This window comes from Streptomyces sp. NPDC047002, from assembly GCF_040704505.1.
In the GTDB taxonomy this organism is placed as follows: domain Bacteria; phylum Actinomycetota; class Actinomycetes; order Streptomycetales; family Streptomycetaceae; genus Streptomyces.
Map to the genome: position 1 here is coordinate 1 of NZ_JBEYWC010000018.1, position 54166 is coordinate 54166.

Here is a 54166-nt window from a genome sequence, read left to right on the forward strand (position 1 = left end):
CTCGTCGAGGTTTCCCGTCGGTTCGTCGGCGAGCAGCACCCTGGGCCGCTTGACGAGGGCCCGCGCGATGGCCACGCGCTGCTGCTGCCCGCGGGCGTCCGCCCGCGCCGACGAGCTGACCGACGCCGAGCTGCGCGCGGGCGGCGACGCTCTCCGCGCCAAAATCGGGGAGCTGCGGCCGCGTTGGCTCGCGGTCGCCGGGATCACGGCCTACCGGACCGCCTTCGGCGACAAGAAGGCGGCGGTCGGCCGCCAGGAGCGCACCCTCGCGGGCACCGGCGTCTGGGTGCTGCCCAACCCCAGCGGTCTCAACGCCCATTGGACGGTGGAGACCATGGCCCAGGAGTTCGCCAGGCTCCGCGCGGCTGCGGACCTGCCCTGACCGGTGGTCACCGGCTCGGGCCCGCCCCGGTCAGGGCGGGTCCGCGCCGGTGACCACCGCGACCAGGACGCGTTCGTGATCGGCGGGCAGCCCGGAGACCCCTATCGCTATCCACCGCCCGTCCATGTGCCACAGGTCGACGTCCGGCACGCTCCGCCCGAGCAGCCGCCACGGCTCCGCCGGCTCCTCCCCCTCGGCCTCCCGCAGGGCCAGGCTCCCGAGGCCGACGGTCTGCGGCTCCGCCTCCCAGCGCGCGGCCAGTTCGCGGCTGAGTGCGAGCCGCTCGGCAGCCGCCCGCTCATCGGCCGCGGCCCGGTCCGCGACATCGCCGTCCCACACGGGTGTTCTGGACAGCTCGGCCCAGTGGTGGGCCGGCCCGCTCGCGACCGTCCCGGTCCTTACCCGCTGCGCGGGGAAGGCCCGGGTACGCAACTCCTCGACGGCGGTGGCACGGTCGGCGGCCGGGACGCTGAAGGTCATGCCCCCAGTAAACCCGCCCCCGGCGCCGACATGGCCACCCGTCAGCCCCGCGCGCCCTCACGCCCCGCGCCGACCGCCCGTGTGCGGCGCGTGCGGTCAGCCCTTGGCGCGGCGGAGGCGTACGACGGGGATGTCGCGCGCCGTCTTGGCCTGGTAGTCGGCGTACGGCGGGTAGACGTCGAGCAGATGGGGCCAGACCCTGGCCTTCTCCTCGGGTGTGAGCGTCTCGGCCGTCGCCTCGAAGCGCTCGGGGCCCACCTGGACCCGGACCTCGGGGTTGGCGCGGAGGTTGAGGTACCACAGCGGGTGCTCGTCGGCGCCGCCCTTGGAGGCCACGATCAGCGGGTCGTCGCCGTCGAGCCCGTAGATCAGGACGGTGCGGCGCCACACGCCCGACTTGCGCCCCTTGTAGTCGAGGAGCAGGCAGGGCGAGCCGTTCATGTCGGTGCCCCGGGTGCCGCCGGACTCCGCATACTCCTTGGCCTGGTCGGCCACCCAGTCCGAAGGGCTGACCACCACGTCGTCTTGCTGAGCCATCGATGTGCCTCCGTGTCGATCCCTGACGTAGGGCTCCAGCCTCCATCGGCACTCGCCCGGTACGCAACCAGCGAGTAGCATCCGGCTCACACGCGTACGGGCAGGGAGGGCATCGTGGGGCGGCTGACCGGCGGGGACCCTTCACTGCTGCGGCGGATCAACTCCGCCGTGGTCCTGCACGCCCTGCGGGGCAGCACCCCCCTCACCCTGACCGACATGAGCGGGATCACCGGATTGTCCCGGCCGACCGTCGAGGGCGTGGTGGACGGCCTGACGGAGGGCGGCCTCGTCGTCGAGGTGCCGCCGGACGACGGCGAGGCGCGCAAGCAGGGCCGGCCCGCCCGCCGGTTCCGCTTCCGCGTCGAGGCGGGCCACCTGCTGGGGGTGGAGATCGGCGCCCACCGCGTCTCCGCGCTGATCTCCGCGCTCGACGGCCGCATCATCGGCGCGGGCCGCCGCGAGGTCTCCGAGGAGGCGGACGCCGACGAACGGCTCGAACGGGTACGGCAGGTGGTCGCCGACGTGCTGCGCCGCACGGGGGTGGCCAGGGGCTCACTGCGCGCGGTCGGCGTCGGCAGCCCCGGCATCGTGGAGGCCGACGGCACGGTCAGGCTGGGCACGGCCCTGCCTGGCTGGACGGGCCTGCCGCTGGGAGAGCGGCTGCGCAGGTCCTTCAGATGCCCCGTGGTGGTGGAGAACGACGCGAACACGGCGGCCGTCGCCGAGCACTGGAAGGGTGTGGCGACCGATTCCGACGACGTCGTGTTCGTCCTCGCCGGGCTGAGTCCCGGGGCGGGCGCCCTGATCGGGGGGCGGCTGCACCGGGGGTTCGGCGGCGCAGCGGGCGAGATCGGCGCGCTGCACCTGCTGGGGCGGGAGGCGACGCCGGAGGCGCTGCTCTCGACCACGGGCGAGCCGCTGCACCCGCTCGACGAGCACGCGGTGGCGAAGGTCTTCGCCCTGGCCAAGGAGGGCGACGTGCGGGCCCGTGAGGCGATGGAGCGCTTCACCCGGCGCCTGGTGCACGACGTGGCCGCGCTGTCGCTCGCGCTCGACCCCGAGTTGGTGGTGATCGGCGGCTGGGCCGCCGGGCTCGACGGCGTGCTGGAGCCGCTGCGCGGCGAGCTGTCCCGCTTCTGCCTGCGGGCGCCGCGGGTCGAGCTGTCGATGCTGGGCGAGGCGGCGGTGGCCACCGGTGCGCTGCGGCTCGCGCTCGACCATGTCGAGGAGGAGCTTTTCGCCGTGGAGCGCACGGTGACGGCCCGCCGCTGAGCGACGGGCCGTTCCGGAGCGGGGCGTTGAGGGGCTGTCAGGACACGGTGGGCGTGGCGGCACGTCACGTGCCAAGGCCCGGATACGAGTCGCCGGATACGGGTCGGCTGAGAGGCCCAGCCCGCTTCGGGGCCGGTGGCGGCGCGTCAGGAGGCGGCGCGCGCCGGCTCCTCGCTGATCTCGACCTCGCCCGCGTCCCCGAAGGTCAGCCGGCAGGTGTCCGCGCGGTACGTGGCGACGGAGACGGCCACCGCGCGGCCCGCGGCCAGGTAGCGCGTCGTCACCACGAGGACGGGTGCGCCGGGCAGCCGGTCGAGCTCCTTGGCGTCGTCGGCCCGGGCGGAGCCCAGCTCGACCGAGCGGTCCTGCCCCTCGATGCCGGAGCGCTGGAGCTCGCGCAGCACGCTCCGGGCGCGGGCGGGCCCCGACGGCGCGTCTATGGCGGAGAGGTCGGGCACCGAGGCGTCCGGGACGTACAGCAGTTCTGCGGCGACGCACTGGCCGTGGGTGGAGCGCACGCGGCGGACCATGTGCACCTCGGTGGCCGCGTCCGCGTCGAGGAGGCGGGCGACGGCGGCGGGCGGGACGGCCGCCGTGCAGTCGAGCGGCTGCCAGGCGTCGTCGGAAGCGCCGGGTCCGCTCGCGTGCGTCGTGGAGACGTCGACACCGAGGCGGGGCGGCGCGACCGTCGTGCCGACGCCGCGGCGGCGCTGGAGGCGCCCTTCGAGCTCCAGTTGTTCGAGCGCCTGCCTGAGCGTGGCCCGGGCGACGCCGAAACGCGCCGCGAGGTCGCGCTCGTTGGGCAGGATCTCCCCGACCTGGAACTCGGAGTCGAGGGCTTCGCCGAGCACGTTCTTGAGGTGCCAGTACTTCGGCTCCGGCACTGTCTCCAGCTGCGTGGTCCCCACCCTGCGCCTCCACGGTCGCCATCTGCGGCAGGATTCCATGCCCTTGTTTATTAAAGGTTCCTGCACTAAACGCGACGATAGGACCCCCGCGGGACTTGGTCAAGACCAATACCCGGGAATTGGGAGCGTTCCCAGGGCGCCGGGAGGGCACCGCGGGCCGGACCCCGGCGTCCGCGCGGCCGCCCGGCCCGCCGCACGCTCGCGGCGCGGAAGCCGTACAGGGCAAGGTGAGCGGGCCTTCGGGGGTGCGCGCACGGCCACGGCACCATGGTGCGGGCGCCGAGCGGCACACTCCCCCGCGGTCCCGCCGCCGTTCACGGAGTTGTCATACCGAGGCCGCCGCCGTCTCACGGTTCGGACGGCCGCGGGCAGTCGGCACGGCCGGGAGGGCCCTCGCACACCGGCGCGCACGCCGCCGCGCGGGACGCGACCGCCGGTGCGTTCCCGGGAATTCCCGCAGACCCCTCGTCACTCCGGCGAGCGGAGGGGATACTGTCCGTGGCCGCCTGCCGCGTCAGGGGTGCGGAGCCCGCGGAGCCGGAGGCGAAGCGGCCGGCCGCGCCGGGGCGCGGGAGCGGGACGGGGACACTGCGACCTGCGGCCGGGGCGAACCGCCCACCACCCGCCGTGCGTCCCTGAGTTCATCAGCGAGCTGTCAGGAACGGCCCAAAAATGACGCAAAGCCAATCAAAACCATCCTTAACCCACCAGTCATACTCCGTTCGTGATCACGAAACACCTGGCGGCCAGAGTGGTCCCATGAGTGATCCGACGTCCGGCACGAGCGCGCGGGGACCCCGCCCATGGCCTCGCCGTATCGCCGAATTCCTGCATCTTTCCAGGGCCGACGGCACACCCGGCGACACCGGGGACGGAACGTCCCTGTGGCGCGTGCGGGCGACCGTGGAGGACAAACCGGGCAGCCTGGCGCGGCTGTGCGCCGCGCTGGCCAAGGGCAGGATCGACATCCTCACGCTCCAGACGCACCCGCTGGCGACCGGCACGGTCGACGAGTTCCTCCTCCGCGCCCCCTCGGCGCTGCACGCCGACGGCCTCCTGCGGACCGTGCGCAGGGGCGGCGGCAGCCAGGCGTGGGCCGAGCGGGCCGACGCACACGACCTGGTGGACGCCCCGACGCGGGCCCTGGCGCTCGCCACCTGCACCGCCCTCGATCCCGCGGAACTCCCGCTCGCCCTGCGGTCCCTGCTCGGCAGGTGCTCCGTGCGGTCGGTCCCCGCGTACTCCCTGACGGGCACGCCGTCCGCCGAGACGGTGCCCGCGGAGGGCGTGCTCGACGGCACGTCGATGCGGCTGCGGGACGGAGGCGGCGGCACGCTGGTCGCCGAGCGCCCGTCGCTGCCGTTCACCCCCACCGAGTTCGCCAGGGCGCGGGCCCTGGTCGCGCTGGACACGCGTCTCGGCCCGCGCGGCGCCTGCGGCCAGGACGTGGCCGTCGACCTGCCTGCGCCGTCCGGCGGCATCACGCTGCGCAGGGTGGGCGAGGAGGCGCGTGCCGCGGCCGTCGCGCTGCACGGCCGCTGCTCGGAGGAGACACTCCGGATGCGCTACCACGGCCCGATGGGCGAGGCGGACGGCTACCTCGCGCACCTGCTCAGCCCTCGCTTCGGCCGCACCCTCGGCGCGTACACGCCGACCGGCAGGCTGGTGGGGCTCGGCCACCTCCTCTGGGACGGCGAGGAGGCCGAGGCCGCCCTGCTGGTCGAGGACGCCTGGCAGCGGCGGGGCATCGGCTCCGCGCTGCTCACCCGCCTCGCGGTGCTCGCGGTGCGGGACGGCTGCACCGGCCTGTACGCGGTGACGGCGCGCCGCAACAGGGCGGCGACCGCGGCCATGCGGGGCCTCGGGCTCCCCCTCGACTACCAGGTCGAGGACGGCACCCTGGTGATCACCGCCACGCTGGACCCGGAATCGGTGCGGGCGCTGGCCCCCGACGGGGACGCCGGCCTGTTCGGGGCGGGCCGCCCGGAGCGCTGACCGTACCCGCGCCTTCCCGCGCCGGTCCTTCAGGACCGCACCGCCGCGCACCTGCGCCCGCCACCGCCGGGGCGCGGCGGACCGGGGCGGCGCGGGGTGGGCGGGGTAGGAAGGACGGCTCCTCGTCGGGGAGGATGTCGGCATGTCAGAGACTTCCGGCAGCGCGCTGCCCCGCCAGGTCGCCGACGCCTACGTCGACGCACTCATCGAACTCGACCCCATCACCGGCACGTACCTCGGCGTGCGGGAGAGCAACAGCCGGCTGCCCGACTTCTCACCCGCCGGGTACGACGCGCAGGCCGAAGCCGACCGGGCCGCCCTCGCCCGGCTCGACGAGGCCGAGCGGCAGCCGGGCGCAGAAAGCGACGCGGAGCGGATGTGCGGCAGGCTGCTGCGGGAGCGGCTCACGGCCGCGCTCGCCGTGTACGAGGCCGACGAGCACCTGTGTGCGGTGAGCAACATCCACTCCCCCGCGCACAGCGTCCGCGAGGCGTTCACGCTGACGCCCACCGCGACCGAGGAGGACTGGGAGGCCGTGGTCGCGCGGCTCGGCGCCGTGCCCGCCGCGCTCGACGGGTACCGGGCCTCGCTCGGCCTCGGCCTCGAGCGCGGCCTCAAGGGCGGGCCGCGCCCCACGGCGACCTTCGTGGAGCAGCTCACCGAGTGGGCGGGCGAGGGCCACGGCTGGTTCGACGAGTTCGCGGCCGGGGCGCCCGAGCCGCTGCGCAAGGAGGCCGCCGTGGCCGCGCAGGCGGCGACCGCATCGGTGGGGGCGCTGCGGGACTGGATGCGGGACGTGTACGCGCCGGCCGTCGCCGGCGCCCCCGACACCGTGGGCGCCGAGCGGTACGCGCGCTGGTCGCGCTACTTCAACGGCACGGACCTCGACCTGTCCGAGGCGTACGCGTACGGCTGGGCCGAGTACCACAGGCTGCTGGCCGAGATGAAGACCGAGGCGGCCAAGATCCTGCCCGGCGCGACGCCGTGGGAGGCGCTGGCCCACCTCGATGTGCACGGCAGGCACATCGAGGGCGTGGCCGAGGTGCGCGAGTGGCTCCAGGGGCTCATGGACGAGGCCGTCGAGGCGCTCGACGGCACGCACTTCGAACTCGCGCCGCGGGTGCGCACGGTGGAGGCGATGATCGCCCCGGCGGGCGGGGCCGCGGCGCCGTACTACACCGCGCCCTCCGAGGACTTCTCCCGGCCGGGCCGCACCTGGCTGCCGACGATGGGCGAGACCCGCTTCCCCGTCTACGACCTGGTCTCGACCTGGTACCACGAGGGGGTGCCCGGCCACCACCTCCAGCTCGCGCAGTGGACCCATGTCGCGAGCCGGCTCTCCCGCTACCAGGCGACCGTCGGCACGGTGAGCGCCAATGTCGAGGGCTGGGCGCTGTACGCGGAGCGGCTCATGGACGAGCTGGGGTTCCTGCCGGACGCCGAGCGCAGGATCGGCTACCTGGACGCGCAGATGATGCGCGCCTGCCGGGTCATCGTCGACATCGGCATGCACCTGGAGCTGGTGATCCCCGCCGAGTCGCCGTTCCACCCGGGCGAGCGGTGGACGCCCGCGCTCGCGCAGGAGTTCTTCGGCATGCACAGCGGGCGGCCCGCGGACTTCGTGGAGAGCGAACTGGTCCGCTACCTCTCGATGCCGGGGCAGGCCATCGGCTACAAGCTCGGCGAACGGGCCTGGCTGCTCGGCCGGGAGAAGGCGAAGCAGCGGCACGGCGACGCCTTCGACCTCAAGAGCTGGCACATGGCGGCGCTCTCGCAGGGCTCGCTCGGCCTCGACGACCTGGTCGACGTGGTGTCGCGGCTCTGAGGCACGGGCCCGCCCCCGCAGGACGGCGGGGGCGGGCCGCGGCTCAGTCGAGGGGCGCCGTGCGCAGCCGTACGGTCGAGCCCTGACGGCCCTTGACCACTTCGAGCTGGGCCGGGATGCGGCGGCGCAGGTCCGCGACATGGCTGACGATGCCCACGCTGCGGTCGCGGTCGCGCAGCCCGTCGAGGACGTCGAGCACCTCGTCGAGGGTCTGGTCGTCGAGGCTGCCGAAGCCCTCGTCGATGAAGAGGGTGTCGAGCCGCACGCCGCCCGCCTCGTCGCTCACGACGTCCGCGAGGCCGAGGGCGAGCGCCAGGGACACGAAGAACGTCTCGCCGCCGGAGAGCGTCGCGGTGTCGCGCGTGCTGCCCGTCCAGGCGTCCACGACGTCGAGGCCGAGGCCGGAGCGCCGCTGGCCGGCCCGGGCGTCGGTGTGCACCAGCGCGTACCGCCCCGACGACATGTGCTGGAGGCGTACGGTCGCCGCGGCGGCGACCTGTTCGAGCCGCGCGGCCAGGACGTACGACTCCAGGCGCATCCGCCGCTCGTTCTGCGCCGACGTGCCCGCGGTCAGCGCGGCGAGCCCGGCGACCCGGTCGTAGGCGGCGCGCAGCGGGCCGAGGGAGCGGGCCTCGGCGTCGGCGAGCGCGGACAGGTCGGCGAGCGCGGCACCGCGTTCGCCTGCGGTGGCGAGCGCGGTGCTCGCCGCCCGCAGCGCGTCCTCCGCCGCCTCGTGCGCGGCGCGCGCCGCCGCGGTCTCCGCGCGCGGCCGGGCGGCCGCGTCGGCCGCGTCCTGCTCGGCGAGGCGCTCGGCGACGACGGCGGCCTCCCGCTGCCAGGCGTCGATGCGCTGCTGGAGCTCGCGGCGCGCCCGCGGGTCGAGCAGGGCGGCGGCCGCGGCCGCCGGGGTGTCGAAGCCCGCGCGGAAGGCGGCGTCCGCGAGGCGGGCGTCGGCGTCCTTGAGCCCGCTCGCCGCGCTGTCCGCAGCGCGCACGGCGTCCGCCGCCGCCGACAGCAGGGCGGCCCGCACCTCCAGGTCGGACGCGCGCCGGGCCACCGTGGCGGACGTGCCGCGGGCGCGCGACAACTCGGCCGCCAGGTGGGCCTGTTCCCGGTCGAGCGCCTCGCGCTGCGCGGTGCGGGACGCGACGGCGCGCTCGGCCTGCCGCTTGGCGTCCTGCCGGTCCCGGTACTCGCGCTCTGCCCGGTCGAGCGCCTCCTTCGCCGGGTGGGCGCGTGCGGCGGCCGCGCGGGCCTCCTCGTGGTCGCGGGTGAGCCGGTCGAACTCGTCGGCCAGGTCGGCCGCGGGCGTCTCGCCCGCCTCCGCGGCGGCCGCCGCGTGCGCCTCGCGGACGCGGGTGTACGCGGCGTCGGCGGTGCGGCGCGCCTCCTCCGCGCGCCGGTGTGCGGCCTGCGCCGCGTCCTCTGCGGCCGGGTCGACCTGGCCGGCCGCGGGCAGCGCGGGGGCCGGGTGCTCTGTGGCGCCGCAGACCGCGCAGGGGGTGCCTGGCCGCAGGGCGGCGGCGAGTTCGGCCGCCATGCCGCTGAGCCTGCGCTCGCGCAGGTCGAGCCACCTCTCGTGGGCGGCGGCCGCCGCGCGGGCCGCGGCGAGGGCGCGGGTCTCGGCCTCGGCGGCCTCGCGCGCCGCCGTGTCCCGGGTGCGGGCCGCCGCGAGCCTGCGCCTGACGGGCTCTCGGAGCCCGGCGAGGCGCTCGGCCGCGGTGGCCGCCCCCTGGGCCTCCTCGATCGCCTCGCGCAGCCCTGCCTGCCGCTCCTGCCAGCCGTCGAGCCAGCTCCCTGCTTCCCTCACGGCCTCCTCGTCGGCGCGCAACTGGCGTTCGAGATCGGCGCGTTCGCCGCGGAGCTCGGCCTCACGCGCCTCGGCCGCGCGCGCGGACGCGAGGGCGCCGAGCTCCTCACGCACGGTGCGCTCCGCCGCGGCGAGCGTCTCGGCTCCGGCGTCGGCGAGGTCGGCGGGCAGGGGGCGCCGCGCGGCGGCGCAGGCGTCAGCGGCGCCGCGGTCCTGCCGGGCGGCCGTGTCCCGCAGCGCGAGGGCCTCCTGGACGCGCTCGGCCCTGCGGTCGGCGTCGAGCAGCGCCTGCGCCGCTTCGCGGTCGGCACGGGCCTCGTCCACGGTGTCGGCGCGCTTGCGGGTCTCCGCGAACCGCTGCTGCAGCCTGGCCAGTTCGGTCTCGGCGTCCAGCGCGGCGCGGGCGGCGCGCTGCCTGCGGGCGGCCTCGGCGAGCGCGCGCTCCGCGATGTCGCGGCGCTCGGCCGCGACGGTGCGGGCGACGGCGGCCCAGGTGAGCACCGATGTCGCGAGCCCCGGGTCGCCGGGTCGCAGGGCGGGCAGGGGCGGGGCGCCGTCGGGGCCCGCGGCCTGCGCGATGCGCTGCGCCGTCGCGTACAGCCGCTCGTCGCCCGCGCGCACCCGCGCCTCCGCGCCGCGGCGCAGCTCGGCGAGGCGGTCCTCGACCGCGGCGAACCTGTGCGTGTCGAACAGCCGCCCGAGCAGCCTGGCGCGCTGCTCGGCGTCGGCCTGGAGGAACTGCGCGAAGTCGCCCTGGGGCAGGAGGACGACCTGGCAGAACTGCTCGCGGCTCATCCCGAGCAGTTCGGTGATCTCCTTGCCGATCTCCTGGTGCGTGCGGCTCAGGGCGCGCCACGCGCCCGTCCGCGCGTCGTACTCGCGCAGCGCGCTCGCGGCCTTGACGGTGGTGAAGCCGGCGCGGCCCTTCTTCGGGCGCCGCTGGGCGGGGCTGCGGGTGACTTCGAGGCGGCGGCCGGCGACGGTCAGGTCGAGGGTGACCTCGGTGAGGGTGCCGGGGGCCGCGTGGTCGCTGCGCAGGACGACGCCTGGCTTCTGCCGGGCGCCCGGCACCCCGCCGTAGAGGGCGAAGCAGACCGCGTCGAGGACGGAGGTCTTGCCCGCGCCGGTCTGGCCGCGCAGCAGGAAGAGGCCCGCCCTCGACAGGGCGTCGAAGTCGATCTCCTGGGTGGCGGCGAAGGGGCCGAAGGCGCTGACCGTGAGGCGGTGGAGTCTCACGGGGCGACCTCGCGGACCGCTCCGTCGACCCGTACGTCCTCGAACGCGCCACGCAGCACGGCGCGTTCGGCCTCGTCTGCGCCCGGGCCCCCGCGCACGTGGGCGACGAAGTCCTCGGCGATCTGCTGGTCGGTGCGGCCCCGCAGGCGCCGGGCGTAGGAGGCGGCGCCGGTGTCCTCGGCGCGCTCGGGCTCGAAGACCAGGCTGAGCGTGTGCGGGAAGCGGGCCGTCAGGCGGGCCATGGGCTCCTTCGGGCGTGCCGCGTCGGTGAGGGTGGCTTCGACCCAGGCGTCCTCATGTGCGGCGAGCGCCGGGGCGGCGAGCAGGTCCTCCAGGGTGCCCCTGATGCGTGCGAGCGGCCGCGGGACGGGGCAGTCGAGGCGCTCGGCCGCGATCTCCCCCTCGGGGCCCAGGTCGACGAGCCAGCTGGACTTGTGCTGGTGCGCCTCGGAGAACGAGTAGGCGAGCGGCGAACCCGAGTAGCGGACGCGGTCGGTGAGGCGCTGGGCGCCGTGCAGGTGTCCGAGGGCCACGTAGTCGACGCCGTCGAAGACCGCGGCGGGCACGGACGCCACGCCGCCGACGGCGATGTCGCGCTCGCTGTCGCTCGGCGCGCCTCCCGTGACGAAGGCGTGCGCGAGCACCACGGACCTGGTCCCGGCGGGCCGGGCCGCGAGGTCGGCGCGCACCCGGTCCATCGCGGCGCCGAGCACCGCCTCGTGCCGTGCCGCCGCGACCTTGAAGTCGTCGCGCACCAGGGAGGGTTCGAGGTACGGCAGCCCGTAGCAGGCGACCTCGCCGTGCGCGTCGGACAGCAGTACGGGGGTGCCGCAGGCCGCCGGGTCGGTGCGCAGGTGGATGCCGGCGCGCTCGATGAGCCCCGCGCCCACGCCGAGCCTGCGGGCCGAGTCGTGGTTGCCCGGGATCATCACCGTGGGCACCCCGGCGTCCGCGAGCCGGTGCAGGGCCCGGTCGAACAGCTCGACGGCCGCGAGGGGCGGCACGGCCCTGTCGTACACGTCGCCCGCGACCAGCACCGCGTCCACGGCGTGCTCGCGCGCCGCCGCCACCAGGTGATCGAGGAAGGCGGCCTGGGCTTCGAGGAGGCTCACCCGGTGGAACGACCGCCCCAGGTGCCAGTCCGACGTGTGCAGGAATCTCATGATCCCTGAGCGTATCCGCGGGGTGCGACAGTGCGTGCGGGGTCCCCGGGAAGGCCGGGAAAGTCGGCGGCCAGGGGTGTGGGGGTCGGCGCGGCGCGCCCCGGGTGCCGCCGCGCGCCCCGTCCGTCACGCACCGCCCGTCACGCGTCGCCGTATGCCTCGCCGCCCAGTTCGAGGCGCGCGGTGCCCGCGGTGGCGTCGGCGAGCCAGCCGCGAAAGGCGGCCACGTCGGCGTCGGGCAGGGTGAGGTCGATCGCGACGGCCTCGGTGTAGCGGACGCCGAGCACGGTGCGCCCGGTGGTGCGCAGGTCGTTCTCGAGCCGTCCGGCGCGCTGGTGGTCGACGGTGACGGTGGCGAGCCGCAGGCGCTTCCTCGTCCGGGTGCCGAGCGCGTCGAGCGCCTCGCCGACCACGCCGCCGTACGCCCGGATCAGGCCGCCTGCGCCGAGTTTCACCCCGCCGAAGTAGCGGGTGACGACCGCCGCGGTGTAGCGCACCTCGCGGCGCAGCAGCATCTGGAGCATCGGCGCGCCCGCGGTGCCGCCGGGTTCGCCGTCGTCGCTCGCGCGCTGGACGGCGGCGTCCGCGCCGATGACGTACGCGTGGCAGTTGTGGCTGGCCGCGGGGTGCTCGGCGCGGACGCGGGCGACGAACTCCTGTGCCTCGCGCTCGGTGGCGCAGGGCGCGAGGGCGCACAGGAAGCGCGACCTGTTGATCTCGGTCTCGTGGACGCCGGCGCGCGCGACGGTCAGGTACTGCTCGGGCATCGCCCCACCCTATGCGGGGGCGCGGGCGGGCCGGGGGCGGGAATGCCGGGCCGCGGCCGGTCCGTTGCCGGGACATGAACGCAGACGACTTCCCCGCCGGGTCCGCCGGATCCACCGGATCCACTGGGCCCGCCGGATCCGCCGGGTCCGCCGGGTCCGCCGGGTACGCGGACGACGCGACGATCCGCAGGATCCTGACCGGCACGGGCGACACCTGGGCCGTGGTGGGCCTCTCCGGCAACAGGGCGCGTGCCGCGTACGGCGTGGCCGAGGTGCTCAGGCGGTTCGGCAAGCGCGTGGTGCCGGTGCACCCGCGGGCCGAGGCCGTGCTGGGCGAGCCGGGGTACGCCTCGCTCGACGCGGTGCCGTTCGCCGTGGACGTGGTGGACGTGTTCGTCAACAGCCGGCTCGCGGGCGCGGTCGCCGACGAGGCCGTCGCGAAGGGCGCAGGGGCGGTCTGGTTCCAGCTGGGCGTGGTGGACGAGGCGGCGTACGCCCGTACCAGGGCGGCGGGGCTCGACATGGTGATGGACCGGTGCCCCGCCATCGAGATCCCCCGGCTCGGCTGAGGCCTCGGGCCGTGGCCCCGCCGGGGGTTCAGCGCAGCGCGGGGACGGACACGGACATCATCAGCTCGACCCGTTCGGCGCCGTCGTTGCGGTAGCCGTGCGGGACGTTCGCCTCGAAGGCGGCCGAGCTGCCCGCCGGCACGGTGTGGCCGGTGCCGTCCACGAGGAGGGTGAGCACCCCGGCCGTGACGTGGAGGAGTTCCGTGGTGGCGGGCGGGTGCGCCTCCGAGGTGCTCTCGTCGCCCGGCATCAGGGTCCAGGACCACAGTTCGCGCGGGCCCTCGCCCTCGCCGCCGACGAGCAGGGTGGCCTGGCTGCCCGCGGGGGTGGACCACATGCGCACGGCCTGCTCGCGGGGGACGACGCGGACCTGCGGGCCGTGCTCGAAGTCGAGCAGGGTGGCGATGCTGACGCCGAGCGCGTCGGCGAGCTTGACGGTGGTGCCGACGCTGGGGTTGGTGCGCGCCTGCTCGATCTGGATGATCATGCCGCGGCTGACGGACGCGCGCTCGGCGAGGGCGTCGAGGGTGAGCCCCCGGTCGGCGCGCCAGTGTTTGAGGTTGCGGGCGAGCGCCTGGGTGAGCTGGTCGAGGTCCACGACGAGTCAGTCCAATACATTCGACTAGACAGGGCAGGAGACTGCACTATGGTGGACGGCGTCCAGCCGGTCCTCCGCAGTGCACCTCATCGTGCACCACACTGTACTTCGAGGCGCGATGAGCGTTCTGTTCGCCCTGACCACCAGCCTGCTCATCGGCTTCGCCGACTTCGGCGGCGGGCTCCTCACGCGCCGCGTCCCCGCCCTCACGGTCGTCGTCGCCTCCCAGGCGGTCACGGTCGTCGTGCTCGGCGCCGTCGTCGCGGCCACCGGCGCCTGGACCACGGCCGACGCCCGCCTCTGGTACGCGGTCGCGGCCGGCGCGGTCGGCCCCGCCGCCATGCTCTGCTTCTACCGGGCCCTCGCGCTCGGCCCGATGGGCGTGGTCTCGCCGCTCGGGTCGCTGGGCGTCGCCGTGCCGGTCGCTGTCGGCATCGCGGTCGGCGAGCGCCCCGGGCTCGTCCAGCTCGCGGGGGCGGGCGTCGCCGTCGCGGGCGTCGTCCTCGCGGGCGGCCCCGAGCTGCGGGGCGCGCAGGTGCGGCGCGGCGTCCTGGCGCTCACCCTCCTCGCGGCGCTCGGGTTCGGCGCGGTGATGGCGCTGATCTCGGAGGCGTCGTCCACGGTGCCCGGCCTGTTCCTCGCGCTGTTCACGCAGCGCGTCACCAATGTCGCGGTCGGCGGCGGCGCGCTGTGGGCGGCACGCAGGCGCGGCGCCGCCGTCCTGCCCGAGGGGCCGGAGGGCGCCGGGGCGCGGACCCTGCTCGCCGCGCTGCCCGCGCTCGCCCTCGTCGGGCTCGCCGACGTCGCGGCCAACGGCACGTACAGCGTCGCGGCCCACAGCGGCCCCGTCACCGTCGCCGCCGTGCTCGCCTCCGTCTATCCGGTCGTCACCGCGCTGACGGCGCGTGGCGTCCTCGGCGAGCGGCTGCGCACGGTGCAGGCAGCTGGCGCCGGGCTCGCGCTGGCCGGCGCCCTGCTGCTCGCCGTGCCCTGACGGGCGCTCAGCCCCCGGTGCCGCGGGCGGGCGGCCCGCCCTCCTGCGGCGCGCCGCCCTGGACCGGTACGGGCGGCGGCGTCCGCAGCGGCGGCTGCCAGCCGCCCGCGGGGTCGTAGCTGCGGACGACCCGGGCAGGGGCGCCGGCGACCACGGCGTGGTCCGGCACGTCGCCCCGTACGACCGAGCCCGCGGCGACCACCACGTTCCTGCCGAGCACCGCGCCCGGCAGGATCACCGCGCCGGTCCCGAGCCAGCAGCCCGGCCCTATGGCGACCGGCGCGATGCGCGGCCACTGCTTGCCCACGGGGGTGGCCGGGTCGTCGTAGCTGTGGTTCGTGGTCGTGATGTAGACGTACGGCCCGCAGTACGTGTCGCTGCCGATGGTCACCCGGGTGTCGGCGATGACATGGCTGCCGCGGCCGATCACCACGCCGTCGCCGACCGTGACGTACGGGTCGGGCCCGAGGTCGAGGCCGGGCACGAGCCCCGCCGTCAGCGTGACCTGCTCCCCCACCACGCAGTAGTCGCCCAGCTCGATCCACCGCTCGCCGAACACCGTCCCCTGCGGAAAGGCCAGCCTGGTGCCCTCGCCGATCCTCCGGAACCGCAGCCGCCCCGGGTGGCCTGCCGTGACGGCGCCCGCCTCCTGGACCAGGCGCCAGCCCCGGTGCACCGCGCGCGTCGCAGCGCGGCGCACCGGGGCGGTCAGCGCCGCGTACACGTTTTCGCTCATCCGCACAGGCACACGGTAGAGGAGCTCTCGCGCCAGGGCGGCCGCGCGCCCCGGCCCCGGGCGTCTATCACGCGCACCATCCGTCGCGCACGTGTTCCGGTACGAACTCCCCCCGACGGGTGGCCCCGGTGCATTCCCGGCGTACAGGGCCGATCGCCCGTGGTTGCATGACCGCCACATCCGAGCGCACCCAACCCCGAGGGATCGCGGAATGTCAGTGCCTGTCGTCCCCAGACCGCGCCGCCGGCACCCGGCCCGGTCGTCACTCGCCCCCCTGGCCCTGCTCGCGGCGGGCGCCGTCGCCGCGGCCTCGGTCTCGGCCGCCGCCCCGCGGCCGGCCCGCGGGTGGGTGGTGGGCACGTCAGCGGTCGGCTGGCTGGTACTCGCCGCCGCGTGCGCGAGCGGCGCCGCGCTGCTGCGCCTCGCGCGCCGGCGCTCGCGCGAGGCGGGCGGCGAGGCCGCGACGCTCGGCGCCCGGCTGGCCGCGGCGGACGCGGACGCCGCGCACCTGGTCACGGTCGCCCTGCCCGCCGCCGCCGAGAAGGCCAGGGGCGGGGCGTCCCCCGACGAGATCCTGGGCGCGGTGCAGGCGCCGACCGACCAGCGGCTGCGCCGGGTCCTCGAAGTCTTCGTGGCGGAGGTCGCCGACAGCGAGCGGCGCGCGGCGACCGCGACCACCGAGCGGGACGCGCTGGCGCGCCGCTCCCGGGAGGCGGCCGACGGCCTCGACACCCTGCTCGACACGACCCTGCCGCCCGCCATCGCCCGGCTGCGCACGGGCAGTTCCGCGGGCACGGTGCTCGGCGAGACGCCGCGCCCCGACGACCCCGCCCTCGCCAACCTGATGGAGCGGATCGTCCGCGAGGTCGCCGTGGGCGAACGGCGCGCGCTCGTCGCGCAGAAGGCCGGCACCAAGGCGCTCAGCCAGGTGCAGGCGAAGGCCGTCACGATCCTCGCCGACCTGCGCGACATGGAGGATCGTTACGGCGAGGAGGTCTTCGGCGACCTGCTCAAGCTCGACCACAACGCTTCGCAGCTCGGCCTCCTCACCGACCGGCTCGCCATCCTGCTCGGCGGCCGCGGCAGCCGGATCTGGAACAAGCCGATCGGCATGGAGAGCATCCTGCGCGGCGCCGCGGGCCGGATCGCCGCGTACCGCCGGGTACGCCTGCACTGTCCGAGCGAGGCGGCGATCGTCGGCTTCGCCGCCGAGGGCGTGATCCACCTGCTGGCCGAGCTGATCGACAACGCGGCCAACTTCTCCCCGCCCACCGACGAGGTGCACGTCTACGTCGAGGAGCGGACCGCGGGCGTCGTCGTGACCGTCGAGGACAGCGGCCTCAAGATGGCGCCGCAGGTGATGCAGCTCGCGGAGCGGGCCGTCTCGGGCCGCCACAACGACCTCTCGAAGCTCCAGAGCACCCGGCTCGGCCTCGCCGTGGTCGGCCGCCTCGCCGAGCGGTACCGCATCAGCGTCAACTACCGCCCCTCGTCGCGCGGCGGCACCGGCGTCGTCGTGCTGATCCCGCCGCAGCTGATCGCGCAGCACCAGAGCGACGACACCGCGGACGCGCCGCCGCAGCTGCCGGTCCGCGAGAGCGTGGCAGCGGCGGCACCCGTCGCCGCGCCGGCCCCCGCGAGGCCCGCCCCCGCCGGCGGGTCTCCGCAGTACCGCGGCGGCCCGCGGGTCGCCACACCCGGCGGCCTCCCGGTGCGCCCGCCGGGGCGCACCATGGCGGCCGCCGACCGGGACAGGCACCAGGACGTGCCGCCGCCGCGTACGGCGGCCACCGGCAGGGGCGCGGGCGAGCAGTTCGGCGCCTTCCACCGCTCGCAGCGCCCGCAGCAAGGACCGTCCGACACCTCTCAGGAATCGTGAGACCACGCATGCAGACCACAGACAGCAGCCTGACCTGGCTCCTGGAGAACCTGCTGGAGCGCACCCCCGGGACCCGGCACGCCCTCGTGCTCTCGCGTGACGGGCTCAAACTCTGCTGGAGCCGCCATCTCACCGTCGACCAGGCCGACCAACTCGCGGCCATCTGCTCGGGCATCCAGGCCCTCGCGCAGGGCGCGTCCGTCGAGTTCGGCGGGGGCGGCGGTGGGGTGCGGCACTCCATGACGGAGTTCCACGGCGGCCTCCTGTTCATCGTGGAGGCGGGGGACGGCGCCCACCTGGCCGTGATCGCGGAGGACGGCGCGGACGCGGGCATGGTGGGGCACCAGATGACGGAGATGATCGAGCAGATCGGGGACCACCTGCGGGCGGAGCCCCGCACCCCGGCCGAGCACGCCGCGTCATGACGCGGCGCCCCGTCGACATCGGCTTCCCCGACCGGCTCTACATGGTCACGGGCGGCCGCAGCAGCGCCGACGACACGGCCTTCGACCTCGTCACCCTGATCGTCAGCGAGAGCGAGCCGGCGGCGGGGCTCCAGTCCGAGCACGTGCGCATCCTCGACCTGTGCCGCCACCCCACGGCCGTCGTGGAGGTCGCCGCCGAGCTGCGGATGCCGGTCACGGTGGTCCGCATCCTCCTCGCCGACCTGCACGCGACCGGCCGGATCACCGCGCGCCACCCGCACGGTTCGCGCCCCGCGGCCTCGCTGCCCGACTCCGTCCTCTTGAAGGAGGTGCTCCATGGACTCCGCAGTCTCTGAACTGCCAGGCCGCACACCGCTCGACGACGCGGCGGAGACCGGCTTGAAAATCGTCGTGGTGGGTGGCTTCGGGGTGGGCAAGACCACCCTGGTCCGCTCGGTGAGCGAGATCAGGCCGCTCAACACCGAGGAAGTCATGACGCAGGCCGGGGTCGGCGTCGACGAGACGGACGGCGTGGTCGCCAAGACCACCACGACCGTCGCGTTCGACTTCGGCCGCATCAGCCTCAACGAGCGCATGGTGCTCTACCTGTTCGGCGCGCCCGGGCAGGAGCGCTTCTGGTTCCTGTGGGACCGGCTGTTCTCGGGCACGCTGGGCGCGGTCGTCCTGGTCGACACCCGCCGCATGAGCGACTCCTGGTACGCGGTGGACCGGCTCGAACACCACAGGACCCCGTTCGTCGTCGCGGTGAACCGCTTCGACGACGACACGTCGTCCTTCTCGCTCGACGAGATCAGGCAGGCGCTCTCACTCTCCGACGGCGTGCCGCTGATCGACTGCGACGCGCGGGTGCGCTCGTCGGGCAAGCACGTCCTGATCACCCTCGTCGACCACCTCTACGAACTGGCCATGGCCCGGGAGATGACCCCATGACCGACTCCGCACCGCCGCTCGCCGAGGGCGGGCCGCCGGCCGGCTGCCCCGCCCGTGCGACGGGGGTCAGGCTGAGCGGCCTCGCCTACCAGCAGACCCCCTCGGAGCTGTACAGGTCGCTGCGCAGGGACCACGGCCCGGTGGCGCCCGTGCTGCTCGACAACGACATCCCCGCGTGGCTGGTGCTCGGCTACAACGAGGTCTCGTACGTGACCGGGCACGACGAGCTGTTCGCGCGGGACTCGCGGCGCTGGAACCAGTGGGACGCCATCCCGGCCGACTGGCCGCTGCTGCCGTTCGTCGGCCACCAGCCCTCGGTGCTGTTCGTGGAGGGGGACGAGCACCGGCTGCGGGCCGGGGTGATCAGCCGGGCCCTCGACGCCGTCGACCAGATGGAGCTGGCGTCGGCCTGCCAGGAGATCGGGGAGGTGCTGATCGCCGCCTTCGCCGGCAGCGGCCGGGCCGAGCTGATGGCGTCGTACGCGCACCCGCTGCCGATGCACGCCGTCGTCCGGCTGTGCGGCATGCCGGCGGGCGGCCTCGACACCGAGGAGCTCGTACGGGACCTGCGGCTCTCGCTCGACGCGCACGAGGGCGAGGACCCGGTCGCCGCGTACGGCAGGGTGCAGGCGCGCATCGAGCAGCTGGTGAAGGAGAAGCGCGCGGCGCCGGGCGACGACGTGACCTCGCGGATGCTGCTCGACCCCGCGGGGCTCGGCGACGAGGCGGTGGTGCAGGACGTCATCACGGTCATCGCCGCGGCGCAGCAGCCCACGGCCAACTGGATCGGCAACACCCTGCGGCTGCTGCTCACCGACGACCGGTTCGCGACCACGGTGGCCGGCGGCAAGCTCAGCGTCGGGCAGGCGCTCAACGAGGTGCTGTGGCTCGACACACCGACGCAGAACTTCATCGGCCGGTGGGCGGCGCGGGACACGCAGCTCGGCGGCCGGCAGATCAAGGCGGGCGACTGCGTGGTGATGAGCTTCGCGGCCGCCAACACCGACCCGCAGGTGTGGCCCGAGGGGCCTGCGGGGGCGGAGAACTCGGCGCACCTGTCGTTCAGCAACGGCGAGCACCGCTGCCCGTTCCCCGCGCCGCAGCTGGCGGACGTGATCGCGCGGACCGCGGTGGAGACGCTGATGGAGCACCTGCCCGACGTGGTGCTCGGCGTGGAGCCGCACGAGCTGCGCTGGCGGCCGTCCGTGTGGATGCGGGGGCTCGCCGACCTGCCGGTCGGCTTCACGCCGGTGCTGCACTGAGCCTGGGCCCGCACCGTTGCCGCGCCCCGGTCAGGCCGACGGGGTGAAGATTACGGGCAGGGACTTCGGGCCGCGGGTGAACACGCCCTGCTCGACCGGGTCGAAGCCGTCCGCGAGCCGTACGTCGGGCATGGCGTCGAGCAGCTGGTCGACGGCTGTCTCCACCTCTGCCCTGGCGAGCAGGGCCCCGACGCAGAAGTGGCGGCCGAGCGCGAACGCCAGGTGGTCGGCGGCGGCGGAGAAGGCGGTCGTGGTCGTCAGGTCGTCGCGGAAGATGTCGAAGGTGTCGGGGTCGCGGTAGCGGTCCGCGTCCCGGTTGGCGGCCCCTATCAGGCAGGTCACGGTGGCGCCCGCCGGAATGGTGCCGCCGCTGACCTCGACCTCCTTCGCCGTCTGCCGCATGATCATGTGGACGGGCGGGGTGTAGCGCAGGGTCTCGGCGAAGGCGCGCGCGATCAGGCTCCGGTCGGCGCGCACCGCGGCCAGCTGCTCGGGGTGGAGCAGCAGGTTGGCGAAGATCGAGGCGATGGCCTTGTCGGTGGTCTCACCGCCGGCGGCGAGCAGCAGGCTGCAGAAGGCCTTGATGTCCTCGTCGCTCATCCGCACGCCGTCGACCTCGGCCCTGCACAGGGTGGAGAGCAGGTCGTCGCCGAGGTGGTCGCGGCGCGCGTGGATGATCGGGATCATGTACTCGGCGAACTCGGTCCTGGTGCGCGCCCCCGCCTCGGCGACCTCCTGGTCGCCCGAGAGGTTGCCGAGGAACGCGATGACCGCGGTGTACCAGCGGTGGAAGCGCGGGTGGTCGGACTTGTCGAGGCCGAGCATGTCCGCGATCACGTTGACGGGGAAGCGGGTGGCGAAGCCGTCCACCAGGTCGAAGGACCCGGTGTGCCGGAAGCCGTCGATCAGCTCGCGTGCGTTGCGCTCGATCACCGGCAGGAACTTCTGCCGGAGCTCCGCGCCGCGGAAGGCGGGCGCGACGAGTGCCCTGCGCACGGCGTGCTCGCGCCCGCTGAGCTGGAGGATCGTCGTGCCGTGCACCGGCTCGATCTGCCAGTCGTAGTTGTCGGTGGTGAAGACGGCGTCCCGGTCCTTGAAGGCGCGCTCGACGTCCCCGTACCGGGAGATCAGATAGCTCTGGGTGGCTTCGTGCCAGATCAGCGGGGCGTCCTCGCGCATCGTCCGGTAGGCCGGGTACGGGTCCCTGGCGAACTCGGGCGACAGGATGTCGGGGATCTGCTGTGGTGCCATGGCGGCTGCCCCTCGCGTCTGGTGGCCGGTAACGGTCCGTGAAGGACAGGCTATTGACCGTTAATGACCGGTGACAGCCGAGTCCTGGCCACCTGGCGGGAAGGGTTCGGGTCACGGGAGAGGCGCGGGAGGCCCAGGGGACGGCGGGGCGGCGCCCGGGATCAGTCGCCTGCGCCGGTGGAGACCGGAACGGTCTCCTCCGCCGCAGCCTCGGCCGCCGCCTTGTGCGCGGCCTTCCTGGTACGCCGCCTGACGACCAGCAGCGAAGCGAGGCCGATCAGCACGGCGACGCCGAGCCCCGCGTAGGAGAACCGCTTCAGCCAGTCCTCCGCGACCTTGCCGACCTCGTACACGACCACGGTCGTGCCGCCGGCCCAGACGACGCCGCCCAGCAGGTTGGCGATGAGGAACTTCCAGTACGGCATCTTCAGCACGCCGGCCAGCGGCCCTGCGAAGATCCGCAGCAGGGCGATGAAGCGGCCGAAGAAGACGGCCCACATGCCCCACTTCTCGAACGACCGCTCGGCGACGGCCACCTGGGACTCGCCGAAGTGCCTGGGGAACTTGCGGGCCAGCCACGCCAGCAGCGGTCTGCCGCCCCTGCGGCCGATGACGTACCCCGTGGAGTCCCCGGCGACCGCGCCCGCCGAGGCGCACGCGGCGAGCACATAGGGGTCGATGTGGCCGTGCTGCGAGGCGAGCAGCGCCGCCGCGACGAGGACGATCTCGCCGGGCAGCGGGATGCCGACGCTCTCCACCCCGATGACGATCGCCACCAGCAGGTAGATGCTCACCGCAGGAACGGTCTCGAGCCACCCCTGGACGTCCAACGCAGGTTCCTCCCGCTCATGTCCCCCGTGCCCTGGCCGGATCAGCCTACCTGCTCCGACGGGACCTCCGGGCGTGGCCGGATTTCACCCCGTGCCGGTCCTTGACACAGGATGCGACAGGACCGTGACACCGCGGGGGCGCCGCCGGTGCCCCCGCGGCTCTATCGTGGTGGGCCATGTGGCCAGGACAGCAGCCGCCCGGGGGCGAGCACAACGCGCAGGACCAGAATCCGTACCAGCAGCCGGCGCCTCAGCAGCCCGGTTTCGGCCCTGCGGGGCAGCAGGGCCCGTACCAGCAGCAGCCGCAGCCCGGATACGGGTACGGGCAGCAGCCGGGGTACGCGCAGCAGCCCTACGCCCAGCAGCCCGGATACGGGCAGCAGCAGGGCCCGTACCAGCAGCAGACCGTCCCGATGTACGGCGGGCAGGGTCCGCAGAAGCCGCAGGGCGGCGGCAAGCGGCGCACGACGCTGATCGCGGTGGGCTGCGCGGTCGCGGTCCTCGCGGCTGCGGGCGTCAGCACGTATCTCGTGGTGGACAACAAGAAGGACACGCACGCGCAGGTCGCCGCGGACAAGAAGCCGGCGGAGCCGTCGGCGCCCGCCTCGGCCCCGGCCTCCGCGCCCGCCGACAACCCGCGCGGCAGCGTGGCGGCGAAGCCGACGATCGCCGGGTGGAAGGTCGTGACGAATCCGACGCACGCCACCGAGTTCGACGTGCCGCCGAGCTGGAACGTGGACTCGCCGGGCACCTACCAGGGCTTCGACAACGAGAAGAAGGGCGACGGCTCCGCCCTCGCGCTGTTCTCCGCGCCCGCGGAGCTCCAGCCGAAGTGGTGCGAGGCGAAGTCGTCGAGCGGCGGCACCGACGACACGGCGCTCGCGGCGGCCGGCACGAAGGGCGGCAAGGGTGCGAAGGACACCGGGAGCGCGGCCGTCGCCGAGGCCGGGACCTGGGCGTTCGCCGCGTACGGCCAGCACGAGCCGGAGTCGTCGGTGCACCGGAAGATCAAGGTCAGCAAGGCGACCCCGTACACCACGGCGTCGGGGCTCAAGGGCAGCTACGCGACGGCCACCACCAAGGGGCTGACCAAGCACGGCAAGTGCGACAGCGACGGCAAGTCGCTCGCCTTCACCTTCATCAACGGCAAGGGCGACTACACCACCTGGGTGATGTACGGGGCGCACGGCGTCAAGGACGAGGTGTCCGACAAGGTGATGATGCGCGTCCTCAGCACGGTGCGGCTGCCCGCAGGATCGGTGCAGTAACGGTTCGGTGCGGCGGCGCGAAGCGCGCGGCGCGCGGCGCGGAAACCCGGTTGCGGAAGGGGGATCCGTCCACCACAGTCCCAGGGTGCCCCGGCCCCCCTCCCGCAACTACGCGCTGCTCTCGACCGCCGCCGTCGTCTCCCAGCTCGGCTCGCAGGGTGCGCTGATCGCCTCCGCCTTCGCGGTCCTCTCGGCCGGCGGCAGCGCGGGCGGTGTGGGCCTTGTGGCCACCGCCCGCACTCTGCCGATGGTGCTGTTCGTCCTGGTGGGCGGGGCGCTGGCGGACCGCGTCCCGCGCCACCGGGTGATGGTGGCGGCGAACGCGCTGAACTGCGTGTCGCAGGGCGCGTTCGGCGCACTCGTGCTGCTCGGGCACGCGCAGCTGTGGCACATGGCGGTGCTCTCGGCGCTCGGCGGCACGGGGCAGGCGCTGTTCGGCCCCGCGTCCGAGGGCATGCTGATGTCGAGCGTGGAGACCGAACGCGCAGGGCGCGCCTTCGCGGTCTTCCGCATGGCGGTCAACGGGGCGACGATCGGCGGCGCCGCGCTCGGCGGGGCGCTGGTCGCCTGGCTGGGCCCCGGCTGGGTGCTCGTGGTGGACTCCGCCTCTTTCCTGGTCGCGGGGGCGCTGCGGTCGTTCCTCGACCTGAGTCATGTGCCGCCGCGGGCGCCGGGCGGCGGTGTGTTCGCGGATCTGCGGGACGGCTGGCGCGAGTTCGTCTCGCGGCCCTGGCTGTGGTCGGTCGTCGGGCAGTTCTCCGTCGTCAACGCCGTGGCCGTGGCCGGCGAGGCGGTGTACGGGCCGCTCGTCGCGCGGGACCACTACGGCGGCGCGGGCCCCTGGGGAGCGGCGAACGCGGCGTTCGGCGCGGGCACGGTGCTCGGCGCGCTGGCGATGGCGAAGTGGCAGCCGCGCAGGATGCTGCTCGCGGGGACGCTCGGGGTCTTCCCGTTCGCGCTGCCGCTGATGGCGCTCGCCGTGCCGGTGTCGGCGGCGGTGCTCGCCGCGGCCATGTTCGTGGCGGGCGCTTCGGTCGAGGTGTTCGGGGTGGGCTGGATGACCGCGCTCCAGCAGGAGATCCCGGAGGAGAAGCTGTCGCGGGTCTCGTCGTACGACTGGCTCGGGTCGTTGGCCCTTGTGCCGGTGGCGACGGCGCTCGCGGGGCCTGCGCAGGGCGCGTTCGGCCGGGGTGCGGCGCTGTGGGGCGCGGCGGGGTGCGTGGTGCTGCTGACCGCGGCCGTGCTGTGCGTGCCGGATGTGCGCCGCATCGCGCGGCGCGAGGCTGGCGCGCCCGCCCGTGGCGGGCTTCCCGCCGTGCCGGGGCCCGCGGCCTCAGCCGATGCTGAAGGCCCCGTCGGGCGGGCGGGGTGAGGGCTGCGCCGCCGCGTCGCGCACGGGCGCGGCAAGGCCGGTGAAGCGGCGCAGCGCCGCGCCCTCCTCGACCCGTGCGGGAAAGGCGTCCGCCGCCGTCCTGCGGGCCAGCGCCGCGGTGTCGAGCGGCGCGTCCGACGCGACGAGCACCGCGTTGCCGAAGCGCCTGCCGCGCAGCACCGAGGGCTCGGCGACGAGCGCGATCTTTGCGAACACCTCGCGGTAGGTGGCGAGTTGGGAGCGGAGGAAGGGGAAGGGGGCGCTGTCTGCGAGGTTGGCCACACAGATGCCGCCGGGCCGCAGCACCCTGGCCGCCTCTGCCGCGAACTCCACCGAGGTCACGTGCGCGGGCACGCGCGAGCCGCCGAACACGTCCGCCACCACGGCGTCGGCGCTGCCCGCCGGCGCCTCGGCGAGCCACCGCCTGGCGTCCGCGTGGTGGACGGCGATGCCTGCGCCGTCCGGCACCGGCAGGTGCTCGGCGACGAGGGCGAGGAGCCCCGCGTCCGCCTCGACGACGTCCTGGGCCGAGCCCGGCCTGGTGGCGGCGACGTAGCGGGGCAGGGTGAGGCCGCCGCCGCCGAGGTGGAGTACGGCGAGCGGCGCGCGCCCTGGCGCGGCGGTGTCCAGGACGTGGGCGATGCGCCGCACGTACTCGAACTCCAGGTGCCCGGGGTCGTCGAGGTCCACGTAGGACTGCGGCGCGCCGTCGACGGTGAGCAGCCAGGCGCGCCCGCCGTCCACGTCGGGCAGCAGGCGCGCGGTGCCGGAGTCCACGGCGCGCGTCACGGGTACCGGCTCTGTCGCTTCGCTCACCGCCCCATTGTCCCGGAGGCGGTGCGGGGGCGGCGTACCGGACCATGCGTCGGGCCGTCCTGCGGCGGGCAGGGTCCGCGTCGAGCGGATTTCGGCCCGCGCCAGGCGTCTTTCCGCGGGCGCACTGCGGCGCGCGCGGGGACGGGTCGGCTAGTCTCCGGGCGTGCTCGACACCGCTTCCCGGCCCGCACCGGCCCGCGCGTCCTCGCGGGTCCTGCACGGACTGCTGTCCCCGTGGGGCCGTTTCGCGCTGCTGGTCGCGGTGTTGGGGGCGGCCGCCGCGCTCGTGGCGGTCTACCGGCCGCAGCACCTGCTGTCGGGCGGCGGCGCGGCGCCCGCCGACCGGCTGCTCGCCGCCGCGCTGTTCGCCGCGGTGTACGGGCTGTGCGCCGCGGCCTTCGCGCCGCGGCCGCTGCTGAACGCGGCGGCGGGCGCGCTGCTCGGTACCGCGGCGGGGCTGGCGGCGGCGATCGCGGGCACGGTGCTCGCCGCGGGGATCGCCTTCGGCCTCGGGCGGGTGCTCGGGCAGGGCGCGCTGCGCCCGCTCGTGCGGGGCCGCTGGCTGACGGCGGCCGACGGCCTGATGAGCCGGTACGGCTTCCGGTCGATGCTGGCGCTGCGGCTGTTCCCGGGGGTGCCGTTCGCGGCGGTCAACTACGGCGCGGCCGTCTCGCGGATGAGGTGGCCCTCGTTCCTCGTCGCCACCGGGCTCGGCTCGGTGCCGAACACGGCGGCGTACGTGGTGGCGGGCTCGACGGCCGCCTCGCCGGCCTCGCCGGCCTTCGTGGCGGCGACGGCGTTCATCGCGGTCTCGGCCGCCGTGGCGTGCGTCGTCGCCTGGCGCAAGCGGCACAGGCTCGGCGCTGCGGCGCGGGCCCACGGCGACGGCGGGCCGCCGCGCACGGGCGCCTGACCGGCGCGCGGGCCCGCACCGCGCGGCTCAGCCGAGGGCCGCGGCGAGGCCGAGCCCGCCGCCGGCCGGCTCCTGGAAGAAGCGCGCGACGTCGGCCGCTTCGACCTCGCGCAGGGACGCAGGGGACCAGCGGGGCCTGCGGTCCTTGTCGACGATCTGGGCGCGGACGCCCTCGGGCAGGTCGGGCAGGGCGAGCGCGGCGCAGGACGCCCGGTACTCGGCGTCGAGCGCGGCCTCCAGGGAGGGCAGCGCGCGGGCCGCGCGGAGCACGGCGAGCGTCGCCTTGAGCGCGGTGGGCGAGCGGGTGAGGAGCGTCTCCGCCGCCTCCTTCGCCGCGGGGTCGCCGTGTCCTGTGAGACGGGCCACGATCTCCTCCACGTCGTCGCAGGCGTAGCAGGCGTCGATCCAGTCGCGGCGTGCGGCGAGGCTGCCTTCCGCGGGCTCTGCGGCGAACGCGCGCACCGCCTGGCGCGGCGTGGTCCCGCCGAGGGCCTCGGTGAGCGCCGGCAGGTCGGCCGAGCGCACGACGTGGTCGGCGAGCCCGCACAGCACGGCGTCGGACGCGCCCACCGCCTCGCCGGTCAGGGCGAGATGGGTGCCGAGCTCGCCGGGCGCGCGGGACAGCAGGAACGTGCCGCCGACGTCGGGGACGAGGCCGATGCCGGTCTCCGGCATGGCGACGCGGGAGCGCTCGGTGACGACGCGCAGGCCGCCGTGGGCGGAGATGCCGACGCCGCCGCCCATCACGATGCCGTCCATGAAGGCGACATAGGGCTTGGGGTAGCGGGCGATGCGCGCGTTGAGCCGGTACTCGTCGCGCCAGAACGCGGGGGACGCCGCGCCGCCGGCCAGCGCGTCCTCGCGCACCGCGCGGATGTCGCCGCCCGCGCACAGGCCGCGCTCGCCCGCTCCCCTGACGACGACGGCGCGCACGGTGCCGTCGTGCTCCCACGCGGTCAGTGCCTCGTCGACGAGGCCGACCATCCGGTGGGTGAGCGCGTTGAGCGCGCGCGGCCTGTTGAGGGTGAGCAGGGCCGCGTGGCCCGTCCTGCCGAGCAGTACCGGATCTTCTGGCGCCATGGTGCGGGTGGTTCCTCGCCTCGGGCACCCCGGCCCCGGTCGCGAACGCCGGTACCGAGGTGCGACATTGCATTTCCTTTACAAACGGTACGCTGCTGCTTCCACCGGTCCTCCCGCACCTCGACCCTTGGCGGCTGGCTTTCCCATGTCCTGGTTGGCATCCGTGGTCCTCGGACTCGTCCAGGGGCTCACCGAGTTCCTCCCCGTCTCGTCCAGCGCGCACCTGCGGCTGACGGCCGCGTTCGCCGGGTGGCACGACCCGGGGGCCGCGTTCACCGCTGTCACCCAGATCGGCACGGAGGCCGCGGTGCTGATCTTCTTCAGGAAGGACATCGCGCGGATCGTGTCCGCCTGGGCGCGGTCCCTGGCGGACCGGTCGATGCAGGCCGACCACGATGCCAGAACGGGCTGGCTGGTGATCGTGGGCTCGCTGCCGATCGGCGTGCTGGGCGTCACGCTCAAGGACCAGATCGAGGGCCCCTTCCGTGACCTGCGCCTCATCGCGGCGACGCTGGTGGTGATGGGCGTCGTGCTGGGCGTCGCCGACCGGCTGGCCGCCAGGGACGAGCGCGGCGGCAGGCACCGCGCCGTACGGGCCCGCAAGGACCTGCGCGACCTGGGGGTCAGGGACGGCCTGGTCTACGGCTGCTGCCAGGCGCTCGCGCTGGTGCCCGGGGTGTCGCGGTCGGGCGCGACCATCTCGGGCGGCCTGCTGATGGGGTACACGCGGGAGTCGGCGGCGCGGTACTCGTTCCTGCTCGCGATGCCCGCGGTGCTCGCCTCCGGGGTGTACGAGCTGAAGGACGCGGGCGGCGGGCACGTGGCCTGGGGGCCCACGCTGCTGGCGACGCTGATCGCCTTCGCCTCGGGGTACGCGGTGATCGCGTGGTTCATGCGGTTCATCTCGTCCCGGTCCTTCATGCCGTTCGTGGTGTACCGCATCGCGCTGGGGGTCGCGCTGTTCTTCCTCGTCAGCACGGACACGCTCAGTCCGCACGCGGGAGAGTCGGCGGCCTGAGACGGCTCGGAGGCCCCTGGGGTTGCTTCGTTTCGACGTGACGCACAGCACTGTTCCGTCTCGGCGTGTGACCAAGAACGCTCACAGAACGGTCACGATCGGCGTGATGGGGTTTTAAGCTGGTCGCATGTCCAAGTCCTCCGCCACCTCGGCCTCGCCCCGCAGGGTGTCCGACGCCGCGGCGACCAACGAGCGCATCCGCGCGCTGGTCGATGCGGCCGACGGGACCTGGCCCGCCGAGGCGTACGAGGTCCTGCTGCTGGAGTGGGCCGCAGCGGTCGGCCACGTCGAGAGCGCCGCCTGACGGTCCGGCCGGGGCGCGGCCCCGGCCGGCGCCTGCGGGGTCCCTCGGTCAGTCGATCGTCAGCTCGCCCATCGCGCTCCACCCCGTCGCACCCTCGATCGTGGTGCTGACGATGTCCGGCGTGCGGCTCACCAGGGGCCGCATCGTCGCGATGGCTGCCTTGAAGTGGTCCGAGTTCACATGGGCGGCCGCCGCGTCGTCCTTGAACGCCTCGACCAGCACGTAGGTGTTCGGGTCCTCAAGGCTGCGGGACCACTCGAACCAGAGGTTGCCGGGCTCGGCGCGCGTCGCGGCCGTGAAGTCGGCCACCTTCTCCGGCCAGGCGTCGGCATGTTCGGGCTTCACCGGGAACTTGACGGTAATGAAGATCATCCCGACATTGTAATGAGGACGGCACACCGCGTCAGGCCCCCTGCGTGCCAAGGTGCGGGCCGTCCGCGCCGCTCGTGCGCCGCCAGGCACGCTCCCCCGCCGCGCCCTCCGCGGCGGCGCGCAGCGCCAGTGCGGCGAGCGCGGCGGGCGCGCCGGGACGGCCCCGCGCGCCGGGGAAGGCGTTGACGTCCACGACCAGCGGCGCCCCGCCGCCCGCGTCGATCATGTCCACCCCGTACACGTCGAGCGCGAAGACCTCGCCGACGCGCAGCGCCACCGCGTCCCATCCGGGCGGCAGGGCGCCGGGCGGCGGGGCGGGGTGCGGGTTGGCCAGCTCCGAGCGGCGCCGTGCCGTGAAGAGGCGGCCGCCGATCACCCACACCTTGTGGTCCCAGCCGTCGCCCAGGGTGTACGGCTGGACGACGACCGGCTCGTCGCGCCACCGGGGCAGCAGCGCGCGCAGCGCCGACGGCGTGGCGGCCAGGGCCACCAGGTCGCCCCCGCGGCTGCGGCGGCTCTTGACCACCAGCGGGTAAGGGAGGCCGGGCTCGGCCGCCGCTGCGGCCAGCGAGGCCGCGGACCTCGTCGGCGCGAAGGGCAGCAGGAATTCGCGGGCGAGCGCGGCCATGGCCTCCCGGTCCTGGCACAGCCCGGTCGCCGCAGCGGTGTTGAGCACGGGCGCCCCGCGCTCCTCCAGCTTCCGGGCGAGCGCGACGGCCCCGGGGGTGCGCGCCTTGAGCAGGTACACGTCGGCGAGCGGGCCGATGTCGTGCGCGGCGCGCCCCGGGTCGAGCCACCGGACCTCGTGGCGCGGCGCGAGCAGGGCCGTGGCGCCCGCGAGCAGCGGATGGCCGGGGCGCGGGGTGATCAGGCCGATCCTCACCTGTCCTCGCCCGCGGTCACGGGTATCTGCACGGGCATCGGCACGGGTCCGGGCTGCGCCGCCGTCACGGGCCCTGGCGGCACGGCGGGCGTCGGCCCGGCGGCCCCGCCGGCGCGGGCCAGGCGCAGCACGGCCCTGGCCACCCGGGAGGCGGCGTCGGGCACCTGGCGGAAGCTCGGGAAGTCGTTGACGTCGACCACCACGGGCCCGTCGGGCCCGAGCAGCACGTCGAGGCCGTACAGGTCGAGCCCGTACACCTCGCCGACCCGCGCGGCGATCGCCGCGACCTCGCGCGGCAGCGCCACCCGGCGCTCGGGCGCGGTGCGCGCCGGGTGCAGCGGCGAGGCGCGCTCGGTGGCGTAGAGCTCCCCTGCGACGGAGTACACCTTGAGGTCGGTGCCCGGGTTGCGCACGTACGGCTGGGCGATCAGCAGGCCCTCGTCGGCGCGGTTCGCGGCCAGTTCGCGCAGCCGCTCCTGGGTCCTCACGAGGTGCACGCCGCGGCCTGAGCTGCCGGCGGCGGGCTTGACGACCAGCGGGAACTCGGCGGCCGGGATCTCCGCCAGCGTCTGCCAGCGGGCCGCCGCCCAGGTGACGGGGACCGGCAGTCCGCGGCTGCGCCCGATCGCGGCGGCCAGCGCCTTGTCCCGTACGCCGCGGATGGCGCGGGCGTCGTTGACCGTGGTGAGGCCGACGGCGGCGGCCGCTTCGAGCAGGGTGAGCCCGGGGCCGCCCGACACGGTCTTGAGCACCCAGGCGTCGTGGCTGCCCGCGCGCACCGCCTCGGAGACCGGCACGAGCGAGCTGCCGGGCCGCACCACGTCCACCCGGTGCCCCCAGTCCGTCAGACGGCCCATCACCTCGACGGGCATGCCGTCGTGTCGGTACTGCTCCTCCACCAGAAAGCAGAGCCTCATCCGTCCAACCCCGTAAGTCGCGTTGCGCGGACGATACCCCGTCAGACGGCCTGGGCCGCGCGGCCGTGGCGCCCAAGGGCCGCTGGCCGCAGGCGGGTTGGGCGGCCGCACCGTGGATGGCGCGGGCGGCGGAGCGGGTGTGCGCGGCGCAGAAATGTGAGCCTGCGGGCGCGGCGGGCCGCGCCGGGCAGGGATGGCGGCGAGGGGCGGGTGCACAGTGGACGCGGCGGGGGGACACGCACGGCGAGGAGGCTCGGCATGCCGGTTCCTGTCGGTCCGGTCGAACGCCGCGGCGGCCCGCGGCCCCGGGGGCCGCGCGGTCCCGCGTGGCGGCGGGGCGCCGCGGCCCTGTGCGCGGGGGCGCTGCCCGCGCTGGCGTTTCCCGCGCCGTCCTGGTGGTGGTGCGCCTATGTGGCCCTGGTGCCGTGGCTGCTGCTGGTGCGGGGCGCGCCCACGCGCCGCAGGGCGGCCGTGGAGGGATGGCTCGGCGGTGCGGGCTACATGGTGGCGGTGCACCACTGGCTGTTCGCCAGCCTCCATGTGTTCGTGCTGGTGCTCGGTGCGCTGCTCGGCCTGCTGTGGGCGCCCTGGGGCGTGCTGGTGCGCTCGCTGCTCGGCGGCGCAGGAGGGCCCCCGGGTCCCGGCAGGGCGGCAGCGGCGCTCGCCGTGGTGCCGTCGGCCTGGCTGCTGGTGGAGCTCGTCAGGTCCTGGCAGGGGCTCGGCGGGCCGTGGGGCGTGCTCGGCGCGAGCCAGTGGCAGGTCGCTCCGGCACTGCGTCTGGCATCGGTGGGCGGGGTGTGGCTGGTGAGCCTGCTGGTGGTGGCGGTGAATGTCGCGGTGGTGGTGCTTGCGGTCTCCGCTGCGGCGCGCCGCGCCGCGCTGGCGGCGCTCGCGGCGGGCGCCGCGGCGGTGGGTGCGGTCTGGGCGTGGGCGCCCGTGCCGCAGCTCTCGGGTACGGCGCGGATCGCGGTGGTGCAGCCGGGCATCGTGTCCCGGGCGGCCGGCGCGCCGCAGCGGCGGTTCGCCAGGAGCGAGGAGCTGACCAGGCGGGTGGCGGGCGACCGGGTCGACCTGGTGGTGTGGGGAGAGAGCAGTGTGACGCACTCCCTGGCGACGCATCCGTCGCTGGGGCGGCGGCTCGCCGCCCTGTCCCGCACGGTCGGCGCGGACGTCCTGGTGAACATCGACGCGCCGGGCACCGACGCCCTGGGCCGCCGCGGCATCTTCAAGCGCAGCGAGCTGATGGGCCCCGAGGGGCCCACGGGTCCCTCGTACGACAAGATGCGGCTGGTGCCGTTCGGCGAGTACGTCCCCGCGCGGCCGCTGCTCGGGTGGGCCACCTCGGTCGGCAGGGCGGCGGGTCAGGACCGGGTGGCGGGGCGGCGGCAGGTGGTGCTTCCGGTGGCCGTGCGCGGCGGCGGGACCCTGCGGGTGGGGCCGCTGATCTGCTTCGAGTCGGCGTTCCCCGACATGAGCAGGAACCTCGCGAACCGCGGTGCCCAGGTGCTGGTCGTGCAGTCGTCGACCGCGACGTTCCAGGACACGTGGGCCCCGGCCCAGCACGCCTCGCTGGGCGCGCTGCGGGCCGCGGAGACGGGACGCCCGGTGGTGCACGCGACGCTGACGGGGGTGAGCGCCGTGTTCGGGCCGCGGGGCGAGCCGGTCGGCGGCGGGCTGTCGACGGCGCGCAGCGCGTCCGCCGTGTACGCGGTCCCGACGGCGCGCGGCGCCACGCTCTACGACCGGTTCGGCGACTGGGCGGTGTACGGCGCGGTCGCCGTGGTGGCCGCCTTCTGCACGCGCCGCGCCCTGCGGGGCAGGGGCCGCGGTGGACCGCAGGTCAGGCGCCCGCTGCCCGCGCCGCAGCCACGACCCGCTCGCACAGCTCATGGGTCTCCAGCGCGTCCAGGGCGCTGAGCGGCGTGCCCGCGCGTACGGCGTCGAGGAAGGCGAGCGCGGCCTGTTCGATGCCGCGCTGCCGGGCGACGGGCACCCAGTCGCCGCGCCGCCGCACGCTGGGCCGGCCCTTGTGGTCGACGACGGTGGCGAGGTCGTGCACCGCGCGCTTGGCGTCCTGGCCCGAGACTTCGAGGATCTCCTCGGTGGAGCCGCTGGTCCTGTTCATGGTGCCGATGGCCGTGAAGCCGTCGCCCGACAGCTGGAGCACGATGTGGTGGACGAACCCGTCGCGCACCCGGACCCGGATGTCGGTGTGGTCGACGGTGCCCGGCACGAGGAAGCGGAGCGTGTCGGCGACGTGCACGAAGTCGTCGAACACGACCTCGCGCGCCGGGCCCGGCAGGCCGACCCGGTTCTTCTGGAGCAGGATCAGGTCCCGGGGGTGCTCCGCGCACTGGGCGTAGGACGGTGCGAAGCGCCGGTTGAAGCCCACGGCGAGCCCGGTGCCTGTCTCCTCGGCGCGCCGCACGAGCCGTTCCGCTTCCGCGTAGCCCGCGGCGATCGGCTTGTCGACATAGGTGGGGATGCCCGCGTCGAGCAGCCGGGCCACGATCTCGGGGTGCGCGGCGGTCGGGGCGTGCACGAACGCCGCGTCGGGCCGGGTGGCGAGCAGCGCGTCGAGGTCGGCGTGGCACTGCGCTTCCGGGATCCGGTGGGCCGCCGCGGTGCGGTGGAGGGTCGCGGGGGTGCGGGTCTGGAGGTGGAGTTCGACGCCGGGCTGCGCGGTGAGCACGGGCAGGTACGCCTTCTGCGCGATGTCGCCGAGCCCGATGCAGCCGACCTTCACGAAAATCCTCCCGGGGTTGCGCCGTCCGGGCAGCATACGCGGGGCGCGGCAGGCGGCAGGCGGCAGGCGGCAGGCGGCAGGCGGCAGGCGGCAGGCGGCAGGCGGCAGGCGGCGGATAACGCGTCGCGTGCGGGCCCGGCGTCCGCCACGATGGGCGCCATGACGACGCACTCGGCCAGGCAGCAGGAACCGGGCACCGCGGCGGCGGCGCCGCCGACCTTCGACGAGGCGCTGGCCCGCAGGGGCCGGGCGCCGCGCGGCGACGCGGGCGAGCGCCGGATGCTGGAGGACTGGCTCGACCTGCACCGGGCGACGCTCGCGGTCAAGTGCGCAGGACTCACGGACGAGCAGCTGCGGCAGCGCCCTGTCGAGCCGTCCGGGCTCAGCCTGCTGGGTCTCGTACGGCACCTGGCGGAGTGCGAGCGCGGCTGGTTCCGCAACACGCTCGACGACGAGGGCCTGCCGGGCATCTACTTCACCGACGACGACGTCGACGGGGACTTCCGTCCCGGCCCTCACGACACCTGGGCCGAGGCGTACGGGACCTGGCAGGCGGAGATCGCGGCGGCCAGGGAGCACGCGGCGGAGCACGGCCTGGACGACGAGGGCGCGGGGCGGCGGCAGCGGCCCGACGGGGTGCCGTTCACGCTGCGGTGGATCTACACCCACATGATCGAGGAGTACGCGCGCCACAACGGCCACGCGGACCTGATCCGTGAGGCGCTCGACGGCACGACGGGCGACTGACCGGGCCGCCACCCCGCGCGCCCCACGCGGGTCCTGTGTGCGTCACCGCCGCGGCGCGGATCATCCATCCGGGTTCAATCGGCGCCGATGCCTGTCCGAAGTGGGCCCCGGGCCAGCAGAGTTGCCGGAGTGCGACGAACGAGAACCACGACGATGCTCCTGCTCGGCGCGGCCTCGGCGGCCATGACGGCCGTCTCGGGCTGTGTGTCCGTGCACGCGGACGGTGCGCAGGGCCCGCGGCCCGCGGCCACGGCGGCGCCCTCGGCAGGGGAGGACGCGAGGCCGCAGATCGTGCAGGCCCCGCTGCGCGAGGCGCTCGACCTCGCGCACACGCCGTCCCCCTCGCCCTCGCGGCCTGGTCCGGCCGCCGCGCGGCCCCGGGGCGAGGCGCCACGGCAGGGCGCCGCGCCGGCCGTCAGGCCGCCGGAGCGCCCCGTGCGCCCCGAGCCTCTCGCCCCCGCACACGGCGGGGGATACGCTCCCGCCCCGTCCGCGCTCCCCTCGGCTGCCGCCGGCGTCTGCGCCCTGGGCGAGACCTACGGCCACTGGCCCGCGGGCAGCGCACAGGCCCGTATCTGCCACGACACCTACGGCCGCTGAACCGCGGGCGGCCCGGCGCGGACGCGTCCCCGCCCCGGCTCCGGTCAGGGGCGGGAGAGGCGGCGGGTCAGGCGGGCGATGGCGGTGCGTACCGCTTCGCCGTACCCGTCGTCGCCCAGGACGTGGGCGCAGGCGCGGGCGCGCTCCAGGTGCAGCCGGGCCGCATCGGGCCGGTGCAGCTTCACGTAGTCCGCTGCGAGGTCGGCGTGGAACGCCGGGCGGAAGGCCACCGCCTCCGGCGTGTCCCCGTCCGCAGCGGACAGGGCCCGCAGGTCCCACGCCAGCTCGTCCCCCGGGTCGTCCTGCGCGTCCGCCAGGTAGTGGGCGAGCGTGCAGCGCTGTACGGGGTCCCCCGCGTCCCCCAGCTCCGCCCACAGCTCCCCCATGCGGTTGCGGGCCTCCTCGCGGTCGCCGCCGTGCAGCAGGATCACCGCCTGCCCGATCCTTGTCACACGGCTCTCCTGGGACGACTCCCGCTGCTCCATGCCCGGCGCCTCCACCCTCGCGCAATGAAAATCAGACAAAACGCTCGATGGAGACGCTAGTCGGGGTCGGCCGGTATCGCCTTCAGACCCGGCCCAGGTCGGGGATGCGCCAGTCGACGGGCGTGTGCCCCTGCGCCGCGACGGCCGCGTCGATCCGGGTGAAGGGGCGGGAGCCGAAGAACTTCTTCGCGGACAGCGGCGACGGGTGCGCCCCCTTCACGACGGCGTGCCGCTCCTGGTCGATCAGCGGCAGCTTCTTCTGCGCGTACGCCCCCCAGAGCACGAACACCGCGGGGTCGGGCCGGTCGGAGACCGCCCGGATGACGGCGTCGGTGAACCGCTCCCAGCCCTTGCCCTTGTGCGAGTTGGCCTCGCCCTCACGGACCGTGAGCACCGCGTTGAGCAGGAGGACGCCCTGCCGCGCCCACGGCATCAGATATCCGTTGTCGGGGACCGGGTGGCCCAGCTCCTCCTTCAGCTCCTTGTAGATGTTGCGCAGGGACGGCGGCGTCCGCACCCCCGGCCGCACGGAGAAGCACAGGCCGTGGCCCTGGCCCGCGCCGTGGTACGGGTCCTGGCCGAGCACGAGCACCTTGACGTCCTCGTACGGGGTGGCGGCGAGCGCGGCGAACACCTCGTCCTGCGGCGGGTACACCGGTCCGTTCGCCCGCTCCTTGGCCACGAACTCCATCAGGTCCGCGAAGTAGGGCCGGCTGAGCTCGGGGCCCAGCACGCCGCGCCACGACTCGGGCAGCAGGTCGGTGTCGGTCACGTCAACATCCTCCGGGGTTCGCTGAATTGTCGACCGCCCACGAACCTACCGGCCGCCACCGACAACGGCGGCCGGCCGCCCCTCGGGGCAGCCGGCCGCGGCCGCGGCAGGGATGCTCAGAAGCCCGCGTTCAGCGCGATGCCACCGTCGATCACCAGCGTCTGGCCGGTCATCCAGCCCGAGGCGTCGTCCGAGGTGAGGAAGACCGCGGCGCCGCCGATGTCCTCCGGCACACCGAGCCTGCCCATCGGGTAGCCCGCAGCGCTCTCCTCCTCGCGCCCCTCGTAGAGCATCCGCGCGAACTTGGTCTTCACGACGGCCGGCGCGATGGCGTTGACCCGGACGGCCGGCGCGAACTCGTGCGCGAGCTGGAGCGTCAGATTGAGCATCGCGGCCTTGCTCATGCCGTACGTGCCCATGAACGGCGAGGCGTTCTGCCCGGCGATGGAGGCGATGTTCACGATCGTCCCGCCGTGGTCCTTCTGCCAGGCGTGCCACGTCTGCTGCGCGAGCCCGAGCGCCGAGAGGACGTTGACCTCGTACGTCTTGCTCGCGACCGTCAGGTCCAGGTCGGCGAGCGGGGCGAAGACCGGGTTGGTCCCCGCGTTGTTGACGAGGTGGTCGATCCTGCCGTGCTCCTCCATGACCCGCTCGACCACGGCGCGCTGGTGCGCGGGGTCGTGCGCCTTGCCCGCGACCCCCATGGCCCGGTCGGGGCCGAGCCGCTCCACGGCCTCCTTGAGTGCCTCCTCGTCCCGCCCGGTGATGCACACCCGGTCGCCGCGGGCGACGAGCGCCGCCGCGATGCCGTAGCCGATGCCCCGGCTCGCGCCGGTGACGAGGGCGACCTTGCCGGTGTCCGGCCTCTGCTGCTGTGTCATGGCTCGTGTCCTCGGATTCAGTTGAGCGGGCCGCCGGCGACGTACACGACCTGCCCCGAGACGAAGCCCGCCGCCTCGCCGGTGAAGAACGCGATGGCGTTGGCCACGTCCTCCGGCTGCCCTGCGCGCTGTACCGGGATCTGGCTGACGGCGAGCGCGGTGAAGTCCTCGAAGCTCATGCCCACGCGCGCCGCCGTGGCCGCGGTCATGTCGGTGGCGATGAAGCCGGGCGCGACCGCGTTGGCGGTGATGCCGAACTTGCCCAGCTCCTTGGCGAGGGTCTTGGTGAAGCCCTGGAGCCCCGCCTTGACCGCGGAGTAGTTGAGCTGGCCGCGGTTGCCGAGCGCGGACGACGACGACAGGCTCACGATCCGCCCGAACCCCGCGTCCACCATGTGCTTCTGGCAGGCGCGCGTCATCAGGAACGAGCCCTTGAGGTGGACGTTCATCACGGTGTCCCAGTCGGACTCGGACATCTTGAACAGCAGGTTGTCGCGCAGGACGCCCGCGTTGTTGACGAGGATCACCGGTGCGCCGAGCTCGGCGGTGATCCGCTCGACGGCCGCCTCCACCTGGACGCTGTCGGAGACGTCGCAGCCGACCGCGAGCGCCGAGCCCCCGGCCTCCGTGATCTTCTTCACCGTGTCGGCGCAGGCCGCCTCGTCCAGATCGAGTACGGCGACGGCGCGCCCCTCTGCCGCGAGGCGCACGGCCGTGGCGGCGCCGATCCCCCGCGCCGCCCCGGTCACGACGGCGACGCGCTGCTCGGTGGTGGACATCCCTGTTCTCCTCGCCCTAGAAACCCGCGGGTGCTGAGCGACCGCTTAGTCGCTTCGGCAGACGAGACGCTAGAAGGCCGCGCACGCGGTGTCAACGGCACCGGCCCCGTGGCGGCGGCACGGGGCTCCCCCGGGCCGCCGCGGCCGGGATCAGCGCACCAGCAGATCGAGGAGCCGCTCGGCCTCCGCCTTGGGGTCGGCGGTGAGTCCTGTGTGGACGGGCCCCGGCTGCACGACCGTCGAGCGCGGCGCGATCAGCCAGCGGAAGCGGCGGCCCGCGTCGTCCCCGCCGGCCTGCCCCGCCCGGGCGCCCCCGTCGCAGACCGACTCGACGGCGGCAAGCGCCGCCCGTACGCCCACCAGGTCGACGGCCGGGTCGAGCGCCCGCAGACGCGCCTCGTCCAGGTGGGTGCGCGCCGCGACGAACGACTGGGCGCGGCAGTAGAGGATGACCCCGGCGTTGCAGCACTCGCCGCGCTCGACGCGCGGCACCACCCGCAGCAGCGCGTACTCGTAGACGTCACGCTCGCTCATCGGGCGTCCTCCTGTCCGCCCTGGCGCCGGCCGGGGCGCAGCCGGGCGGCGAGCCAGCCGGGCGCCTGTGAGGGCCGGCGGCCGGTGGGCGCGTCCATGACGATGCGCTCGTGGACGGTGGCGGCGCGCGCCAGCAGGGGCGCAGCGTACGCGCGGCGCAGCTCGTCCGTGGTCGCGAAGCCGGGCTCGTCGACCAGCCACTCGTCGGGCACGGCGGCGGTGACCTCGGCGAGCAGCTCCTCGGTGACGAGCGGCGCGAGTTCCGCTGCCGCGGCCCGCACGTCGGGCGAGAACGGCGCGAGCGCGTGGTCGGAGGCGTTGTACGGCTTGGCGGCCGACGCCTGCGCCGTGGGCCAGTTGTGGTGCCAGATCATCGTCGCGCCGTGGTCGATGAGGAACAGGTCCCCGTGCCAGACGAGCATGTTCGGATTGCGCCAGGACCGGTCGACGTTGTTGATCAGGGCGTCGAACCAGACGATCCGCCCCGCCTCCGCGGGGCCGACCTCGTACGCGAGCGGGTCGAAGCCGATCGAACCCGGCAGGTAGTCCATGCCGAGGTTCAGCCCGCCGCTGGCCTTCAGCAGCTCCTGGACCTCCTGGTCGGGCTCGGAGAGGCCGATGACGGGGTCGAGCTCCATGGTCACGAGCTCGGGCACGCGCAGCCCCAGGCTGCGGCCCAGCTCCCCGCAGATGATCTCGGCGACGAGCGTCTTGCGCCCCTGCCCCGCGCCGGTGAACTTCATGACGTACGTGCCGAGGTCGTCGCCCTCGACGATCCCCGGAAGCGACCCGCCCTCACGCAGCGGCGTGACATAGCGGGTCGCGACGACCTCTCTCAGCATGTTCCTGGGCCACCCATCCCGTACACCCGGCACTCCACGACCACTCCCGGAGGAGTCCCGGCAGACACGCTGGTCTCCCCCACTCCCCGGCATCCGGTCGACGGCGGCGCGTCCCCCTGCTGCCGGCCTCCGGCATGAAGTCAGCATAGTAACCGGGGGTGATCGGGGGCAGGGGGTGCCCGGGCGTCCGAGACGGCGCGCCGAGGCCACGCCGGACTCTCCGACCCCGAGCACGATCGAGGCTCCCCCTGTCGGGGAGGTCAGCGCAGGTGCGCGGTCCTGGTCACCGCGAGGGCCCTCGGCGGACCGCCCGCGGCCATCTGCGCGTCGGTGGCGCGTTCACGGACGGCGCCTAGCGTGCGGTCCATGCCTGGTTGTGATTTCACCCGACGTGACCTCATGCGGTGGTCCGCCGTCGCCGCTGCGGCCGCCGCCGCCGCCCCGGTCACCCTGACCGCCCCGGCACAGGCCGCTGCCTCCGGCGGCTCGCCCCGCGGTGCCGTGACACCCGTCAACCTCGAACTGGTGACCCTCGCCGAGAACCACGCCGTGATCACCTGGTACACCGGCCGGGCCGGCACCGACGACGGGCTCGGCCGCATGGTTCCCGCCCCGGCGGACGGCGAGGTCGTCTACGGCACCCACCCGAGCCGGCTGAACCGCGTGGCGGGCGGCATCTCCTCGCACACGCCGTACCACTACGTCGAACTGCGGGACCTCGAACCCGGGCAGACGTACTACTACCAGGCCCGCTCCCACGGGCAGCCGGCCGCGCCGACGGCCTTCACCCTCATCGACGGCAACGCGGTGGGTACCGACGCCACCGGCCTCGGCACCACAGGACCGTTCTCCTTCACCACCCCGCAGCCGCCGGCCGGCCGCTTCCTGTTCTCCATCGCGCTCTGCAACGACCTGCACATGGGCGAGACGCAAGCGGGTCTGGTCGGCGGCGAACCGCAGTACATCGGCATCGAGCAGGAGCCCGGCCTCCCGCCGTATCCCGAGGTCATGCTGGAGTCCCTCGTCGACGACGTGCGGCGCGCCGGCGCCCGCTACCTGCTGGCCGCGGGCGATATCTCCGCCGAGGCCGTCCCCGTCGACCTCAGCCGTTCAGGATGCCTGCTGAACCGCTTCGGCGAGTACCGCCACGACTACTTCGTGACCCGGGGCAACCACGACCGCGCGCACGTCGGCGACCCGTACGCCTCCTGCCGCGCCGGGCAGTGGCAGGGCAACGACTGCTTCCACGACGCGTACTTCCCCGGCGTCGAACCCACGTACTTCTCCACCGACCTGTCGGGGCTGCACGTGGTCGGGCTCGACACCTACGACAAGGCGGGCAACGGCGGCGACGCGGGCGGCATGTCGGACCGGCAGATGGCCTGGCTCCGCCGGGACCTGGCAGCCCACCGCGAGCAACCGACCCTCGTGTTCGGGCACCACCCCCTCGTGGTGCAGGACTCGGCGTTCCCCGTCACCGACAGCAAGTCCCTCGACCGGACACAGGCGACGGCGATACTCGACCAGTACGCGAGGACACCCGGCGTCTTCCTGCACCATGCGGGCCACACCCACCGCAACCACCGCACCGTCAGCCCGGCCGCGCCGCACGTGCTGCACCAGGAGATCGCCGCGGCGAAGGAGTACCCGGGCGGCTTCTCCCTGCTGCGCATCCACGAGGGAGGCTACGCACTCAACTTCTACAAGTCGCGCAGCGACCTGGCACGCCGCTGGAGCGAGCGCAGCCGCATGGAGATCATGGGCGCCTGGCCGCAGTTCGCCTTCGGCAACAACGTCTCCGACCGCAACGTCGTCGTCGGACACGACCTCTCCGGGCTGCGCCGCCCCGCAGCACCCCGCCCCGAACACGACCACGCGTCCGACCGGCAACGGCACACCGCCGCCTGAACAGGCGGCCACCGCGGCGAGCGCCCCACCGTCCGTCGCCCGCGCGATGGGCGCGACAAGGGCCGCCCCCTCGGGGGCCGCCCGCGCACCTCGTGCAGGACGCGCCTTGCTCAGCGGCGTTTGCCTCTCGCGCGCGGCGTTTGTAGCGTCTGGTGCGCCGTCTGTGACAGAGAGAGGTGCCGTGTGAGCACGTCGCAGGATCGCCAGAACCGGATCGTCACGTCACGGGCGCACTCCGCCCGCGTATACGACTACATCCTGGGCGGAAAGGACCACTACCCGGTCGACATCGAGGCCGGCGACGCCATGTGCGAGCACTGGCCCGCGCTGCCCGTGCACATGCGGGAGAACCGGCGCTTCATGCACCGGGCCGCCCGCTTCCTCGCCGAGGAGCAGGGGGTGCGCCAGTTCCTCGACATCGGGACCGGCCTGCCGACCTCGCCGAACCTGCACGAGGTGGTGCAGGAGGCGGCGCCTGAGTCCCATGTGGTCTACGTCGACAACGACCCCATCGTCCTCGCCCACGCGCGCGCCCTGCTCCAGAGCTCCCCCGAGGGCGCCACCGCCTACGTGGACGCCGACATGCACGACCCTGACACCATCCTGGAGAGCCCCGAGTTCCGCGACCTCGTCGACCTGGACCGGCCCGTCGGCCTGATGGTGATCGGCATCATGCACTTCATCCTGCCGCCCGACGACCGGCGCCTCGTCCGGCGGCTGCTCGACCCGCTGCCGTCGGGCAGCTGTCTGGCGATGACCATCGGGACCGCGGACTTCGCCCCCGAAGAGGTCGGCAGGGTGGCCGAGGAGTACGGGCGGCAGGGCATGCCGATGGCCCTGCGGGACCTCGCCACGGCCACGTCGTTCTTCGACGGCCTCGACCTGGTCGAACCCGGGGTCACCCAGGTCCACACCTGGCGTCCCGGGCCCGAGCAGGCCGCCGTCGACGGCCGGGACATCGCGATGTACGGGGCCGTGGCGAGGAAGCCCTGAAGCCCGGCGGGCCCCCGCCGGGCGCCGCTCCCGTCAGAGCGCGATGTCGCCCGTGCGGGACGGGACCGCGTCGAGCGCCGCGAGCGTCTCCCCGTCGAGCAGGACGCTGCCCGCCTCGACGTTCGCCCCGAGGTGCGCGAGGTCTGCGGTGCCGGGGATGAGGAGCGTGTTCGGGCTGTGGTGGAGCAGCCAGGCCAGGCCGATCTGCGCGGGGGTCACGCCGAGCGCCCGCGCCGCGGCGGTGACGGCGGGCTCGTCCGCGACCTTCGGCAGCCCGGCGAAGGCGCCGCCGAGCGGGAAGTACGGCACCCAGGCGATGCCCTCGGCCAGGCAGAGCCGCAGGGTGTCCTCGTCGCCGCGGGCCACCAGGCTGTAGGCGTTCTGCACGCACGCGATGCCCGCGGGGAGGGCCCGCCGCAGCGCTTCGAGGGTGACGCTGCTCAGGCCGATGGCCCCGATCTTCCCCTCGGTGCGCAGTTCGGTCAGCACGGCGAGCTGGTCGTCGAGGTCGACGAGCTGGTCGCCCTCCGCGCGCAGCCCCGGGCCGTGGTCGGCGCGGCGCAGGTTGACGAGGGGCACCTGCTCGACGCCGAGGCCCCTGAGGTTGTCCTCCACGGCGGTCCGCAGCTGCTTCGGCCGCTGGGCGAGGCGCAGCGGCACGGGTCCCGCCGGGTCGGGTTCCGCGCCCACTTTGCTGACGACCAGGACGCCGTCCGCGGGGCGCAGTGCGGCGCCGATCACCTCGTTGACGAAGCCGTTGCCGTAGAAGTGGGCGGTGTCGACGTGGTCGACGCCGAGCTCGACGGCGCGGCGCAGCAGCGCCACCGCGGCGCCCCGGTCGAGGCGCTCCAGCTGCATGGCGCCGTAGCCGACGCGGGAGACGGTGCGGCCCATGAGCGCGCCGGGGCCGCCGGGCCTGGCGGCCCCGCCGGCGGTGAGGTGGTCGGACGGGGCGGTGGGACCCATGGCACGGTCGCTTTCGTGAGACGATAAAGATAAGCGGAGGGACTCCGCTCCACGCACCGTAACACTAAACGGAGGTTCTCCGCTTTGTCCTCGTCCGACTCGCCGGACCCCGGCCTGCCCACGGAGGGGACCGGGCGCCCGGTGCGCGCCGACGCCCGGCGCAACCGCGAGCGCCTGCTCGCCGTGGCCCGCGACGCCTTCGCCGCGACCGAGGGCACGGCGACCCTCGACGCCATCGCCCGCGAGGCGGGCGTCGGGATCGGCACCCTCTACCGGCACTTCCCCACCCGCGAGGCCCTCGTCGAGGCCCTGTACGCGGCCGAGCTGGACGCCGTCGTCACCAGCGCCCCCGAGCTGCTGTCCCGGCTGCCTCCCGAGGTCGCGCTGCGGACGTGGATGGACCGCTATGCGGCCTTCTTCGCGGCCAAGCGCAGCTTCTCCGACACCCTGCGCGCAGGGTGGGCCGCCGGCACCATCGCGACGCCCGCCACCAGGGAGCGGATCACCGCCGCCCTCGCGGAGATCCTCGGCGCGGGGGCACGGACGGGCTCCCTCCGGGCCGACGTGCGGCCCGAGGAGGTCACGATGATGCTGCTTGGCGTGTTCCTCTCGACGACGGCGGGCAACAGCACGGAGCTGACAGGGCGGCTGCTCGACCTCGTGGTGGACGCCGTGCGGCCCGCGGCGAAGGGCTGACCGCGGGCCGCACGGGCGCGTCGGCGGCCGCCGCGCGAGGAGGCCGTGACGCGCCGGAGGCGCCCGCGGCGGCGGCTCAGCGGAGCGGGAGGAGCATGCCCGCGGCGCCCGTGACGAGTACGGCGTCGATGAGGAGATCGAAGGCGCGGGGACGCAGCCGGCGCACGAGGCGCTTGGCGAGCAGGGAGCCGGCGAGCAGGGCGGTGCCGATGACGAGGCCGCGGGCGACCACGGCCGGGGCGAGGGCGCCGGCGCCGCCGAAGGTCGCGAGCTTGCCCGCGTAGAGGAGGAGCGCACTCGCCGCCTCCGAGCCGAGGAACGCGCCGCCGCTCATCCCGTACCCGGTGAAGACCGGCACGCTGAGCGGGCCCGTGGACAGCACGAGGCCGGTGAGGAAGCCCACGAGCGCGCCGGCGGCCGCCATGTGCCACAGGCGGACGCGGAACCGGGAGCGCCGGATCAGGCGGCGGAGCGGGATCATCGCGAGGAAGAACACCGCGAGGGAGACGTCGACCGCGGCCGGCGGGACCGCCAGGAGCGTGTGGGCGCCGAGCGCGGCGCAGGGGACGCCCGTCAGCGCGTACGCGAGCACCGGCCGCCAGCGGATCTCGCGCCACCAGGCGAGCACCCGGCCGGCGTTGCCGAACAGGGAGGCGATCGCCATCACCGGCACGGCCACCCGCGGCCCGTACAGGACGACGAGGACCGGCAGAAGGATCAGCGAGGAGCCGGTGCCGACGACGCCGCTGAGGACACCGGCGGCGAGGGCGAGCAGGGAGAGAAGGGACAGCGCGGGCATGCGAGGACCGTTTCCGTCCCGCCGCGGGCGCGCCGGGACCGCTCCTCAAGGCTTTTGTCCCGTGAGATGACCGCACGCCTCCGGCGGCGCACGGTGGCGCCGCTCGGACCAGCCGTGCCGCGAGGCACCGGAACCCTAGGCGCTGTCGGCACCGCACTATGCCACGCCGGGCCGGGGCCGGTCAGCCGGGTCCCTCGCTCGCGGCCGCGAGCAGCGGCGCCACCACGTCGCCGACCGGCGTGGGGATGCCGTGGGCCGCGCCGCGCCGCGCGACGACGCCGTTGCGGATGTCCCACTCCAGCGGCCGGCCCGCCTCCCGGTCGGCGAGGATGGAGGTGCCCAGGTCGGCGGGGAGCGACCTGAGGCCTTCGAGGATCTCGCCGGGCACCTCGTCGCCGAGGACCGCGCCCTCGGCGCGGGCCACCTCCAGGCACTCCCGCAGATAGTCCAGGGCGAGCCGCGCGATGTCGGCGCGCGCGAACACCCCGGCGCGGCGGCCGGTGAGGGCCATGAGCCCGGCCACCGCGTTCTGCAGCAGCTTGCGCCAGGCCGCCGACGTGAAGTCGGCCGCCAGGTCGACGGCGCAGCGCGTGCCGTGCAGCGCGTCGGACACCAGGCGGGCCGCGGGCACATCCGGCAGGGTCAGGCGCGCCTCGCCGCGCAGCAGGACCGAGCCGTCCTGCTGCGCCTGTGCGGGGAACCACACGATCGAGGGCAGCACCCGGCTGCCGGGGGCACGGGGCGCGACGGCCGCCTCCTGCTCGACCCCGTTCTGCAGGACGCAGACGACGGTGCCCGGCCGGCACAGCGCCGTGAGCCACGGCGCCGCCGCGTCGAGCTGTGTCGCCTTGACCGCGAGGAAGACGAGGCCGACCGGCGCGCCGATCCCTGCCGGGTCGGTCCGTACGGGGCCCGGCACGGTGACGAGGCCCCCGGCGTCGCGCAGTTCCAGGCGCTCGCGGGCCGTGCGGCCGCAGAGCAGCGGGGTGCGGCCCGCCTCGTGCAGCGCCGCGGCGACGGTGGTGCCGATCGCCCCCGGGCCCACGACCGCGATGGCCGTGCCGTCCTGTGTCCTCGGCTTCCGAGAGCCGCTGTTCCGCTCCATGCCGGTACGTTACCCTGTTACGAATGGATGATGACAACAGTAATCTCATTACCGCGAGCGAGGCCCTCACCCGGTGGCTCGGAACGGTGCGCGCCCGCAGCGGTGGCCTCGCGGCGAGCGAGGGGAAGGTCGTGGAACTCCTGCTGTCCGACCCGCTGTTCGTGGGCACGAGCACCACCGCGCAGGTCGCGGCGCGGGCGGGCGTCTCCGCCCCCAGCGTGGTACGCGCCGCTCGGGCCGTCGGGTTCAGCGGCTTCGCCGAACTCAAGATGGAGATCGCCCGCGCCCGCGGCACCGCGCAGTTCTTCGCACCGCCCGACACGCTCACGGCGGACGCCTCGACCGCGACGGTGCTGGAGACGGCGATCCGCGCGGGCAGCGACGCGCTGACCGCGCTCGGCGGCGCCCTCGACACCGCCCGGCTTGACGACGCGGTGCGCGCGGTGCGGCAGGCGGATCAGGTGCTCGCCTACGGCGCGGGCCCCTCGGCGACGGTCGCGGCGGACGCCGTCTTCCGGCTGCGGGCGCTCGGCGCGCGGACCTCGGGCATCCAGGACCACGAGTCCGCGATGATCGCGATGCGGCTGCTCGGCCCCCGGGACGTGCTCGTCGCCGTCAGCTCGACGGGGCGCACCGCCGCGACGCTCGCCGTCGCCGACGCCGCCTCCTCGGCCGGCGCCACGCTGATCGCGATCACCAACCAGTACGGCACCCCGCTCGCAGACCTCGCCGACATCGCCCTCGTCGTGGGCGGCGTGCCGCTGCCCGCGCAGATGGCCGCGGCGGGCAGCCGGCTCGCCCAACTCGTCGTCGTCGACGCGCTGGGCGCGGCCCTCGCCCTGCGGGACCCGGAGCGCAGCCGCCGGGCCGAGCGCGCCGGCATCGACCTTCCCGACATCGTCTGATGCGCGCGGGCACGATCGCGCTCGTCCTCATAGCCGCCGCCGCGCACGCGCTGTGGAACATCGTGTCGAAGTACAAGCGGGGCGACACCGTCCTGTTCGTGTGGGCGTACACCTGCGCGTCGGCGGTGCTGTGCGTCCCGGTCGGCGTCGTCCTGGCGGTCGAGGGCACCCAGCCCGTCACCCACCAGCTCGCCGCGGCCTCGGCCGTGTCGGCCGCGCTGCACGTGGTCTACTCCCTGACGCTGCAAGGCGGTTACGACCGCGCCGACCTCGGTGTGGTCTACCCGGTCGCCCGTGGCACGGGGCCGCTCCTGACGATGTCGTCGGCGGTCCTGCTCCTCGGCGAACGCCCCACCGCGGCCGCGGTGCTGGGGGGCCTCACCGTCGTCGCCGGGATCGTCGTCGTCACCGGCAACCCGTTCGGCGGCGGTGGTAGCCACCCGGCGCGCGGGATCGGGTGGGGCGCGGCGACGGGCGCCTCGATCGCCGCGTACACCCTCTGGGACAGCTACTCGGTCACGTCCCTGCACCTGGCGCCCGTCAGCTACTACTCCGGCACGCTGCTGCTCCAGTGCCTGTTCCTCACCCCCGAGCGCCCTGCGCCGCAGGACGGAGATCGCGTCGACCGTCCGGCGGAACGCGGCACCTGTCCTCACCGTCGCGGTGTTCTCGCCGTTGGCCTACATCCTCGTGCTCTCCGCCATGCGGACGGCGCCCGTCGCGCTGGTCGCGCCACTGCGCGAGTCGTCCATCGTCGTCGGCTCGCTCCTCGCCTGGCGGCTGTTCCACGAGGCCCACTTGGCGCGCCGCCTCGTCGGCGCGGCCGCCGTCCTCGCCGGCATCGCGGCGATCAGCCTGTGACGCCCCGGGCGCGGTCCGGCCGCCGGCGGGGCGGCCGCCTGGACGGCCGCGGCGGCCAGGGTACGGCAGGCCGGTGTCCTGCGTCCGCGGCGCGCGGCCGGGCGGGGGTCGTACCGCGCGACGGCGCGGGGCGCGGGGCGGGCCTGCGCCCGGTCCCGCGCCCCGTGTTCCTCCGTCAGGGGCGGCGCGACGGCCCTGGCACCCGGGTCAGGGCGGACCGGGGAGAGAGGAGGGCCCCGGGGGTCGTCGGCGCTCGCCGCGGCACGCTGGTCAGCACCAGCCTCCGCCGAGGTTGGAGAACGCCGCCCAGGCGGCCTTGGTCTTGGCTCCGGCGATGCCGTCGACGCCGCCGGTGTCGTAGCCGACGTAGTTGAGGAAGCGCTGGAGGGCGCGGATGGTGTTGGGGCCCACGGCTCCGTCGACGCTGCCCGCGTTGTAGCCGAGGGCGTTGAGGAAGCTCTGCCAGGCCTTCCAGCTGCTGGTGCCGAGCTGGCCGTCGATCGCGCCCGGGCTGTACCCGGCGTCGCGGACGTAGCACTGGACGCTCTTGGCCTCTGCGGTGTTCAGGCCGAGGTTGTTGACGGCCGCCTGGATGGTGGCGGCGCTCGCGGTGGCGGGCCGGGCGGGCGCGGCGGTGGCCGCGGTGGCGCCGACGAGTCCGCCGGTGGTGAGAGTCGCAGCGGTGAGGATGCCTGCTAATGCTCTCGTGAACCTGTGCTGTGCCATGTGTGTCTCCCCCATATGGCGGTGTCAAGGACGACGGACACGCTACCGCCGCCCCGTTGTGAAGCACTGGTCCCGGTTGTGAGGATTTCCCCTGACTCCTCCGCTCCTGGGCAGACCCGCACCCCGTGAACGTCCTCATCGGCGCCCGGGGTACCTTCGACGGGTGCTGCGAACCCTGCTGACTCGGCGCTGGATCGTCCTGACCCTGGTGCTGGCCGCCCTCATCCCCACCTTCTACCGGCTGGGGCTGTGGCAGTACCACAGATACGAGCAGGCGAACGCGCTCAACCAGATGATCGACCGCAACCAGAGCGCCGCGCCGGCGCCGGTCACCTCGCTGTCCAGGCCCGGCGGCACCGTGCCGTTCTCCCTGACCTACCGCACGGTCTCCGCGACAGGGCACTACGACGCGGCACACCAGTTCGTCGTCAGGCAGCGCACCAACGCGTCGAGCGCGGTGGGCTTCCAGGTCGTCACGCCGCTGATCACCTCCACGGGTGAGGCGGTCCTCGTCAACCGGGGCTGGGTCGCGCCCGCTTCGCAGAGCGGCACCGCCTATCCCGAGGTCCCGGACGTGCCGGGCGGCACGGTCACCGTGACCGGACGGCTGCGCCCGGACGAGACCTACGCGAGCACCGGCATCCACAAGCGGGCCAGCCTGCCCCCGCACCAGTCCGTGATCATCAACAGTGCCGAGCACGCGCGGGAGATCCCCGACCCGGTCGTCGCGGGGTACGTGGAACTCACCGCCACCTCCCCGAAGCCCGCCGCATCCGCGGAGGCCGAGCTCGTGCCGGGGCCGCAGCAGGACACCAACTCGATGGCCGTGGTCGGCCAGGGCGTGCACCTGCCGTACGCCATCCAGTGGTGGATCTTTGCCGCCGCCGTGCCCCTCGGCTGGTGGATCCTGCTCCGGCGCGACACGGAGATCGACGCGGAGGCGCAGGCGGCGGCCGCTCCCGGGGGCGCCCCCGCGGGGCCGGGGCCGGACCCGGAGGCCGAGCCGGAGCCCGAGTCCGAGCCCGCCGCCGCTGCGCCCGCGCCGCCCGCGGGCGGCGCGGTCTCGCCCGCCGCCGACCTGTACGCGCTGCTCGGCAACGGCCGGCGGCGGTACCGGGACGGCTGAGGCGCCACGGCCGCACGGCCCACCCCTGCCGCAGGCTCGGGCTCGGACCGGCCGCAGGAGCGCGTCCCCCGCGCAGAGCGTTCCGGTCGCGCGGAGCATTTCGGCACGGCCGTCACCATCGAGGGCGAAGTTAGCTTAGCCTTACCTTCATGGCTTCCCGTACGCGCATCCAGCCGCACAGCCCCGCGCTGTTCCGCGCCTCCGTCCTCGCCTGCACGCGCCTCACGCCCAGCATGCAGCGCGTGACCGTACAGGGCGAGCAGCTGCTCGACTTCCCCTGGCGCGGTTACGACCACTGGTTCCGCCTCTTCTTCCGCCACCCGCACCAGGACCGCTTCCACCCGCCCGAGGTCGTCGGCACGACGTGGTGGAAGCCGTATCTCGCGATGCCCGAAGAGACCCGTCCCTACTGCGCCAACTACACGGTGGCCGACTTCCGCGCCGAGAGCGGCGAACTGGACATCGACGTGGTCCTGCACCGCGGGGACGACGGCGCACTCGAAGGCGGGGTCGCCATCTGGGCCTCCTCCGTGGTGCCGGGCGAGCAGCTGGCCCTGCTCGACCAGGGCGTCCTGTTCGACCCGCCCGCCGACGCCGCGAGCGTGCTGCTCGTCGCCGACGAGAGCGGCCTGCCCGCGGTGGCGGGGATCCTGCGCTCGCTGCCCCCGGGGACCGTGGGCCGGGTGCTGCAGGAGGTGCCGCTCGATGCCGACCGCCGGGCCCTGAGCGCGCCGCCCGGCATGCGCGTGGAGTGGCTCCCCCGCGCCGACGCGCGCGCCGTGCCGGGCACCAAGGCGCTTGCGGCGCTCAGGGAGTGCGCCGACATCGACCCGCGCGGCTACGCCTTCGTCGTCGGCGAGCAGACGCTCGCGGCGGAGGGCCGCCGCCATCTGCACGGCGCGGGCATGCCGAAGGAGCGCATCACCTTCTCCGGCTTCTGGCGCACCGCACAGGCCCCGGCGGTCGCGGTCGCCTCGGGGGGCTGACGGGGGACGGCCTCGCCGCGGGCCGCACCGGTGCCGGGCCCGCCCACGGGGGCACCGGGCGGCCGGGGGCGCCAGGTCCGCGTCAGGTGCGCGCGGAGAGACCGGGAGCGCGTTCGCCGCGCTCAGCGGCCGGCTCCGCCGGCGCGGCGGGCCTGCGCCACAGGGGCCTGAGCCGGCGGGTGAGCAGGTAGACGACGGCCGAGGCGCCGGCCGCGACGAACATGCTCAGGTCGCCCGCGCCCGGATGGGCGGCGGCGAAGGGCCCGGTGTAGAGGGACGACTGCCAGAACGGCACGGAGGCCGCGACGCCGCAGGCCCAGGCCACCGCGCCCCAGTCGAGGACCCTGGAGCGGTCGTAGAGCTCGCCGATCCTGCCGCGGTCGGCGCGCCCGCCCAGGTAGAAGTCGAGCAGCAGGACGGTGGCGAAGGGGGCGATGAAGTACGCCGTCAGGTTGAGGAAGACCTTGAACTTGTCCTCGGTGCCCGAGGCCCCCCACAGGCTGATGGCGTAGGCGAGCACGCAGATGGCGGCGACCGCCTGGGAGCGGGTCACGGGGACCTTCAGGGTCTGTACGGAGATGGCGCCGCCGTAGACGTTGAGGAAGTTCTGCGCCAGGGCCGAGAGGCCGACGGCGATCAGCGCGGGGACGGCGAACGGCCCGGCCAGCTGGTGCAGCGCCACGATCGTGTCGGAGCCGGAGGCGGAGCCGCCGACCACCACGCCGAGTATGCCGAGCCAGCAGATGGTGACGAAGTTGCCGAGGCCGGTGTACCAGGTGGTCTGCCGGACGACGCCGGGGGTGTCGGGCAGGTAGCGCGAGTAGTCGGAGGCGAACGGAGCCCACGCGACGAGGAAGGCGAGGAACCAGCCGCCCAGGGTGATGGATCCCCCGGCCGTGCCGACGTAGCCGCCCGCGTGCGGATCGGCCGCGAAGAGGCTGCCGCCGCGCACCACCGCCACGACGGTGATCAGAACGAACAGCGGGGTCAGCACGTAGGTGAGGGCGCGCTGGAGGAAGTTGATCATGTTGTAGCCGTAGACGGCCACGACGAGTTCCGCGGCCGTGAGCACGGCGCCGCAGAGCCAGACCGGCAGGTGGGTCAGTTCCCCGAACGCCTTGCCGCCGAGGATGACCGTGACCGCCGCCCAGCCGATCCCGGAGAAGACGTTGATGTAGGCGACGGGCAGGAAGTTCCCGTAGAAGCCGAGCGGTCCCCTGGCCTGGATCTGCTGGGGCACGCCGAGGCGCACCCCCATGCGCGACATCACGGCCATCAGGACGGAGCCCACGGCGGCGCCCGCGACGACCGCGAGGACGGCCGTGGGAAAACTCAGCCCGAACCAGGCCGCGTTGAACCCGACGAGGATGATCGGGAAGTTGAGGCCCGCGGCGAACCAGACGAAGAACTGCGAACTCGGCCTGCCGTGCCGCTCGCTGTCGGGGATGTGGTCGACGCCGAAGGGTTCGACCTTGGTGACCGTGCTGCCGTACACGGGCCCTCGGGGGCCTGCGGATGTCATGGCGCGCTCCGGAAGACGTCGGGGCGGGGGCTGGGGCGGGTCACCACGGGAGGGGCGCCGTCCGCGAGATGTCGAAGAAGCCGCCGCCGCTGTAGACGAGCGGGGCGCGGTCGGTGTGGTGGGCCGCGACCACCCGGCCGGTGAAGACGGTGTGGCTTCCGGCCTCGATGCGCTCGCCGATCTCGACCTCCAAGTGGGCGCTCGAACCGTCGATCAGCGGCGTGCCGTGCTCGCCCGGCGTCCACAGGACCTCGGCGAACTTGTCGTCGCTCTTGCCCGCGAAGGTCTTGGCGACCTCCAGCTGGTCGGCCGCGAGAATGCTGACGCCCAGGTGGGTCGCGCGGTGCAGGGCGGGGTGCGTGGCCGAGCTGCGCTGGACGCAGACCAGGACCATGGGCGGGTCGAGCGAGATGCTGGAGAAGGCGTTGACCGCGAGGCCCTTGGGGGTGCCCGCGTCGTCGGTGGTCACCACCGTGACCCCGGTGATGAACCTGCGGTGGACCCCGCGCACCAGATCGGGGTCGACCGCGGCGGTGTGGCCCGTGGTGATGACGCCGATGGCTTCGAGCAGCTGCCTGGCGTCGAAGGTCACCCACTCCTCGGCGACGGTGTCCCCCTCGAAGCGCGCGAAGGTCGCCCCGGACACCTCGACGCGCCTGCCGGTGGGCGGCACTCCGAGGAAGGCGCCGGCGTGTGCCCCGGTGCTGCGCCAGCGGACGGCCAGCCGGTCGCCGTCCTCGACGACGTCCTCGATCTCGGTGTGCAGGTCGGGGAACGCCTCGCGTACCGCGCTGATGCCCGCCTTGAACTCGCCCCGGCCCTGGGGGGTGCCCGCGGGGCCCCTGCGGCGCACGTAGGCGGGGGCGAGCAGGTCGTCGAGCGCGTCGACGGCGCCCTCGTTCCAGGCGGCGTGCCAGGTGCTCCTGAGGCGCGCGGCCCGGTCCGTCGGGGTGGCGGCCCCGATGGGGCCGGTGTGGTCAAGAGTGCGGCTCATATCGATCCCCTCAACGAGACTCTTGCATGGCAGACGACCGTAAGAACCGAAGAGTTGGACTGTCAATGCTCGTGCGGAAATTACTCGACGAACCGGGCGGGGGGCGGTAAATGCTCTGGTCAGGGGCGCGCGTTCGCCGCCACCCCTTGACGGGCCCCCAGGGGACTCCTAGCCTCGCTGCCATGGCACAGCAACAACCAATACGTCATGCGGTCCGCTTCTGGCCGTCCGCCCCCGTACGGCGGCCCGGCCGCGCGCCCGCCGCGCCGGGGGACGGCGGCGCCCCCGCGGCACCCGGCCAGGGACGCGCCGCATGAGCGGCCTGCGCAAGGTCGTCACGCTCGTCGACGAGGTGCTGACCGAGGTCGGGCGGCCGGTGGCGACTCCGGTGCGGAGGGCCGCGGCGGCCGCGGTCGTCCGCAATCCGTGGGCGGGCCGGGGCTTCGTCGCCGATCTCCAGCCGGAGGTCGAGTCCCTCGCCCCCGGCCTCGGGCACCTGCTCACCGGGCGGCTGATCGACGCGCTCGGCGGGGCGGACCGCGTCGAGTCCTTCGGCAAGGCGGCCGTGGTGGGGCTCGACGGCGAGATCGAGCACGGTGGCGCGCTGATCCACACACCGTACTTCGGCAATGTGCTCAGGGAGTTGACCGGGGGCACCTCGATCATCGTGTTCAGCGACGACCGCCTGGCGGCCGGCGAGCCGCTGACCGTTCCGGTGTGGCACAAGTCGGCCGCCGCCACCCGCTCCCACTACCAGACGGTCCAGATCCGGGTGCCGGACGCCCCGCGCCCCGACGAGATCGTCGTGGTCGCCGCGGCCGCGTCCGGGCCACGGCCCAACGCCCGTATCGGCGACCGCCGTTCCGACCCCGAAGTCCGCCTCGCCGACCTGGAGACCACCCGATGAAACTGCGCAAGATCATCTCTCTCACCGAGGACGTCCACACCGAGGGCGGCCGGGCCGTCGACCCCGTCGCGCGCACGGCGGTGGTGCTCGCCGTGATCGAGAACCCGTGGGCCGGGCGCGGCTTCGTCACCGACCTGCTGCCCGGCATCGACGACGTCGCCCCCGAGCTGGGCGCGCTGCTCGCGCCACGGGTCGTCGAGGCGCTCGGCGCGCCGGTGGAAGCGTACGGCAAGGCCGCGATCGTGGGGCTCGACGGCGAGATCGAGCACGGCAGCGGCCTGATCCACACACTGAAGTTCGGCGACCACTTCCGCAAGGCGGCGAACGCCACCACACTGCTGCCCGCGGTGGAGAAGCGGGCCGTCGCAGGCGCCGTCTTCGACATCCCCCTCAAGCACATCACCGACGCGACGATCCGCTCCCACCACCAGAGCATCGAGGTGCGGGTGCCGGACGGCCCGCGCGCGGACGAG

54 protein-coding genes and 4 pseudogenes (1 of these 58 cut by a window edge) are annotated in these 54166 nt (G+C 74.7%); 29 read left to right on the forward strand and 29 right to left on the reverse strand.

What is annotated here, in order from left to right; translation table 11 throughout:
• A pseudogene (locus AB0910_RS17995) lies at positions 1-90 on the reverse strand (ATP-binding cassette domain-containing protein); the annotation flags it as partial.
• 1 nt (position 91) lies between these two features.
• Between AB0910_RS17995 and AB0910_RS18000 the strand changes: the two are divergent.
• A pseudogene (locus AB0910_RS18000) lies at positions 92-382 on the forward strand (uracil-DNA glycosylase family protein); the annotation flags it as partial.
• 30 nt (positions 383-412) lie between these two features.
• On the opposite strand, the gene AB0910_RS18005 reads toward AB0910_RS18000, so the two are convergent.
• Together AB0910_RS18005 and AB0910_RS18010 are read right to left on the reverse strand one after the other, a co-directional pair.
• Positions 413-862, reverse strand: coding sequence for a hypothetical protein (locus AB0910_RS18005; RefSeq protein ID WP_366745573.1), 450 nt, complete (start codon positions 860-862; stop codon positions 413-415).
• A gap of 96 nt (positions 863-958) precedes the next feature.
• Positions 959-1399, reverse strand: coding sequence for a nitroreductase family deazaflavin-dependent oxidoreductase (locus AB0910_RS18010; protein WP_366745574.1), 441 nt, complete (start codon positions 1397-1399; stop codon positions 959-961).
• Between the two features lie 114 nt (positions 1400-1513).
• On the opposite strand from AB0910_RS18010, the gene AB0910_RS18015 reads away from it, so the two are divergent.
• On the forward strand, positions 1514-2671 hold the full coding sequence (locus AB0910_RS18015) for an ROK family protein (RefSeq protein ID WP_366745575.1): 1158 nt from the start codon (positions 1514-1516) through the stop codon (positions 2669-2671).
• A 146-nt stretch (positions 2672-2817) separates the two neighbouring features.
• On the opposite strand, the gene AB0910_RS18020 is transcribed toward AB0910_RS18015, so the two are convergent.
• A complete protein-coding gene (locus tag AB0910_RS18020) occupies positions 2818-3579 on the reverse strand; it encodes a GntR family transcriptional regulator (RefSeq protein ID WP_366745576.1) in 762 nt (253 codons plus the stop codon).
• 876 nt (positions 3580-4455) lie between these two features.
• On the opposite strand from AB0910_RS18020, the pseudogene AB0910_RS18025 reads away from it, so the two are divergent.
• Together AB0910_RS18025 and AB0910_RS18030 are read left to right on the forward strand one after the other, a co-directional pair.
• Positions 4456-5574, forward strand: a pseudogene (locus AB0910_RS18025) (GNAT family N-acetyltransferase); the annotation flags it as partial.
• A 142-nt stretch (positions 5575-5716) separates the two neighbouring features.
• Entirely contained in the window at positions 5717-7399 is a 1683-nt protein-coding gene (locus AB0910_RS18030) for a DUF885 domain-containing protein (protein WP_366745577.1), read from the forward strand.
• A gap of 43 nt (positions 7400-7442) precedes the next feature.
• Here the strand turns inward: AB0910_RS18030 and AB0910_RS18035 are convergent, their stop codons facing one another.
• The 3 genes from AB0910_RS18035 to AB0910_RS18045 form a co-directional block, all read right to left on the reverse strand.
• Positions 7443-10445 carry an SMC family ATPase gene (locus tag AB0910_RS18035; RefSeq protein ID WP_366745578.1) on the reverse strand — a complete coding sequence of 1001 codons (3003 nt, stop codon included), beginning with the start codon at positions 10443-10445 and terminating at the stop codon, positions 7443-7445.
• Positions 10442-11608, reverse strand: coding sequence for an exonuclease SbcCD subunit D (locus tag AB0910_RS18040; RefSeq protein WP_366745579.1), 1167 nt, complete (start codon positions 11606-11608; stop codon positions 10442-10444). The genes AB0910_RS18035 and AB0910_RS18040 overlap by 4 nt, the downstream gene beginning before the upstream one ends.
• A gap of 140 nt (positions 11609-11748) precedes the next feature.
• The gene (locus AB0910_RS18045) at positions 11749-12375 is read right to left on the reverse strand and encodes a YigZ family protein (RefSeq protein WP_366745580.1); all 627 of its coding nucleotides are present in this window, start codon (positions 12373-12375) and stop codon (positions 11749-11751) included.
• 74 nt (positions 12376-12449) lie between these two features.
• On the opposite strand from AB0910_RS18045, the gene AB0910_RS18050 reads away from it, so the two are divergent.
• Entirely contained in the window at positions 12450-12944 is a 495-nt protein-coding gene (locus AB0910_RS18050) for a CoA-binding protein (protein ID WP_366745581.1), read from the forward strand.
• Between the two features lie 28 nt (positions 12945-12972).
• Here the strand turns inward: AB0910_RS18050 and AB0910_RS18055 are convergent, their stop codons facing one another.
• Entirely contained in the window at positions 12973-13542 is a 570-nt protein-coding gene (locus tag AB0910_RS18055; protein ID WP_366745582.1) for an XRE family transcriptional regulator, read from the reverse strand.
• 118 nt (positions 13543-13660) lie between these two features.
• Here AB0910_RS18055 and AB0910_RS18060 point away from each other — a divergent pair, with 118 nt between their 5' ends.
• On the forward strand, positions 13661-14536 hold the full coding sequence (locus AB0910_RS18060) for an EamA family transporter (RefSeq protein ID WP_366745583.1): 876 nt from the start codon (positions 13661-13663) through the stop codon (positions 14534-14536).
• Positions 14537-14543: 7 nt separating this feature from the next.
• On the opposite strand, the gene AB0910_RS18065 is transcribed toward AB0910_RS18060, so the two are convergent.
• Entirely contained in the window at positions 14544-15272 is a 729-nt protein-coding gene (locus AB0910_RS18065) for an acyltransferase (RefSeq protein ID WP_366745679.1), read from the reverse strand.
• 211 nt (positions 15273-15483) lie between these two features.
• Here AB0910_RS18065 and AB0910_RS18070 point away from each other — a divergent pair, with 211 nt between their 5' ends.
• The 5 genes from AB0910_RS18070 to AB0910_RS18090 are packed head-to-tail and all read left to right on the forward strand — an operon-like array spanning position 15484 to position 19789.
• A complete protein-coding gene (locus AB0910_RS18070; RefSeq protein WP_366745584.1) occupies positions 15484-17151 on the forward strand; it encodes an ATP-binding protein in 1668 nt (555 codons plus the stop codon).
• An 8-nt stretch (positions 17152-17159) separates the two neighbouring features.
• Positions 17160-17576, forward strand: coding sequence for a roadblock/LC7 domain-containing protein (locus tag AB0910_RS18075; protein ID WP_366745585.1), 417 nt, complete (start codon positions 17160-17162; stop codon positions 17574-17576).
• Entirely contained in the window at positions 17573-17932 is a 360-nt protein-coding gene (locus AB0910_RS18080; RefSeq protein WP_366745586.1) for a DUF742 domain-containing protein, read from the forward strand. The genes AB0910_RS18075 and AB0910_RS18080 overlap by 4 nt, the downstream gene beginning before the upstream one ends.
• The gene (locus tag AB0910_RS18085) at positions 17913-18527 is read left to right on the forward strand and encodes an ATP/GTP-binding protein (RefSeq protein WP_366745587.1); all 615 of its coding nucleotides are present in this window, start codon (positions 17913-17915) and stop codon (positions 18525-18527) included. The genes AB0910_RS18080 and AB0910_RS18085 overlap by 20 nt, the downstream gene beginning before the upstream one ends.
• Complete coding sequence (locus tag AB0910_RS18090) at positions 18524-19789, forward strand: cytochrome P450 (protein WP_366745588.1); 1266 nt, start codon at positions 18524-18526, stop codon at positions 19787-19789. The genes AB0910_RS18085 and AB0910_RS18090 overlap by 4 nt, the downstream gene beginning before the upstream one ends.
• A 30-nt stretch (positions 19790-19819) precedes the next feature.
• Here the strand turns inward: AB0910_RS18090 and AB0910_RS18095 are convergent, their stop codons facing one another.
• Together AB0910_RS18095 and AB0910_RS18100 are read right to left on the reverse strand one after the other, a co-directional pair.
• Positions 19820-21040 (reverse strand): cytochrome P450, encoded by a 1221-nt coding sequence (locus tag AB0910_RS18095; RefSeq protein WP_366745589.1) that lies wholly within the window; start codon positions 21038-21040, stop codon positions 19820-19822.
• 161 nt (positions 21041-21201) lie between these two features.
• Positions 21202-21870 (reverse strand): DedA family protein, encoded by a 669-nt coding sequence (locus AB0910_RS18100; RefSeq protein ID WP_366745590.1) that lies wholly within the window; start codon positions 21868-21870, stop codon positions 21202-21204.
• Positions 21871-22046: 176 nt separating this feature from the next.
• Between AB0910_RS18100 and AB0910_RS18105 the strand changes: the two genes are divergently transcribed.
• Both AB0910_RS18105 and AB0910_RS18110 read left to right on the forward strand, forming a co-directional pair.
• Positions 22047-23138 (forward strand): hypothetical protein, encoded by a 1092-nt coding sequence (locus tag AB0910_RS18105; RefSeq protein ID WP_366745591.1) that lies wholly within the window; start codon positions 22047-22049, stop codon positions 23136-23138.
• A gap of 85 nt (positions 23139-23223) precedes the next feature.
• Entirely contained in the window at positions 23224-24510 is a 1287-nt protein-coding gene (locus AB0910_RS18110; RefSeq protein WP_366745592.1) for an MFS transporter, read from the forward strand.
• Here the strand turns inward: AB0910_RS18110 and AB0910_RS18115 are convergent.
• On the reverse strand, positions 24472-25326 hold the full coding sequence (locus tag AB0910_RS18115; protein WP_366745593.1) for a fused MFS/spermidine synthase: 855 nt from the start codon (positions 25324-25326) through the stop codon (positions 24472-24474). The genes AB0910_RS18110 and AB0910_RS18115 overlap by 39 nt on opposite strands.
• 163 nt (positions 25327-25489) lie before the next feature.
• On the opposite strand from AB0910_RS18115, the gene AB0910_RS18120 reads away from it, so the two are divergent.
• On the forward strand, positions 25490-26239 hold the full coding sequence (locus tag AB0910_RS18120) for a VTT domain-containing protein (protein WP_366745594.1): 750 nt from the start codon (positions 25490-25492) through the stop codon (positions 26237-26239).
• Positions 26240-26266: 27 nt separating this feature from the next.
• Here AB0910_RS18120 and AB0910_RS18125 read toward each other — a convergent pair whose 3' ends face one another.
• Positions 26267-27319, reverse strand: coding sequence for an enoyl-CoA hydratase/isomerase family protein (locus tag AB0910_RS18125; protein WP_366745595.1), 1053 nt, complete (start codon positions 27317-27319; stop codon positions 26267-26269).
• A 145-nt stretch (positions 27320-27464) separates the two neighbouring features.
• Here AB0910_RS18125 and AB0910_RS18130 point away from each other — a divergent pair, with 145 nt between their 5' ends.
• Together AB0910_RS18130 and AB0910_RS18135 are read left to right on the forward strand one after the other, a co-directional pair.
• Positions 27465-28337 (forward strand): undecaprenyl-diphosphate phosphatase, encoded by an 873-nt coding sequence (locus AB0910_RS18130; RefSeq protein ID WP_366745596.1) that lies wholly within the window; start codon positions 27465-27467, stop codon positions 28335-28337.
• A gap of 127 nt (positions 28338-28464) precedes the next feature.
• The gene (locus tag AB0910_RS18135) at positions 28465-28641 is read left to right on the forward strand and encodes a hypothetical protein (protein ID WP_366745597.1); all 177 of its coding nucleotides are present in this window, start codon (positions 28465-28467) and stop codon (positions 28639-28641) included.
• 48 nt (positions 28642-28689) lie between these two features.
• On the opposite strand, the gene AB0910_RS18140 is transcribed toward AB0910_RS18135, so the two are convergent.
• From AB0910_RS18140 to AB0910_RS18150, 3 genes are read right to left on the reverse strand one after another with little or no spacing between them, the layout of a single operon-like run.
• Positions 28690-29013 (reverse strand): putative quinol monooxygenase, encoded by a 324-nt coding sequence (locus AB0910_RS18140; RefSeq protein WP_366745598.1) that lies wholly within the window; start codon positions 29011-29013, stop codon positions 28690-28692.
• A 31-nt stretch (positions 29014-29044) separates the two neighbouring features.
• Positions 29045-29896, reverse strand: a complete 852-nt coding sequence (locus AB0910_RS18145) for an alpha-L-glutamate ligase (protein ID WP_366745599.1) — start codon at positions 29894-29896, stop codon at positions 29045-29047.
• A complete protein-coding gene (locus AB0910_RS18150) occupies positions 29893-30813 on the reverse strand; it encodes a hypothetical protein (RefSeq protein WP_366745600.1) in 921 nt (306 codons plus the stop codon). The genes AB0910_RS18145 and AB0910_RS18150 overlap by 4 nt, the downstream gene beginning before the upstream one ends.
• Before the next feature lie 258 nt (positions 30814-31071).
• On the opposite strand from AB0910_RS18150, the gene lnt reads away from it, so the two are divergent.
• A complete protein-coding gene (lnt, locus tag AB0910_RS18155) occupies positions 31072-32730 on the forward strand; it encodes an apolipoprotein N-acyltransferase (protein WP_366745601.1) in 1659 nt (552 codons plus the stop codon).
• Here the strand turns inward: lnt and AB0910_RS18160 are convergent.
• Positions 32654-33559 (reverse strand): Gfo/Idh/MocA family oxidoreductase, encoded by a 906-nt coding sequence (locus AB0910_RS18160; RefSeq protein WP_366745602.1) that lies wholly within the window; start codon positions 33557-33559, stop codon positions 32654-32656. The genes lnt and AB0910_RS18160 overlap by 77 nt on opposite strands.
• A 279-nt stretch (positions 33560-33838) precedes the next feature.
• Here AB0910_RS18160 and AB0910_RS18165 point away from each other — a divergent pair, with 279 nt between their 5' ends.
• Positions 33839-34306 carry a DinB family protein gene (locus tag AB0910_RS18165; protein ID WP_366745680.1) on the forward strand — a complete coding sequence of 156 codons (468 nt, stop codon included), beginning with the start codon at positions 33839-33841 and terminating at the stop codon, positions 34304-34306.
• A 129-nt stretch (positions 34307-34435) separates the two neighbouring features.
• Positions 34436-34906 carry a hypothetical protein gene (locus AB0910_RS18170; RefSeq protein ID WP_366745603.1) on the forward strand — a complete coding sequence of 157 codons (471 nt, stop codon included), beginning with the start codon at positions 34436-34438 and terminating at the stop codon, positions 34904-34906.
• 44 nt (positions 34907-34950) lie between these two features.
• On the opposite strand, the gene AB0910_RS18175 is transcribed toward AB0910_RS18170, so the two are convergent.
• The 6 genes from AB0910_RS18175 to AB0910_RS18200 all read right to left on the reverse strand — a co-directional run bounded on the left by AB0910_RS18175 (position 34951) and on the right by AB0910_RS18200 (position 39199).
• Complete coding sequence (locus AB0910_RS18175) at positions 34951-35391, reverse strand: hypothetical protein (protein WP_366745604.1); 441 nt, start codon at positions 35389-35391, stop codon at positions 34951-34953.
• Positions 35392-35473: 82 nt separating this feature from the next.
• The gene (ung, locus tag AB0910_RS18180) at positions 35474-36163 is read right to left on the reverse strand and encodes a uracil-DNA glycosylase (RefSeq protein WP_366745605.1); all 690 of its coding nucleotides are present in this window, start codon (positions 36161-36163) and stop codon (positions 35474-35476) included.
• Positions 36164-36279: 116 nt separating this feature from the next.
• A complete protein-coding gene (locus tag AB0910_RS18185; protein ID WP_366745606.1) occupies positions 36280-37044 on the reverse strand; it encodes an SDR family oxidoreductase in 765 nt (254 codons plus the stop codon).
• Positions 37045-37061: 17 nt separating this feature from the next.
• Positions 37062-37823 carry a 3-oxoacyl-ACP reductase FabG gene (gene fabG, locus AB0910_RS18190; protein ID WP_366745607.1) on the reverse strand — a complete coding sequence of 254 codons (762 nt, stop codon included), beginning with the start codon at positions 37821-37823 and terminating at the stop codon, positions 37062-37064.
• Between the two features lie 150 nt (positions 37824-37973).
• Positions 37974-38357 (reverse strand): DUF3037 domain-containing protein, encoded by a 384-nt coding sequence (locus tag AB0910_RS18195; RefSeq protein ID WP_366745608.1) that lies wholly within the window; start codon positions 38355-38357, stop codon positions 37974-37976.
• Positions 38354-39199 carry a HipA family kinase gene (locus AB0910_RS18200; RefSeq protein ID WP_366745609.1) on the reverse strand — a complete coding sequence of 282 codons (846 nt, stop codon included), beginning with the start codon at positions 39197-39199 and terminating at the stop codon, positions 38354-38356. Before AB0910_RS18200 ends, AB0910_RS18195 begins: the two co-directional genes overlap by 4 nt.
• Positions 39200-39565: 366 nt before the next feature.
• Between AB0910_RS18200 and AB0910_RS18205 the strand changes: the two genes are divergently transcribed.
• Positions 39566-41107: a metallophosphoesterase family protein gene (locus AB0910_RS18205; RefSeq protein WP_366745610.1), complete on the forward strand. Its 1542-nt coding sequence runs from the start codon at positions 39566-39568 to the stop codon at positions 41105-41107.
• 183 nt (positions 41108-41290) lie between these two features.
• On the forward strand, positions 41291-42100 hold the full coding sequence (locus AB0910_RS18210; protein ID WP_366745611.1) for an SAM-dependent methyltransferase: 810 nt from the start codon (positions 41291-41293) through the stop codon (positions 42098-42100).
• A 33-nt stretch (positions 42101-42133) separates the two neighbouring features.
• On the opposite strand, the gene AB0910_RS18215 is transcribed toward AB0910_RS18210, so the two are convergent.
• Positions 42134-43066 carry an aldo/keto reductase gene (locus AB0910_RS18215; protein ID WP_366745612.1) on the reverse strand — a complete coding sequence of 311 codons (933 nt, stop codon included), beginning with the start codon at positions 43064-43066 and terminating at the stop codon, positions 42134-42136.
• Positions 43067-43150: 84 nt separating this feature from the next.
• Between AB0910_RS18215 and AB0910_RS18220 the strand changes: the two genes are divergently transcribed.
• Complete coding sequence (locus AB0910_RS18220; protein WP_366745613.1) at positions 43151-43762, forward strand: TetR/AcrR family transcriptional regulator; 612 nt, start codon at positions 43151-43153, stop codon at positions 43760-43762.
• A 76-nt stretch (positions 43763-43838) separates the two neighbouring features.
• Here AB0910_RS18220 and AB0910_RS18225 read toward each other — a convergent pair whose 3' ends face one another.
• Positions 43839-44561 carry a sulfite exporter TauE/SafE family protein gene (locus AB0910_RS18225; protein WP_366745614.1) on the reverse strand — a complete coding sequence of 241 codons (723 nt, stop codon included), beginning with the start codon at positions 44559-44561 and terminating at the stop codon, positions 43839-43841.
• Between the two features lie 181 nt (positions 44562-44742).
• A complete protein-coding gene (locus tag AB0910_RS18230; RefSeq protein ID WP_366745615.1) occupies positions 44743-45666 on the reverse strand; it encodes an oxidoreductase in 924 nt (307 codons plus the stop codon).
• Positions 45667-45689: 23 nt separating this feature from the next.
• Here AB0910_RS18230 and AB0910_RS18235 point away from each other — a divergent pair, with 23 nt between their 5' ends.
• The 3 genes and pseudogenes from AB0910_RS18235 (at position 45690) to AB0910_RS18245 (ending at position 47432) form a co-directional block, all read left to right on the forward strand.
• Positions 45690-46571: a MurR/RpiR family transcriptional regulator gene (locus AB0910_RS18235; RefSeq protein WP_366745616.1), complete on the forward strand. Its 882-nt coding sequence runs from the start codon at positions 45690-45692 to the stop codon at positions 46569-46571.
• Positions 46571-46708: pseudogene (locus tag AB0910_RS18240) on the forward strand (EamA family transporter); the annotation flags it as partial. The gene AB0910_RS18235 and the pseudogene AB0910_RS18240, both read left to right, overlap by 1 nt.
• A 292-nt stretch (positions 46709-47000) precedes the next feature.
• Positions 47001-47432, forward strand: a complete 432-nt coding sequence (locus tag AB0910_RS18245; protein ID WP_366745617.1) for an EamA family transporter — start codon at positions 47001-47003, stop codon at positions 47430-47432.
• A 270-nt stretch (positions 47433-47702) separates the two neighbouring features.
• Here the strand turns inward: AB0910_RS18245 and AB0910_RS18250 are convergent, their stop codons facing one another.
• Positions 47703-48158 (reverse strand): peptidoglycan-binding domain-containing protein, encoded by a 456-nt coding sequence (locus tag AB0910_RS18250; RefSeq protein ID WP_366745618.1) that lies wholly within the window; start codon positions 48156-48158, stop codon positions 47703-47705.
• A 163-nt stretch (positions 48159-48321) separates the two neighbouring features.
• Here AB0910_RS18250 and AB0910_RS18255 point away from each other — a divergent pair, with 163 nt between their 5' ends.
• Both AB0910_RS18255 and AB0910_RS18260 read left to right on the forward strand, forming a co-directional pair.
• Positions 48322-49284, forward strand: a complete 963-nt coding sequence (locus AB0910_RS18255) for an SURF1 family protein (protein WP_366745619.1) — start codon at positions 48322-48324, stop codon at positions 49282-49284.
• 149 nt (positions 49285-49433) lie between these two features.
• Entirely contained in the window at positions 49434-50270 is an 837-nt protein-coding gene (locus AB0910_RS18260; RefSeq protein WP_366745620.1) for a siderophore-interacting protein, read from the forward strand.
• A gap of 82 nt (positions 50271-50352) precedes the next feature.
• On the opposite strand, the gene AB0910_RS18265 is transcribed toward AB0910_RS18260, so the two are convergent.
• Positions 50353-51792: a cytosine permease gene (locus AB0910_RS18265; protein ID WP_366745621.1), complete on the reverse strand. Its 1440-nt coding sequence runs from the start codon at positions 51790-51792 to the stop codon at positions 50353-50355.
• 40 nt (positions 51793-51832) lie between these two features.
• Entirely contained in the window at positions 51833-52786 is a 954-nt protein-coding gene (locus tag AB0910_RS18270) for a flavin reductase (RefSeq protein ID WP_366745622.1), read from the reverse strand.
• Between the two features lie 313 nt (positions 52787-53099).
• Between AB0910_RS18270 and AB0910_RS18275 the strand changes: the two genes are divergently transcribed.
• Both AB0910_RS18275 and AB0910_RS18280 read left to right on the forward strand, forming a co-directional pair.
• On the forward strand, positions 53100-53693 hold the full coding sequence (locus AB0910_RS18275; protein ID WP_366745623.1) for an amino acid synthesis family protein: 594 nt from the start codon (positions 53100-53102) through the stop codon (positions 53691-53693).
• Positions 53690-54166, forward strand: partial view of an amino acid synthesis family protein gene (locus AB0910_RS18280; RefSeq protein WP_366745624.1) — the 5' portion only. Its footprint extends 75 nt past the window's final position; 477 of the gene's 552 nt are visible here — the first part of the coding sequence; it begins with the start codon at positions 53690-53692; the stop codon falls past the right edge of the window. The genes AB0910_RS18275 and AB0910_RS18280 overlap by 4 nt, the downstream gene beginning before the upstream one ends.

Bases quoted from the DNA above. Each gene is read 5' to 3' on its own strand.
- AB0910_RS18005 (WP_366745573.1), bottom strand. From the start codon at position 862: ATGACCTTCAGCGTCCCGGCCGCCGACCGTGCCACCGCCGTCGAGGAG.
- AB0910_RS18010 (WP_366745574.1), bottom strand. From the start codon at position 1,399: ATGGCTCAGCAAGACGACGTGGTGGTCAGCCCTTCGGACTGGGTGGCC.
- AB0910_RS18030 (WP_366745577.1), top strand. From the start codon at position 5,717: ATGTCAGAGACTTCCGGCAGCGCGCTGCCCCGCCAGGTCGCCGACGCC.
- AB0910_RS18040 (WP_366745579.1), bottom strand. From the start codon at position 11,608: ATGAGATTCCTGCACACGTCGGACTGGCACCTGGGGCGGTCGTTCCAC.
- AB0910_RS18045 (WP_366745580.1), bottom strand. From the start codon at position 12,375: ATGCCCGAGCAGTACCTGACCGTCGCGCGCGCCGGCGTCCACGAGACC.
- AB0910_RS18050 (WP_366745581.1), top strand. From the start codon at position 12,450: ATGAACGCAGACGACTTCCCCGCCGGGTCCGCCGGATCCACCGGATCC.
- AB0910_RS18060 (WP_366745583.1), top strand. From the start codon at position 13,661: ATGAGCGTTCTGTTCGCCCTGACCACCAGCCTGCTCATCGGCTTCGCC.
- AB0910_RS18065 (WP_366745679.1), bottom strand. From the start codon at position 15,272: ATGAGCGAAAACGTGTACGCGGCGCTGACCGCCCCGGTGCGCCGCGCT.
- AB0910_RS18070 (WP_366745584.1), top strand. From the start codon at position 15,484: ATGTCAGTGCCTGTCGTCCCCAGACCGCGCCGCCGGCACCCGGCCCGG.
- AB0910_RS18075 (WP_366745585.1), top strand. From the start codon at position 17,160: ATGCAGACCACAGACAGCAGCCTGACCTGGCTCCTGGAGAACCTGCTG.
- AB0910_RS18080 (WP_366745586.1), top strand. From the start codon at position 17,573: ATGACGCGGCGCCCCGTCGACATCGGCTTCCCCGACCGGCTCTACATG.
- AB0910_RS18085 (WP_366745587.1), top strand. From the start codon at position 17,913: ATGGACTCCGCAGTCTCTGAACTGCCAGGCCGCACACCGCTCGACGAC.
- AB0910_RS18090 (WP_366745588.1), top strand. From the start codon at position 18,524: ATGACCGACTCCGCACCGCCGCTCGCCGAGGGCGGGCCGCCGGCCGGC.
- AB0910_RS18095 (WP_366745589.1), bottom strand. From the start codon at position 21,040: ATGGCACCACAGCAGATCCCCGACATCCTGTCGCCCGAGTTCGCCAGG.
- AB0910_RS18105 (WP_366745591.1), top strand. From the start codon at position 22,047: ATGTGGCCAGGACAGCAGCCGCCCGGGGGCGAGCACAACGCGCAGGAC.
- AB0910_RS18125 (WP_366745595.1), bottom strand. From the start codon at position 27,319: ATGGCGCCAGAAGATCCGGTACTGCTCGGCAGGACGGGCCACGCGGCC.
- AB0910_RS18130 (WP_366745596.1), top strand. From the start codon at position 27,465: ATGTCCTGGTTGGCATCCGTGGTCCTCGGACTCGTCCAGGGGCTCACC.
- AB0910_RS18135 (WP_366745597.1), top strand. From the start codon at position 28,465: ATGTCCAAGTCCTCCGCCACCTCGGCCTCGCCCCGCAGGGTGTCCGAC.
- AB0910_RS18140 (WP_366745598.1), bottom strand. From the start codon at position 29,013: ATGATCTTCATTACCGTCAAGTTCCCGGTGAAGCCCGAACATGCCGAC.
- AB0910_RS18150 (WP_366745600.1), bottom strand. From the start codon at position 30,813: ATGAGGCTCTGCTTTCTGGTGGAGGAGCAGTACCGACACGACGGCATG.
- lnt (WP_366745601.1), top strand. From the start codon at position 31,072: ATGCCGGTTCCTGTCGGTCCGGTCGAACGCCGCGGCGGCCCGCGGCCC.
- AB0910_RS18165 (WP_366745680.1), top strand. From the start codon at position 33,839: ATGCTGGAGGACTGGCTCGACCTGCACCGGGCGACGCTCGCGGTCAAG.
- AB0910_RS18175 (WP_366745604.1), bottom strand. From the start codon at position 35,391: ATGGAGCAGCGGGAGTCGTCCCAGGAGAGCCGTGTGACAAGGATCGGG.
- AB0910_RS18185 (WP_366745606.1), bottom strand. From the start codon at position 37,044: ATGACACAGCAGCAGAGGCCGGACACCGGCAAGGTCGCCCTCGTCACC.
- fabG (WP_366745607.1), bottom strand. From the start codon at position 37,823: ATGTCCACCACCGAGCAGCGCGTCGCCGTCGTGACCGGGGCGGCGCGG.
- AB0910_RS18195 (WP_366745608.1), bottom strand. From the start codon at position 38,357: ATGAGCGAGCGTGACGTCTACGAGTACGCGCTGCTGCGGGTGGTGCCG.
- AB0910_RS18200 (WP_366745609.1), bottom strand. From the start codon at position 39,199: ATGCTGAGAGAGGTCGTCGCGACCCGCTATGTCACGCCGCTGCGTGAG.
- AB0910_RS18205 (WP_366745610.1), top strand. From the start codon at position 39,566: ATGCCTGGTTGTGATTTCACCCGACGTGACCTCATGCGGTGGTCCGCC.
- AB0910_RS18215 (WP_366745612.1), bottom strand. From the start codon at position 43,066: ATGGGTCCCACCGCCCCGTCCGACCACCTCACCGCCGGCGGGGCCGCC.
- AB0910_RS18225 (WP_366745614.1), bottom strand. From the start codon at position 44,561: ATGCCCGCGCTGTCCCTTCTCTCCCTGCTCGCCCTCGCCGCCGGTGTC.
- AB0910_RS18230 (WP_366745615.1), bottom strand. From the start codon at position 45,666: ATGGAGCGGAACAGCGGCTCTCGGAAGCCGAGGACACAGGACGGCACG.
- AB0910_RS18235 (WP_366745616.1), top strand. From the start codon at position 45,690: ATGGATGATGACAACAGTAATCTCATTACCGCGAGCGAGGCCCTCACC.
- AB0910_RS18250 (WP_366745618.1), bottom strand. From the start codon at position 48,158: ATGGCACAGCACAGGTTCACGAGAGCATTAGCAGGCATCCTCACCGCT.
- AB0910_RS18260 (WP_366745620.1), top strand. From the start codon at position 49,434: ATGGCTTCCCGTACGCGCATCCAGCCGCACAGCCCCGCGCTGTTCCGC.
- AB0910_RS18265 (WP_366745621.1), bottom strand. From the start codon at position 51,792: ATGACATCCGCAGGCCCCCGAGGGCCCGTGTACGGCAGCACGGTCACC.
- AB0910_RS18270 (WP_366745622.1), bottom strand. From the start codon at position 52,786: ATGAGCCGCACTCTTGACCACACCGGCCCCATCGGGGCCGCCACCCCG.
- AB0910_RS18275 (WP_366745623.1), top strand. From the start codon at position 53,100: ATGAGCGGCCTGCGCAAGGTCGTCACGCTCGTCGACGAGGTGCTGACC.